This window comes from Salibaculum sp. (genome assembly GCF_035270045.1).
Classification (GTDB): domain Bacteria; phylum Pseudomonadota; class Alphaproteobacteria; order Rhodobacterales; family Rhodobacteraceae; genus Salibaculum.
Map to the genome: position 1 here is coordinate 112,047 of NZ_DATFIP010000055.1, position 49,053 is coordinate 161,099.

A 49,053-nucleotide genomic window follows, 5' to 3' on the forward strand; every position below is an offset into this window, starting at 1 on the left:
GCTCTTCCTTGGCGATAAGCACGGCGCGCGCGTCCTCGGCATGGCCCATCTCGCGCAGCACCTTTGCGCACTGCTCCCAGGGCTGCGGCCAGAAGTCACCGCCGAAACGCGCCGGGTCTTGCAGGTCCAGCCAACGGATGCGCTCTTTGTCAGAGACCGGCGTTCCGGTGCCGGTGAACCCGCCATAGCGGCAGCGATCTAGCAGCAGGTCGCCGGGCACCGGCCAGTAGGCGGGATCGTCGCAAATGGTCCCGATCTCCGCCGCCGTGAGGTCGAGCGCGCCTTCAACACGGTTGCTTCCGCCGTTGTTGCCCGGCCGCCAGAGGAACGCCCCCGTCACACGCGCACCAGCGACGTTGAGTGCCTTACCCGTCGAACCGGGAACAGTCTTCTCCTTTTTCAAGTCATACGGGTTCTGGAACCGCCCGCCGACACAGTCCAAATCGCCGCCGATCTCCGACCGATGCAGCCGCACCTCGCCCTCGGCCTCCACACCACGCAGAAAAACGCCGCCGCGCGCGTTCAGGCGATCGGCAAAAAGGCCCGGGAAGCGCGACCCCTGCAAGTTCAGGGTATGTACCGTTGCCCCGAACATAAGGGCCATGTCCAAAAACCGGCAGCTAAGAAGGCCAAGATCGCGGTCAAGCTTGCAGCCTTCGAGGTCGAGGCCAGTCGTGCCCTCGTCCCCCAGCAGCGGATCGGCCTTCCCGTCGCTGACCACCAGCGCGCCCTTGATCCGCAGTCCCTTTTCGTGCAGCCGCACATCGTCGTCCCCCGGCGCGCCGAGGGCGAGCCAGCGGATCAGGGTGGCGCGCACGCGGCGGTCGTCGCCGGCCTCGGGGCCGGGCAACTTTCCATCACCGAGCACGGTCACATGGCCGGTGCCCAGCCCGGCGATCACGGCCTCTTCGGCCTCGGTGAGCGGCGCGAACTCCGCCAGCGTCATGGCCCGCCCTCGAACAGGTCGCCGCTGCCTTTCGCGGTCGGGGCCGGCAGGCCGAGGTGGGTCCAGGCCTTGGCGGCAAGCATGCGGCCGCGCGGCGTGCGCTGGATCAGGCCCTGTTGCAGCAGGTAGGGTTCGATCACCTCTTCCAGCGCATCGCGGCTCTCGCTCAGCGCCGCCGAGATCGTCTCGATCCCCACCGGGCCGCCGCCGTAGTTCTCCGCGATCAGCGCCAGGTAGCGCCGGTCCGCGCCGTCCAGCCCGAGGTGATCGACCCCCAGCCGGGTCAACGCCCGGTCGGCTATCTGGGGGGTCACGGTGCCGTCGCCCTCGACCACGGCGAAATCCACGACCCGGCGCAGCAGCCGCCCGGCGATGCGCGGCGTGCCCCGGGCGCGGCGGGCGATCTCCTGCGCGCCCCCGTCCGTCGCCGGCGCCCCGAGCAGGCGCGCGCCGCGGGTCACGATCTCGTGCAGCTCTTCCGTGGTGTAGAATTGCAGCCGCGTGGGAATGCCGAACCGGTCGCGCAGCGGCGTGGTCAGCAGCCCCATGCGCGTGGTCGCCCCGATCAGGGTGAAGGGCTGCAACTCGATCCGCACGGTGCGCGCCGCCGGGCCTTCGCCGATCACCAGGTCCAGCTCGAAATCCTCCAGCGCGGGATAAAGCACCTCCTCGACCGCCGGGTTCAGGCGGTGGATCTCGTCGATGAAGAGCACATCGCGCGGTTCCAGGTTGGTCAGGATCGCGGCCAGGTCGCCCGCCTTGGCCAGCACCGGGCCAGAGGTCATGCGGAACCCCACGCCCAGCTCCTTGGCCATGATCTGCGCCAGGGTCGTCTTGCCCAGGCCAGGTGGACCGTGAAACAGCGTGTGGTCCATCGCCTCGCCACGCCGCTTGGCGCTTTCGATGAAGACCCGCAGGTTGGCACGGGCTTCGGCCTGGCCGATGAACTCATCCAGCAGCTGCGGACGCAAGGCGCGGTCGGCATCTTCTGGCTGGCGGTCGGGGCGCAGGGTGGGGTCGGACTCTGCCATGATATTGGCCTCCTATCCCTTCGGTGCCAGCAGCTTCAATGCCGCGCGGATCAGCGTGCCGGTTTCCGCGTCTGGCGCCTCGCCCCGCGCCCTGGCCACCGCACCGGCCGCCTCGGACGGTCCGTAGCCCAGGTTGGCCAGGGCGGACAGCGCCTCGGACTGCGCGGCGCCATCGGGCGCGGAGGAGGCCGGGGTGGCGGGAGTCATCGTCTCGACAGCCGCATCGTCCGTCTTGGCCCCCGGTGCGGTTGTGCCTGTGATCGGCGCGGCGGCCCCCATGGCCATGACCGTCGGTGCCTTGTCCTTCAGTTCCAGGATCACCTTCTGTGCGGTCTTTGGACCCACCCCCTTGGCCGAGGCGACGGCAGACCAGTCGCCCAGCGCGATCGCGCGGCTGACCCCGTCAGCGCCCAGGGTGCCAAGGATCGCCAGAGAGGCCTTGGCACCGATGCCCTGCACACCCATAAGCAGGCGGTGCCATTCCTTTTCCACCAGCGAGGGGAAACCGAACAGCTGCAACAGGTCGTCACGCACCAGGAGGTCGGTATAGAGCGAGACCGCCTCTCCCGGGCCGGGCAGCGTGGCCATGGTCCGGTCCGAGACGAAGACGACATAGCCCACGCCGCGCACGTCGATCAGGATGTGATCCTCGGCGCGATAGTCCATCCGGCCGGAGAGTCGCCCGATCATGCCGAGGCCCCCTGGACCGCGCGCGCCAGTTGGCCCGCCGATTGCAGATGATGCGCATGGCAGATCGCGATGGCCAGCGCATCGGCGGCATCCGGCCCGGCCAGGGCGACCCCGGGGAGCTGCAGCTTGACCATGTGGGCGATCTGTCCCTTGTCGGCATGGCCCACGCCGACCACCGCCTTCTTGACAGCGTTGGGCGCGTATTCCCCCACGGCCAGCCCGGCGCGGGCGACCACCAGCATGGCCACCCCGCGCGCCTGGCCCAGCTTGAGCGTGCCGGCCCCGTCCTTGTTGACGAAGGTCTGTTCCACCGCGGCGGCCTCGGGGGCGTGCCCCGTCACGACCGCCTGCAACTGCTCGTGCAGCGACAGCAGCCGCGTCGCCATGTCCGCCCCTGATGATTCGCACACGCCGTTGGCGAGGTGCGACAGACGCGACCCCGACACCTCGATCAGGCCCCAGCCCATCTTGCGCAAACCCGGATCAATGCCCAATACCCGCATGCCACCCCGTCGTTATTGCCCTTTTGCAACAGCCCTAGCACAAAGAGCGAACATTGGCCAAGATGCAATGCGCGGTCTGGAAGCGACATGCACCTTGTCCGTACGCGACATGCCCGCCGCAACACGGTCGATTTTCGCCATTTTCAGGTCTGGAAGCGACACCTTGAAAGCCGATGATTTATCTTTTTATTCATGATCTTAGGTTGGAATTCAGACATGCGTAAGACGCATGAAAGCCATGCAAAAAACGCTCTGGTGCAAAGCGACGGGCGCGCCTAGTTGCGAAGCAGACGACAGACCGGCGCCCGCCCATTTCACAGGAGAGTCCCATGGCCGCCATCGACATGACCCGCCCGCTCAATGGCTTCGGCTTCTCGCTCGCCCGCCTCTTCGGCACAGTGGCAAGCTGGAACGACGCCCGCGCCACCCGCAAGGCGCTTTCCAGCCTCAGCCGCCGCGAACTTGACGACATCGGCCTGTGCCCCGGTGACATCGACCGTATCGCCGAAAAGCGCCGCTGACCTCACCACCACGGATGGCGTCCCCGGGACGCGACACGCCATGACCGCGTCGGGACAACCCGACGCGGCCTTTTTCGTCAGGCAGGTGGTTGCCGTAGACGTCGGGGGGCTCAGCGCCGCAAGTAAGGCCGTAGCTGTCCGCCGACCCAAACGGTCACGCCCTCGGGCTGCATGAGCCAGGCCCCGACACGCTCGACCGTCGTTCCGGTTCGAAGCTTCTCGACTCGCTCGGCATAGCCGACGGGACCGATCTGGGCCCAGAGGACACCCTTGAAGGCCAGCCCCAGAAGCATCACGATCAGGATTGCGCGCAGCGGGAAGCGCGGGCGCGCGACCCGAGGTCGGGCACGGATCAGCCCATCCTTGCCGACGCGATGAACGACACCGTTGCGGCGAATGCGGTCATGGGTCCGCACGACATGGCCCACGCGCTTGTCAAAATCGGTATTAATCGACATGGCAGCCTCACTGTGATCCCCACCACAGTGTGTCAAAGGTGTCGCCTAATTGTGGCGAAAATCGGGCAGACGCCGTGAAACCCCTGATTTCAGGGCCACGCTTACCCAGGTTTGGCCAGTACCAGCGTCGTCCAGTCAACAATCTCGTCGCTCTCCACGTGATTGAACCCGCAACGTGCATAGGCTGCCCCGACCTCATCGGCCTGGTGGGTCAGAAGCCCCGAGAGAATCACGTGCCCGCCGGGGGCGGTATGGTCCGCGACAGCAGGGGCGAGGTCAATCAGCGGCCCCTTGAGGATATTGGCGAAGACCAGGTCATAGGGCGCACGCCCGGCAAGCGCATCAGCGTCGAACCCCGCGGCGGTAACACATGTAACCGCCCCGGCCATATCGTTGGCTGCCAGGTTGGCCTCGGCCACCTCGACCGCGACCGGGTCAATGTCGCTGGCAATGACCCGCGCTTGTGGCAGGCACTTGGCCGCGGCCATGGCAAGCACCGCGGTGCCGCAACCGATATCGGCGACATTGCACGGCACGATGCCCTGGCCCAGCAGCCGATCGAAGGCGCGAAGGCATCCCAGCGTGGTACCGTGGTGCCCCGTGCCGAAAGCCATCGCCGCCTCGATCAGCAGGCCCACGCGCCCCTCGGGCAGCTTGTCGGCATCATGACTGCCATGAACGAAGAAGCGTCCTGCCTCGACCGGGGCCAGTTCGCGTTTCACATGGGCGACCCAGTCCACCTCAGGCAGTTCGGACACGGCAAAGGGCCTGGCCCCATGTGCCGCCGCCAGCAGCGCCAATGCGACCGCGTCAGGGCGGTGCTCGAAATAGCCGCCGACCTCCCAAAGGCCTGATTCATCCTCCATCTCGAAGACGCCGACACCGGTCGGGGCCGGGTCCAGCCCCTCCATCGCTTCGCCAAGCGCCTGGGCCTGGTCCTTGCCATTGAGGGTTGTGAGGGCTGTAAAGGTTGTCATGGCTTACTCCGCAGGGGCAGGCATGGCCTGCGTCAGGATGGTTTCGTTTCCCGGTCCGGGATGGCGCGGGATCAAGAGCGCCAGGGACAGCGAAATCCCGGCCATCGCCGCCGCAAGCCCGAAGACCGCCGCGGGCGAGGCCAGCCAGAGATACCCCAGCAGGGCCGGCAGGAAGACCGCGGCGACATGGTTTATCGTAAAGGCCACGGCGGCCGTGGGGGCAATATCGCCAGGATCGGCGATCTTCTGGAAATAGGTCTTCAGGGCAAGGGCAAGTGCAAAGAACATGTGGTCGATCACGTAAAGGACCCCGGCCAGAACCACCCCCCAGCCGAACCAGTAGACCCCGCCATAGGCCAGGAACACGACGATCAGCCCGACGTATTCGAAGGCGAGCGCCATGCGTTCGCCCCAGAGCCCCACAAGGCGGCCCATCAGCGGGGCGAAGATCATGTTGGCCACCAGATTGACCAGGAACAAGGCGGTGACCTGGTGCACCTCGAACCCGAAACGCTCGACCATCATGAAGCCGGCGAAGACCACGAAGATCTGCCGCCGCGCCCCCGACATGAACTGCAGCGCGTAATACAGCCAGTAGCGCCGTCTCAGCACCATCTGCTTGAGTTGCGGATGCGGACTCTCGAATTGCGGATAGGCGAAATAACAGAACAGCGCCACCAAGGCGGTGAACCCGCCCGACACCACGTAGACGAAATCGTAGCTCAGGTCGAAGCTCTCCCAGGTCAGCACGATCAGCACATAGGCCACGAACGTCGCCGCAGACCCGGCCGCCAGGATCCAGCCCAGCATCTGCGGCGCGCGCTGCTTGTCGATCCACTGCAATTGCAGGGACTGGTTGACCGTCTCGAAATAATGAAAGCCGATCGAGGACAGCATGGTGATCGTCAGGATGCCGCCCATGGACGGAAATTGCGCGGTCAGCGCCGTTGCCACGCCCAGCATGGCCAGTGCGACAAGCCCGAGCAGCTGTTCGCGAAATACCATGAGCAGCGCGATGACCCCGATGGCGAGGAAGCCGGGAACCTCGCGCACCGTGTGCAGCCAGCCGATGTCGGATCCGTCGAAGCCCGCCACCTCGATGACGAAGTTGTTGAGCAACGCCGACCAGGTGGCAAAGGCCACTGGCATGGCCGCAGCCATGAGAAACAAGAGCGTCACGGGCCGCCGCCAGAATGGCAGGGTCCGGGCCCGGGCGAGGGGAACGATGCGCATGGCGCGCGGCTTACGACGTTTCGCCCGACTTGACGAGAGCGAATGGAAAGACGCGGCCCGCCCGTGCGGGTGCGCGGCCTGATCCATGTCAAGGCGAACATATTCAAGATGGGGCATGTCAGGGCAAACAGCCAAGGACACCCGCCCCATGGACCTCATCCTCTATCTTGCCGAAACCCTTGGCGAAGCCCAGACGGCCGCGCTCTTCGGCATCGTGACCGGCTTGATATTCGGCGTGGCGGCGCAACGGTCGCGATTCTGCCTTCGGGCGGCGACCAGCGAATTCGCGCGCGGCATCTGGGGCGACAAGGTGGCGGTCTGGCTGCTGACCTTTTCCACCGCGCTGGTCTGGGTGCAGGGGGCGCGGCTGCTCGGCCATGTCAACGTGACCGAGGCCCGGATCATGGCCGTGCCGGGCAGTTGGTCCGGGGCAATCATCGGTGGCTTGGTGTTCGGCGCCGGGATGATCCTCGCACGCGGCTGTTCGGGGCGCCTGCTGGTGCTGGCGGCCACGGGCAACCTGCGCTCGGTCGTCTCCGGATTGATCTTCGCCGTGGTGGCGCAGATGTCCCTGCATGGTTGGCTGGCGCCCCTGCGTGACCGGCTGGCAGGGCTCTGGATCACGCAGGGGGGGCGCAACCTCGACTTGATGGTGGCGGGGGGCATACCCGACTGGGGCGGGCTGGTGCTGGGTGTCGTGCTGGCGGGATTGGCCCTGGTCCTGTCGCGGCGCAACCGTATCGGTGCGGGGCGGCTGATCTTCGCCTCTGGCGTTGGCTTTGCAGTGGCCATGGGCTGGATCTTGACGACGGGGCTCAGCCGGATCGCCTTCGACCCGATCACCATTGAAAGCGCCACCTTCACCGGCCCCTCGGCCAACACGCTGATGTTCTTTCTCGAACCGGCACCTGTGCTGACATTCTCGATCGGCTTGGTGCCGGGGGTCTTCCTGGGCTCCTTTCTCGCCGCAGTTCTGACACGCGAATTCAGGTTCCAGGGGTTCGAGGACGAGGCCAACATGCGCCGCGCCTTGGTCGGCGCCGCGATGATGGGCTTCGGCGGGATGCTGGCGGGCGGCTGTGCCATCGGCGCCGGGGTGACAGGTGGATCGGTCTTCGCGGGCACCGCCTGGGCGGCGCTGACAGCCATGTGGGTGGGCGGCATGCTGACCGACTACCTGGTTGACCAACGCGGGCTGCGCGCGCAAGCGGCCTGACGTCTTTTGGTCCGAAAGACCGCGGGGCGTCGCGCGCCCCGCGCGTCAGGGGCAGCGCCCCCAAATGAATTCATCGGGCCTGCGCAGCACTCATCTTGAAAACCACCCGCTAATAGAAGTTCTGCGGATCGACATCCACGGCCATGCGCAAATCGCCCTGCAACGTGAACTGCCCGATCCACTGCGCCAGGGCCTGTTGCAGCGGCGCGCCCTTGTCGGCCTTGACCAGAAGGCGCACCCGGTGCCGCCCACGGATGCGCGCGATCGGGGCAGGCGCGGGGCCGAAGACCTGCGCCCCGATCCGGCGCAACGGCCCGTCGTTGCGCGCCATTTCCGCGCCCAGGTCAAAGACCGGTTGCGGCTCCGGCGCCGACAGGATGATCCCGGCCATGCGCCCATAGGGAGGCACGCCCGCGGCTTGGCGTTCGGCCGCTTCGGCGGCCCAGAACGCTTCTTCGTCCCCGCCCAGGATCGCACGGATCACGGGGTGATCCGGCTGGAATGTCTGGAGCAGCGCCTCGCCCGGGACCTCGGCCCGGCCCGCGCGTCCCGCCACCTGGCGCAAGAGCTGGAACGTCCGTTCCGCCGCACGCAGGTCCGACCCCTTCAGGCCGAGGTCGGCGTCGATCACGCCAACAAGGGTCAGGTTGGGAAAGTTGTGCCCCTTCGCCACCAGCTGCGTGCCGATGATGATGTCAGCCTCGCCCGAGGCGATCCCCTCGATAGCCTCTTTCAGCGCCCGCGCCGATCCGAACAGATCTGAGGATAGCACCGCGATGCGCGCCTCGGGCCAGAGCGCGCGCGCCTCTTCCTCCAGCCGCTCGACTCCCGGTCCGACAGGCGCCAGCCTGTCCTCGGCCTCGCAATTGGGACACACTGTCGGCATCGGCCTGGTTTCACCGCACTGGTGGCACATCAGCCGTTTCAGGAAGCGGTGTTCGACCATGGAGGCGTCGCAATCGGCGCAGCCGATCTGGTGGCCGCAGGCCCGGCAGACCGTCACCGGGGCATACCCGCGCCGGTTCAGGAACAGCAGCGCCTGTTCCCCCCGCGTGATCCGCGCATCCACCGCCCGTTTGAGGCTGGGCGAGACCCATTTGCCGCCCGGCAGGTCCTCCAGCCGCATGTCTATGGCGGCCATTTCGGGCATCACCGCCGCGCCGAAGCGATCGGCCAGGTCCAGCCGCGCGTATTTTCCCGACTGCGCGTTGGCCCAGCTTTCAAGGCTGGGCGTGGCCGAGGCCAGCACCACTTGCCCCCCTGTCAGCGAGGCGCGCAGAACCGCCATGTCGCGCGCGTTGTAGAGGACACCATCTTCCTGCTTGTAGGAGGTGTCGTGTTCCTCATCCACGACGATCAGGCCAAGGTCGCGATAGGGCAGAAACAAGGCCGAGCGCGCGCCCACGACCACCTGGCACCCGCCCTGCCCGACCATCTTCCAGCAACGCCGCCGCTCGGTCATGGTCACGCCGGAATGCCACTCGGCCGGCTTCATGCCAAAGCGCGCCTCGATCCGGGTCAGGAACTGCTCGGTCAGGGCGATCTCGGGCAGCAGCACAAGCGCCTGCCGCCCGGCGCGCAGGGTCTCGGCCACCGCTTCCAGGTAGACCTCGGTCTTTCCCGAGCCGGTCACGCCCTTGAGCAGCGTCGTCGCATAGCGGCCTGCCCTGATACCTTCGCGCAGCGCCTGCGCCGCCTGCGCCTGCGCCTCGGTCAGGGTCTTGCCGCCGTGATCCGGGTCCAGGGCCGGGTAAGGCGTGTCGCGCACCGCGTCTTCTTCATGGACCGCGCCGTGCTTGACCAATCCCTTGACCACCGACGTCGACACGCCCGCCATTTCAGCCAGTTCGCCCAGCGTGAAGGACAGCCCGCCATAGTCGCGCAACACTGCAAGCACCTTTTCCCGCGCCGCGGTCATCCTGTCGGGCACGGTATGACCCAACCGGTAGACCTTGCGCATCGCGGGCGGATCGCCCAAGCCCGGCGCCCGCGTGGCCAGCCGCAGCATCGCGGGCATCGGCGTCAGGGTATAGGCCGCCGCCCGTTCCAGGAAATCACGCATGTCCGCGGTCATGGGGGCCAGGTCCAGTACCCGGATCACCGACCGGATCTTGGCCCGGTCATAGTTACCCCGGCCGGGCCCCCGGATAACGCCCAGCACCTTGCGCGGGCCCAGCGGCACCTCGACGAAGGCGCCCAGCCAGCAGCCACCTTCGGGCGCGGCATAATCCAGCACCCGGTCCAGTGGCTGGGTGGTCAGCACGCCGACCAGCGCACCCTCGTCGAAGAATTCAGCTGCGGCCGGGGTCATGTTAGCGCAACCATAAAGGGGTTTCCGTATTGCCTGTTCTGGGGTAAACGCTGTCACCGAGACTGCCAACCCCAAGCACCCGGAGTCCTGACATGAAGTTCTTTGTTGATACAGCCGACGTTGATGCCATCCGCGAACTTCACGCGCTGGGCATGGTGGACGGCGTCACCACGAACCCCTCGCTGATCATGAAGTCGGGCCGCGACATCCTCGAAGTCACCCGCGAGATCTGCGACCTGGTCGAAGGGCCTGTCAGCGCCGAGGTCGTTGCCACCGAGGCCGAGGCCATGATTGCCGAGGGCCGCAAGCTGGCCGCGATCGCCGACAACATCGCCGTGAAGGTGCCGCTGACCTGGGACGGGCTGAAAGCCTGCAAGGCGCTCACCGACGAAGGCAAGATGGTCAACGTCACGCTATGCTTCTCGGCCAACCAGGCGCTTCTTGCGGCCAAGGCGGGCGCGACCTTCATCTCGCCCTTCATCGGGCGGCTGGACGACCTCAACCTCGACGGGCTTGACCTGATCGAGGACATCCGTACCATTTACGACACTTACGGCTTCGACACCCAGATCCTTGCGGCGTCCATCCGTTCGGCCAACCACATGAGCGACTGCGCCAAGCTGGGTGCCGACGTGGCCACCGCTCCGCCGGCCGTGATCCACAAGATGGCCGAGCACGTTCTGACCGACAAGGGCCTGGCAGCCTTTCTGGAGGATGCTGCCAAGGCCGGGATAAAGATCGTCTGACTGTCCCGCCACGCGGCGCGCAACACCCCGTCCGAACCGGAATATTGTTCTGGCCCGGCGCAGAGGCTTTCTGATAAACGTCGGAACAACGAAGAAGGATGGGCACCATGAGCAGCAGCCCCGGCAAGGACAACGGCGTCCGCGACCGCATCCTGTCCGACCCCGAGTCCGTACTCGAGGATCAGGATGTGATGCGCGCCCTGATCGCCGCCAACGAAAAGGCGATGGGGTCGAACATCGTCGACCTGCGCGGCATCGCCATGGAACGGCTCGAGGCACGCCTGGACCGGCTGGAAGACACCCATCGCAACGTGATCGCCGCCGCCTACGAGAACCTCGCCGGAACCAACCAGATTCACCGGGCGGTATTGCGGTTGATGGACGCGGGACGCTTCGAGGGATTCCTTGCCGATCTGAAGGGCGACGTGGCGGATATCCTGCGCGTCGACACGGTGCGGCTGGTGCTGGAGTCCGCTGCCCAGTCCGAGGACCCTGCGGTCAGCCGCTTTCAGGATGTGCTGCGGTTGGCCGACCCCGGCTTCGTCGCCGATTACATCATGCAGGGCCGCAACCAGCCGCCGCGCCAGGTGACCCTGCGCCAGCTGCGCACCGACAACGAGGTGCTCTTCGGCGAAAAGGCGGATTTCATCCGCTCGGAGGCCTGCCTGCGCCTCGACCTGGGAACCGGGCGGCTGCCGGGCATGCTGGTGCTTGGCGCCGAGGACCCGCATCAGTTCACCCCGCAACAGGGCACCGACCTGCTGGCCTTCTTCAGCGGCGTGCTTGAACGGGTCATGCGGCGCTGGCTGGGCTAAGCCATGATCTCACCGGCCATGTCAGACGCGCTGGACCGATGGCTCGACCACCGGCGCGCGCTTGCCGGGGCCTCCGAGAACACGATCGCCGCCTATCGCCGTGACCTTCTGTCGTTCCTGGCCTTCATGGCCCGGCACCACGGGACGGCCCAGGGCCTGGCGCCCATCGCGCGGGTCACCGTCTCGGACATGCGCGCATGGATGGCCCATGAACGCGGCCGGGGCATCGCGGCACGGTCGTTGGCGCGTGCGATTTCGGCCGTAAAGGGGTTTTACCGCTGGCTGGCCGAGCGCGAGGGGATCGACCCGAGCGCCGTGCTGGCCACGCGCGCGCCCAAGCCCCGCACCCGCCTGCCCCGCCCACTTGCGCCCGAGGCCGCCCGGCAAATGCTCGGCCAGGTGGAGCTCCAGGCGGCCGAGCCATGGATCGCCGCCCGTGACGCGGCGGTGGTGACGCTGCTCTACGGCTGCGGGCTGCGCATCTCCGAGGCGCTGGGGCTGCGGGGCCAAGATGCGCCGCTGCGGCAAAGCTTGCGCATCCGCGGTAAGGGCGGCAAGGAACGGCTGGTCCCGGTGCTGCCCGCCGCGCGCAACGCGGTCATGGCCTATACCGAGACCTGCCCCCATCGGCTGGACCCCGACACCCCGCTCTTTCGTGGCCTGCGCGGCGGGGCGCTGTCGCCGCGCGCGATCCAGAAGGTGACCGAACAGGCGCGGTTGCAACTGGGCCTGCCCGCCACGGCCACGCCCCACGCCCTGCGCCACAGCTTCGCCACGCACCTGCTGTCGGCCGGCGGCGACCTGCGTGCCATCCAGGACCTGCTGGGCCACGCCTCGCTCTCTACCACGCAGTCCTACACCGCCGTGGATACCGCCCGCCTCATGGAGGTCTACGATCGCGCGCATCCGCGGTCGGGCAACTGATCGCTTCTTTGGGTCACAAATACCGTGGGGGAGCCGGTCGCAGACCGACGGTGGCAAAGCCCCCGCCCAAGCCGTGCAGCGTGGCGCAGCCCTTTCCTTTTGACAGGCCCGGCCCGCTTGCACCGCGACGCCAAATCCGACATGACAGCCGCATGACAGATCACAACAAGGCCCTCGCCGTTCACCTGCTCACCGGGACCGGTGCCGTCTTTGCCATGCTCGCAATGCTCGAGGCGATCCAGCAGGACTGGGCCATCATGTTCGTCTGGCTGGTCGTCGCTTTCGCGGTGGACGGCATCGACGGGCCGCTGGCCCGCCGCTACGACGTCAAGCGATACGCCCCCCGGTTCGACGGCGTCCTTCTGGACCTGATCATCGACTACCTGACTTACGTCTTCATCCCGGCTTATGCCCTTTATGCCAGCGGGCTGATGGACGGATGGTCAGGCTGGGCGGCTGTGATCGTCATAACCTACGGCTCGGCGCTCTATTTCGCCGACACCAGCATGAAAACCACCGACAATTCCTTCCAGGGCTTCCCCGGGTGCTGGAACATGGCCGTTCTGGTGCTTTTCGCGACCGAGCCACACTGGGCGATCTGCCTGGGGGTGGTCACCGCGCTGACCGTTGCCATGTTCCTGCCAGTGAAGTTCATCCACCCCGTGCGGACCCGGCGCTGGCGGACCCTCTCGCTGCCGGTGGCGGTGATCTGGACGGCACTCGCGGGCTATGCCGCCTGGACCGGCTTCGACCCCGGTCCCGGTGTGACAGGCGGACTGATCGTGACCTCGCTCTACCTGCTGCTGGCCGGTCCGGTGCAGCAGGCGCTGCACGGCATCGACGACAAGGCCTAGAGAACCTCGTCGATCACCATCTCGATGCCGTTCTGATCGAAACTCTCGCCCGCCTTCAACCCAACCATTTTCTTGTAGATCGGGCTTTCCTGCGAAATCCCCATGTAGGTGACACCGCCGCAGTCGAACCTGCGGGTCGAAACGGCGATGATGAAGTGCCGCCCGTTCAGCGTGACCACCGCGCCGGGGCCGACCTCGGTGCTTGGCCCAATGTCCAGCGACTCGAGCGCGTCGATCTTGGCCTCGTGGTCGTGTATCGGATCGTCGAAACCATGGGCCAGGTCGGCGGCAACGCGCGCCGCGGCCATCTCGTCACGTTCGTGAGGTTCGTTCTCGGCCAGGCGGCTGTCCTTGAGAAACGCCTCGTAGTGATCACGGGCAGCCCGAAGCTCTTCCGCCTCAAGCGCCATCATCCGGTCGCGCAGCTCTGTCTTGCTGGGATGTGCCATTCGCCTGTCTCCTTTGTCATTCTTCCGGAATCAAGACACTGCATGCAACACGCCCGCGCTGATCTGGATCAAGCGCGGGCGGCGATGTCTAGCTCAGCGCCGCGTCGCAACGCCCGCAGACACCCGGGTGGGCGTGGCGGCCCACGTCCGGCAGGATTTTCCAGCAGCGCTCACATTTCTCGCCTTCGGCCTTCTCGAAGACCACCCCCACTCCCGCGACCTCCGGCAGGCGGAAGGCCTCGGCGGGCGACGGGTCCTTGGTCACGCTAATGGAGGAGGTGATGCAGATATCCTCGAAGCTAACTGTATCCAGGATCGCCTTCGCCGCGGCATCCACGTGCACAATCGGCGCAGCCTCCAACGAGGCCCCGATCACCTTATCCCGGCGCTGCACCTCCAGCGCTGCGGTCACGACCCGGCGCACACGGCGCACGGTGGCCCATTTTTCGGCCAGTTCGGTGTTGCGCCATGCCCCCGGCGTTTCCGGGAAATCCACAAGGTGGACGGAACTGTCTTCGCCCGGGAACCGTTCCAGCCAGACCTCTTCCATTGTGAAGACAAGCACCGGCGCCAGCCAGGTCGTCAATCTGTGGAACAAGACATCCAGCACGGTCAGCGCGGCGCGGCGGCGGTCGCTGTCACCGTCGCAGTAAAGCGCGTCCTTGCGGATGTCGAAATAGAAGGCGGAAAGCTCCACGGTGGCGAAGTTGAACAGCGCCTGGAATACCTCTTGGAAATCGAACCGGGCATAGCCGTCTCGCACCAGAGCGTCCAGCTCTGCCACCCTATGCAGCACCCAGCGCTCCAGTTCCGGCATGTCGGCGGGATCAACCCGATCGCTTTCCTCGAAATGCGCCAGCGCGCCCAGCAGGAACCGCAGGGTGTTGCGCAGCCGGCGATAGCTGTCGGCCACACCCTTGAGGATTTCCGGCCCGATGCGCTGATCGGCCATGTAGTCCGTCTGCGCCACCCACAGGCGCAGGATATCGGCGCCGTATTGCTTGACCACGTCATCGGGCGCGACGACATTGCCCAGCGACTTGGACATCTTGTTGCCCTTCTCGTCCAACGTGAACCCGTGGGTGACCACGTTGCGATAGGGCGCACGGCCCTTGGTGCCGCAAGCCTGCAAGAGCGAGGAATGGAACCAGCCGCGGTGCTGGTCGGTGCCTTCCATGTAGACATCGGCGATACCGTCGGGTGTGCCGTCCGCGCGGTCGCGCAGCACGAAGGCATGGGTCGAGCCGGAGTCGAACCAGACATCGAGGATGTCGAAGACCTGCTCCCAGTCCTCGGGGTCGTAGTCGTCGCCCAGAAACCGCGCCTTGGCGCCGGGCTGGTACCAGGCGTCCGCGCCCTCTGCCTCGAAAGCCTCGGCGATGCGGGCATTCACGACCGCGTCGCGCAGCAGGAAATCCCGGTCGGTGGGCAGCGCGCCCTTGCGGATGAAACAGGTCAACGGCACCCCCCATGCGCGTTGCCGCGACAGCACCCAGTCGGGGCGGGTTTCCATCATCGACCGCAGGCGGTTCTGCCCCGACGTCGGGGTGAAGCTGACAAGTTCGTTGATCGACTTGAGCGCGCGTTCACGGATCGTCGTGCCGTGCTCGTCCTGCCCGTCGCCCACAGGGCGGTCGATGGCCGCAAACCACTGCGGCGTGTTGCGATAGATCACCGGCGCCTTGGACCGCCAGGAATGCGGATAGCTGTGCTTGATCTTGCCACGCGCCAGAAGCCCGCCGACCTCGGTCAACTTGGCGATCACGGCGGCGTTGGCGTCGCCTTCCCAGTTCCCCTTCTTGGGCTTTTCACGCAGGATTCGTTTGCCGCCGAAGAACGGCAGGTCGTCGCGGAAGCTGCCATCGTCCATCACGTTGTAGGTGATGACCTGATCGAGCATCCCAAGTTCGCGGTAAAGCTCGTATTCCTCCATCCCGTGGCTGGGCGCACAGTGGACGAACCCGGTGCCTTCCTCGTCGGTGACGAAATCAGCGGCGCGGAAATCGCGCGGGGCGTCCCATTCGCCGCCCGCGCCCTCGGCCCCGGCAAGGGGATGCGAAAGTGTCAGGCAGGAAAGCTCGACGGCGGCGACTGTGCGAAGGCGCCTCCATTGGCCGTCGTCCAGGCGCGACCGCGCCATGACGTCAGCCGCCAGATTGTCGGCGAGCAGGAATTTCTCGCCCGCGCGGGCCCAGCATTCTTCGGGCGTGTCCAGCACCTCATATAGGCCGTAGGAAATATCCGCACCAAAGACGACCGCCTTGTTCGACGGAATGGTCCAGGGCGTCGTGGTCCAGATGACGACGCTGGCATCGCGGAAATCCTCGGCCAGCGCCATCACCGCGGCGGAATGGCCCGCCTCACCGTGCAGATCGACGAGGTAATCGGTCAGCGCGTCGGTGCCCTCAATGCCGGCCACGCGGAACTTCGTCCAGATCGTGAAGCTTTCCTTGTCGTGGTATTCAACCTCGGCTTCGGCAAGGGCGGTTTTTTCCACCGGCGACCACATCACCGGCTTGGACCCCTGGTAGAGTGTTCCGGTCATGAGGAATTTCATGAATTCCTCGGCGATAACGCGCTCGGCGTGGAAATCCATGGTCAGGTAGGGATCGGCCCAGTTGCCGGTGATGCCAAGGCGCTTGAACTCGTCGCGCTGGATGTCGATCCAGCCCTCGGCGAAGCGGCGGCATTCCTGGCGGAAGTCGATGACATCCACCTGGTCCTTGTCCTGGCCCTTTTCACGGTAGCGTTCCTCGATCTTCCACTCGATGGGCAGGCCGTGGCAATCCCATCCGGGCACATATCGGCTGTCATGCCCCATCATCTGGTGGCTGCGCACGATGATGTCCTTGATCGTCTTGTTCAGACCGTGGCCAATGTGAAGGTGCCCGTTGGCATAGGGCGGGCCGTCATGCAGCACGAAGGGCGTGCGACCCTCTTTCTCGCGCAGGCGGTCGTAGATGCCGATGCTGTCCCAGCGGGCCAGCCATTCTGGCTCGCGCTTGGGCAGGCCCGCGCGCATGGGAAAATCGGTTTTCGGCAAGTTCAGGGTGTCTTTGTAGTCGGGCGTGTCGGCGCACATCGTGTCGCGTCCTTCGAAATTCGGAAATGGGTCACGGCTGCTCGGATCGGTGCGAATCTCTCGGACACCTTTGCCCGGCGGCACTGATCAGGGTCAGAGCGCCGGGGTCGTAATTCGGATGATGGGCCGTGCGTGTCTCATGTCAGGACCGCTTATAGGCCCCGTCGCGGCAGGGGTAAAGTAGGGGGCGAGGCAGGCCCCGGCGCGCCCGGCGTCAGGCCGCAAAAAGCGTCCCCACACCATAGGCGATGGCTGCGGCAGTGCCGCCAATCACCAGGGTCTCGGTGCCCGAACGCCACCAGGGCGCCAGCGACCAGCGGCTTTTCCAGACGCCAACGGCGAAGAAGACCCCCATCGTCAGCCCGAACGACCAGCCGAACGGCGTCGGAACCACCAGGAGAAAGGGCACAAGCGGCACCATGCCGGCCAGCAGAAAGGCGGCGAAGGTCGCCAGTGCGGCCCGCAGCGGCCGCGGCTCGACCATCGAAAGGCCGTATTCGCCCTCCATCATGAGGTCGATCCAGGCTTTCCGGTCGGCCGCGATGGCCGCCACGGCGTCCTCCAGCACGGTGCCGTCCAGTCCCTTGGCGCGCAGGATCTCGCGCACTTCCCGCCGCTCGCCCTCGGGATTGTCGCGAATATGGCGTGCCTCCACGGCGCGCAGGCGCTTGATCTCGTCCAGTTCGGCCTTGGTGGCCGAGTAATTGCCGGCGGCCATTGAAAACCCGTCCGCCAGAACATTGGCCAACCCCAGCGCCACGATGACGAAGGGCGAAAGCCCGGCGCCGGCCACCCCCGCGACAATCGCGAGGGTCGTGACCGACCCGTCGATGGCCCCGTAGATCATGTCGCGCAGGTGGCCACGCCCGGCGGGGGCGTTGATGCGGGCCTCCACTTCGGATTGGCTGTGTCCGTGATCTTCCATGGGGGCACCCTGCCCATCCGGCGACCCGGCTGCCTTGTCCTGAATCAACCCCTTGGCCCGGCCTGGGTGATGACCTATTCATCCGCCATGCCGTTGCCGCCGAAATTCGATGTCTCGGAGGACGAGATCGCCCGCGTCGTCGCCCGTTTCTACGAACGTGTCCGCGCCCATCCCAAGCTGGGGCCAGTCTTTGCCGTTCATGTCGACGATTGGCCCGCCCATGAAGAAAAGATCGTCCGTTTCTGGTGCAACGCGATCCGGCATGAGCGGGTCTACGACGGCAACCCGGTGCAAGTGCACGTGGCCGCCGGAAATGTCCGCCCCGGCATGTTCGAGACCTGGCTGACGCTTTTCGATCGGGTCCTGGCCGAGGAACTGAGCGAGGCGCAGGCCCGGTCCTGGTCGGCGCTGGCGCACCGGATCGGGGCCAGCATGCGCGCGGCCGTGGTCGATCGCCAGAAACCCGGCGAGGTCCCGATCCTGCGCTAGGGCCGCGTGAAAAGCCCCGTCAGGGCCCGCTTGACCATGCCGCTGACCGAGGGGCGCGCAACGCTGCCGAAGGGCAGAGGGCGGCAAACCTCCATCGCCGCCACGCCCACGCGCGCGGTGAGCGCCCCGTTAACCACCCCCTCGCCAAAGCGGCGGGAGACCTTGGACAGGACCCCACCGCCAGCGACCGAGCCGATCAGGTCATCGCCAACGGCTACCGCCCCCGTGGCCACCAGATGCGTCAGCACCGAGCGGGTCAACCGCCAGCTGCCCAGCGCGCCCGACCGGCCACCGTAGATTTCCGCGATGCGGCGGATCATCCCGATATTGGCCGAAAGCGCGGTGAAGATGTCCGCAAAGGCGAGCGGAACCACCGCCGTGACCGTCGCCACCCGGCGGGCGGCGGCCTCGACCTCCAGTCTTGCGCGCTTGTCCAGGGGTTCCAGCATCGCGGTCTCGGCCAGCCCCAGCAACGCGTCCGCGTCCAGCACCTCGGCCTGCCGGTCCTTGAAAGCCGCGCGGCCCCAGGCGGTATCCTCACGGTCCTTGTAGAGCGCCAGCAGGCCATCCGTGACCTCGCGCGCCGCGCCCAGCGCGCCATCGGTCAGAGCCTCGGCAGACCGCGATTGCAGCCGATCCACCCGGCGCAGCCGCAAGAGCGCCGACAGTTCCCGCAGCGCGATCAAAACAAGCACAAGGCAGAATATCCCCGTCAGTCCCAGCGCCAATGTCCCGAGAAGCGGCGACCGTGCCAGCAGCCCCGTGATGAAATCCCATGCGGTAACCGAGACGGCAAAGCCCACCAGCGCCAGCAGGCTGCCCCAGAACCACCGCGCGAGCCGCGATCCCCGCCGCGCGGCCAGATGCGCGGCCGTCTGCATCGCGGCCCGGTCGGGTGCGTCCTCGGGCACCGGCGGCGCGGCATCCGGCGCGATCACGTCACTGTCGTCCAGGTCGATCAACACCGGCCCCTTGCTCATAGCCTGTCCCCCAGCAGGAATTGTGCGGCCCGGTCCAGCCGGATGTGCGGCGGCCCCTCGCCCGGTTTCAGCGTCAGCGGAAGCGGCGCGAAGCGCATCACCTCGTAATCCGCATCCAGCCAGGCTTCCGCGCCCTTGCGCGCCGGGGCCAGAAGGTGGGCCGGATCCTCGGGCAGGGCGCCGGGATGAAAGGCCGCGCGCTTGTCCGAACCCAGAAGGCGCCCCCGCACCACCGCCAGTTCGGCCCCGTCATGGGTCACGCGATCCTCGTCCGTGGCGCGCAGGGCGGCAATGGACATGGCGCGCACCTCGGCCCCGGCAAAGGCGGCACGGTCGCGCGCCTCGCGCAGCAGGCTCTCCGTGATCGCGGTCAGACGGGGGTGCTGTTCATGGTGCAGGTGATCGGCCTTGGTCGCAGCGAAAAGCACCCGGTCGATACGTCGCCCCATAAGCAGGCGGCTGAGCACATCGTTTCGCCCGGGCCGGAAAGCCGTCAGGATATCGGCCATGGCGCGGCGCAAGTCCTCGACCGCACGCGGACCGGCATGGATCGCGCCGAGAACATCGACCAGCACGATCTGCCGGTCGATTTTCGCGAAGTGGTCGCGAAAGAACGGCTTGACCACGTTGCGCTTGTAGCTGTCGAAACGGCGTTCGAATTCGCGCCACAGGCTGTGGCGACCGGGTCTTTCCACCGCTCGAAGCGGCGCGAAGGTCAGCACGGGCGAGCCTTCCATGTCGCCGGGGAGCATGAACCGCCCCGGCGTGCAATCAGAATAACCCGCCTCCCGGGCGGCGTTAAGGTGCGCGGTATAGGCCCGGGCCAGCCGCTGCGCCACGGGTTCGTCTAGTCTGGCCGAAGCATCGGTGCCAGCCAGTTCCGCCAAGTAGTCGCTCCCCCCGGGCCGGTCCTCGATCCGGGCCAGGACTTCGGCGGACCAGCCTGCGAAGTCCTTGTCAAGCAGCGACAAATCCAGCAGCCATTCGCCGGGATAATCGACGATATCGACATGCACCGTCCGCGGCCCCTGAACTGACCCGATAAGCCCGCCCGGCTGAACCTTCAGCGAAAGGCGCAGTTCGGAAATCCGGCGAGTGCTTTCGGGCCATTGCGGATCACGCGCGGTCAGGTCTGCCAAGTGCGCCTCGTAGTCGAAACGGGGCACGGTATCGTCGGGCTGCGGTTGCAGGTAGGCGGCCCGGATCGCCCCGCGCGCGGCCGGCTGGAACTGCGGCATCCGCCCCCGGTCCAGAAGGTTGGCCACCAGCGAGGTGATGAAGACGGTCTTGCCCGCGCGGCTCAGCCCCGTGACGCCAAGTCGGATCACCGGATCGGTGAAGGGCGCGGAAACGGTGCCGGTCACCCTGTCCACCCCGCGCGAAATCCCGTCTACAAGGCTCGAAAGAACCACCACCGCCCCTTTCCTGGCCATTCGGCGCAAAGATAGGCGGGCGGCCGGGCAATGTGTAGGGATTGATTTCGCCCCCACCCGAGCCTAAGGCCTGCCCATGCCCCGCTACGCGCTCAAGGTCGAATACAACGGTCAGCCCTTTCACGGCTGGCAGCGCCAGACCGAACTGTCGACGGTGCAAGGCGCCATCGAGGGCGCGCTGGCCCGGCTGGAACGCCGTCCCCATGCCATCGTCGGCGCCGGGCGCACCGATGCGGGAGTTCACGCCCTGGGCCAGGTGGCCCATTGCGACCTCGACAAGGACTGGGCCCCGTTCCGCCTGTCCGAGGCGCTGAATTACCACCTGCGACCCGCGCCCGTGGCCATTCTCGATTGCGCGCGCGTGGCCCCGGACTGGCACGCGCGTTTCTCGGCGGTCGAACGACGCTACGATTTCCGCCTGGTGGCACGCCGCCCGCCCCTTACCCACGACAAGGGCCTTGCCTGGCGGGTTCCGCAAAGGCTGGACATCGAGGCGATGCGCGCGGGTGCGGCGCACCTGTTGGGGCGGCACGATTTCACGACATTTCGATCCTCGATCTGCCAGGCCGACAGCCCGGTCAAGACGCTGGACGCGCTGGAGATCGAGCAGCACCCCCGCCCCGAAGGCGGCATGGAATTCCGGTTTCATGTCCGCGCGCGGTCCTTCCTGCACAACCAGGTGCGCAGTTTCGTGGGCACTCTGGAACGGGTCGGCGTCGGCGCTTGGGACCCTGTCCGGGTGAAAACGGCACTCGAGGCGCGCGACCGCGCCGCCTGCGGCCCGGTCTGTCCGCCCGACGGGCTGTATCTTGCCGGGGTCGGCTACGCCCGGGACCCGTTCGCGGGTTGACGGCAGCAAGCGCCCGCCTGTTCGACGGTTTCGCGTTTCACCTTTCGGATGTCCGGGTTACAACTTGGCAACGAGGCTGCGCTTCAAGGGGGATGCGTGCGACTTCTGACCGGTTTCATCGCTATCACGATCTGGCTCTGGCCACTCTGGGCTGCCGCCCAGGATGTGCGCCTGACCCTTGAAGGCGGTGACGAGGCATTGGAATCGCAACTTCGCAACGCATCGCTCCTGGTGGCACTGGAGCGTGACGGTGCCGAGGCCCCGCAGGATTATGTCGCCGCCGCCCGGGCCGATTACGAACGGCTTCTGACCGGGCTCTACCAGGCCGGCCACTACGGCGGCACGATCTCGATCCGCGTCGATGGGCAAGAGGCAGTGACGCTTGACCCGTTGCTGCCGCGCGCCTCGGTTGGGCAGGTCGAACTGCGCATCGAGCCTGGCCCGCGCTTCAGCTTCGGCCGCACCCGGGTGGCACCGGTAGCAGCGGCTACCACACTGCCCGAGGGGTTTGCCACCGGGAACCCCGCCCGCAGCAACGTCATCCGCGAGGCCACACGCGCGGCCATTGCAGGCTGGCGCGCCGAGGGTCACGCGCTGGCCGAACCCATCCAACAGGACATCACAGCCAACCACCCGGCTCGGGAACTGGACGTGGCGGTGCGGATCGCGCCCGGCCCGGTGCTGCGCTACGGCGAGATCGCCGTGACCGGGGTCGAGCGCAGCCGCCCCGCGCGCATCCGGTCCATCGCCGGTCTGCGCCCGGGCGACCGTTTCGATCCCGCCGCAATCGCCCGGGCCGAGGCCAACCTGCGCCGCACTGGGGCCTTCGCTTCGGCCACGGTGATCGAGGGTGAAGAGGCCAATACGGACGAGACACTGCCCATTGCCCTGCGCATCGTCGAACAGCCCCTGCGGCGGCTTGGCTTCGGGGCCGAGTATTCCACCGTTTCGGGGCTGACGCTGTCGAGCTTCTGGCTGCATCGCAACCTGCTTGGCGGCGCGGAACGGCTCCGCATCGAGGCAGATATCACGGGGCTGGCCGGCACCACCGGGGGCATCGACTATGGCCTGACCGCCAGCTTCCTGCGCCCGGCGACATTCCGCTCGGACACCGATTTCTATGCTGATCTGGCGATCGAGCAGCGAGACGATCCACAGTTCGTCGAACGCCGGATAATGGTCGAGGCAGGCTTCATCCGCCGCATCCGGGACGAGGCCGTGGTCGAGCTTGGGCTGGGCTACCGCGCGGGCGAGGTCGAGGATTCGCAAGGAACGCGCCGCTACCAGGTGCTGACCCTGCCCATCGCGGGCACGCGCGATCGCCGCAACAACGAGTTCGACGCCACCTCGGGATATTATGCCCACCTCGAGATCATGCCCTTCTTGGGCCTGGCGGACAGCGGCAACGGGGTGCGGGTCTACGGCGACGGGCGCGTCTATCGCAGCTTTGGCGCCGAGGACCACGTCACACTGGCCCTGCGCGGCCAGGCCGGGGCAGTCTGGGGCGCGCAGGCCGTGGACGTTCCCGCCAGCTTCCTGTTCTTCTCGGGTGGCGGCGGCACGGTGCGGGGCCAACCGTTCCAGTCCCTGGCCGTGGACCTGGGCGGCGGCAACGAGATCGGCGGGCGGGCCTTCGTGGGCGCACAGGCCGAGGCCCGTGTCGGGATCACCGAGAACATCGGTGTCGTGGGATTCTACGACACCGGTTTCATCGGCGCGGATGCCTTCGATTTCGGCAGCGGGAGCTGGCAGTCCGGCGCAGGCCTGGGCCTGCGCTACGACACCGGGATCGGGCCGATCCGGCTGGACCTTGCCGCCCCGGCAAGCGGCCCCGACGCGGGTGAACGGCTGGAAGTCTACCTCGGCATCGGGCAGGCTTTCTGATGCGGTTTACCCGACTCTCCCTCTGCTTCGTGCCCCTCTGCATTGCATTGGTCACTCCGGCACCGGCCCAACAGGCCGAGGACGACCGCGGCTTCCTGACCGGCCTGATCGAGGATGCGACCTCCGGCCTGGGCCGAGAGGTTCGGCTGGAAGGCTTCGAAGGCGCGTTGTCCTCGCGTGCAACGGTCGCGGCGATCACAATCGCCGACGATACCGGTGTCTGGCTGCGGCTGGAGGACGCCAGCCTGCAATGGAACCGCGCGGCCCTGCTGTCGGGCGAGATTCGGATCGAGGAACTGGCCGCCGACCGGATCATCCTGAACCGGGTACCGGAACCCGCAGGCGGCCCCGAGGTGCCTAGCGCGCAGGCCACCCCCTTTGCTTTGCCCGACCTGCCCGTCTCGGTCGAGATCGGAGAGATCCGCGCGGAGCGGATCGAGATCGCCGAACCCTTCCTCGGCGAGCCCGTCTCTGCGCGGCTGGCAGGGGCGCTGTCGCTGGTCGGTGGGTTGGCCGATGCCGAGCTTACGCTGGAACGGGTGGACGCCAAGACCGGGCGCTTCGCCCTAGACGCCCGCTATGACGAGGCCGCCGGCCAACTCGCGCTGTCCCTTGTGGCCGAAGAGGGACAGGACGGCATCGCAGCGCGAATGCTGGGCCTGCCCGGCCGCCCGGCCCTGCGGCTGGAGGTTGCAGGCGACGCGCCGATCACCGCCTTCGATGCAGAGCTTGCCCTCGCGACCGACGGGGCCGAGCGGGTCACCGGGCGGTTCCAGCTGGGCCGCGAGGGCGACGCGGCCGAGGCGGGGGACGAAACCTGGTTCAACCTGGCCCTGACCGGCGACCTGCGGCCGCTGTTGCAAAAGGACTACCACCCCTTCTTCGGGCCCTCGTCCAGTATGCTGGTCTCGGGGGTCCGCGAGGCCGAAGGGGCACTGGACCTGACGTCATTGTCCATCGAGGCCGAACAACTGAGGCTGGGCGGATCGGCACGGATCGGGGCGCAGGGCTGGCCCGAGGCCTTCGATTTGACAGGCCGCATGGCGGCGGCGGATGGCCAGCCGGTCCGCCTGCCCGTCTCGGGGCCCCGCACCGAGGTCGCAGAGGCCAGCGTCGACCTTCGCTACGACGCGGCGGCGGGCGAGCGCTGGACGGGCCGGTTCAGCGCACGGGCGCTTGAGAACCCGGACGTTTCCGTAAACCGTCTGACCCTGCGCGGGGCGGGCACCATCACCGAGGGCGCGGGCGCGGACCGCGGGCGCTTTACCGCCGACCTGGACTATTCCGCCGCGGGCATCGCACCGGCCGACCCCGCCCAGGCGCGGGCGCTCGGATCCGACATCCGGGGCAACCTGCGCTTTGCCCGGCTGGAAGGCGAACCTTTCGTGGTGCAGGCCCTGACCCTGCAGGGGGCAGGGTTGTCGGCACGGGCCAATGCCATCGTCAGTGGCCCCGAGACCCGGTTTCGCACCCATACCAACGCCCGGATCGAGGCGCAGGATTTCGGCCGATTCTCGGGGCTCGTGGGCCGTCCGCTGCGCGGGGACGGGCAGATTGTGCTTTCGGGGTCCCTGCAGCCCTTCGATGGCATCTTCGACGTCGACCTGAGCGCCGGAACCCGCGATCTGGGCCTGGGCATCGCCCAACTCGACCCGCTCCTGACCGGCGCGACGCGCCTGACACTGACCGGCGCGCGCGACGAGAGCGGCACCCGGCTTGAAAACCTGACCCTGCGGGGCGACCACCTGAGCGCCGACGCCCGCGCCGAGATCACCCCCGAGGCCGCCACGGGCACGGTCGAGGCCCGCATCACGGACCTCGGCCGGATCGACCCCGACCTGTCCGGTCCGGGCCGTCTCGATGCCCGCCTGCGCACCGACAGCGGCGGGGTTATCACCGCCGATACGGTCCTGACCGCATCCGACACCAGGCTGAACGCCGAGGTCACGGCCACACCCGAGGGCGAGGACTATGCCTTGGCTGGCCGGGCCGTGCTGGACGCCCGCGACCTGTCACGGTTCTCGGGCCTGACGGGCCTGCGGCTGGGCGGAGCGGTGACCGTCGAGGCCCGCGGCAGCTACGAGACCGGAACCGGCGCGGCGCAGGCCGGGCTGACGGCCACCACGCAGGACCTGCGCGCCGGGCCGGCGGGGATCGACCCCTTGCTGCGCGGTGCGGGCGAGGTACGGGCCGAATTCGACCAGAGGCCAAGCGGGCGCATCGCCCTGAGCGGGCTGCGCGCAAGCCTTCCAAATATCAGTGCTCAAGGCAACGTGGACATCGGCGATGACGGGCTGGCCCGCGCCAACTTGGACATCCGGCTTGCAGATGTGGGCCTCCTGGCACCGGATTTCTCCGGACCGGCCACGGCGCGGATCGAGGCCAGGCAGGACGCCCGCGGCTGGCAGGTGTCGGGCAGCGGCACCGGCCCCGCAGACACGACCGGTCAGGCTGCCGGCCGGGTGGGCAACGACGGGCAACTCGCGCTGGACCTGGCCGGGCAAGCCCCGCTGGGCCTGGCCAATGCCTTCATCGCACCACGCCAGATCAGCGGGCTGGCCCGCTATGACCTGTCGGTGAACGGGCCGGCGCGCCCGGGCTCGCTTTCGGGCGAGGTCACGCTGTCGGACGGACGCCTGACGGCCCCGAACCTCGGCCAAGCGATCGAGGCGATCTCGGGCCGGATCGGCCTCGGCGGCGCGCAGGCGCGGCTGGACATCGCGGGCGACCTGGCCGCGGGGGGGCAAGTCGAAGCCAGCGGCAGCATCGGGCTGTTGGCGCCCAATACCGCCGACCTGGCCATCGATCTGCAACGCGCCCGGCTGCGCGACCCTGCCCTGTACGAAACCCGGGCGGATGGCACCATCCGCGTTGACGGGCCGCTGACCGGGGGCGCGCGCATCAGCGGCGCGATCGACATCGGCCGGACCGAGATCCGGGTGCCTTCGAGCCCCGTTTCGACCCTCGGCGACCTGCCGCGCGTCACCCACGTCGCCCCCGGTGCCGCGGTGCTGCGGACGTTGGACCGGGCCGGCTTGGGCGCAAGCCCCGAAACCGGGAACCAGAACGAGTCTACCGCCCGCCCCTACCCTCTGGACCTGCAGATCGATGCCCCGGCGCGTATCTTCGTGCGCGGCCGCGGGCTGGATGCGGAACTGGGCGGGTCGCTCCGGCTGACCGGCACCAGTGCCGCCGTCGTGCCCATCGGGCGTTTCGACCTGCTGCGCGGGCGCCTCGATATCCTTGGTCAGCGTTTCGACCTGACCGAGGGGTATGCCCAGTTGCAGGGGGATTTCGCCCCCTACCTGCGCCTTGTCGCCCGGACCGAGGCCCGCTCGGGCACCGATGTGTCGATCATCATCGAGGGGCCCGCGGACAACCCGGAGGTGCGCTTCGAGAGTAGCCCCGAGTTGCCTCAGGACGAGGTTTTGGCCCAATTGCTCTTCGGGCGGGACTTGTCGTCGATCAGCCCGTTGCAGGCGGTGCAACTGGCCTCGGCCGTGGCCACGCTATCGGGGCGCGGCGGGGGCGGCGCTCTGGAGGGGCTGCGCGAAGGGCTGGACCTGGACGATTTCGACGTCACCACCGACGAGGACGGCAACGCCGCCGTGCGCGCCGGAAAGTATATCTCGGAGAACGTCTACACCGATATCACCGTCGGTGCCGATGGCACCTCCGAGATCAACCTGAACCTGGATGTCACCGACGATGTCACCGCGCGCGGCAGCTTCGGGTCCGAGGGCGAGTCGAGCCTCGGTGTCTTCTACGAACGGGATTACTGAAGCGGGCCGCATTCATTCTCATTCGCGCGAACCGCTCCAACCTATTGATTTTCCATGGTGCGCACCCGGCAAGCAGGAAAACGGCGCCCGGTTTTTCGCAGCTTGTTCCAGGCGCGGCGGCCCATCGACAGGCCGGGCGGGCATTTGGCCCGGGATGACCGACCAGCCGGCCCGCCGCCCGATGCATTCTAGGCCTCTGCCAGCACCTTCTCGGCCTCCTGGAAGGGGCAGGCCACCAGCCGGTCGGGCTCTGCCGCCTCCATCGCCGGACGCGCCCGGGCGCAGCTGGGCTGTGCCTTGGGGCAGCGGGTGCGGAAGACACACCCCGACGGCGGGCTGAGCGGGCTGGGCAAATCACCCTCCAGAACGGGTCTTTCGCGGGCGGCCTCCAGCACCGGGTCGGGGATCGGCACCGAGGAAATCAGCGCTTGCGTGTAGGGATGGCGCGGCATCGCGGTGACGGCCCTGGCCGGGCCGACCTCCATCGGGCAGCCCAGGTACATGACCATGATCCGGTCCGAGATGTGTTTCACAACGCTCAGGTCATGGGCGATGAAGATCATCGAAAGTCCCATTTCCGCCTGCAGGTCCTTGAGCAGGTTGACCACCTGTGCCTGCACCGAGACATCCAGCGCCGAGACCGGCTCATCACAGACCAGAAGCTTGGGCTTGAGGATAAGCGCTCGCGCGATCCCGATCCGCTGGCACTGTCCGCCCGAAAACTCGTGCGGGTAGCGATTTATCAGGTTGGGAAGCAGCCCGACCTTGTCCATGATCGCCGCGACCCGGGCCTTGACCTCCTTGCGGGGGGTGTCGGGTTCGTGCGTGATCAGGGGTTCGGCGATGATGTCGCCAACAGTCATGCGCGGGTTCAACGCCGCCAGCGGGTCCTGGAACACCATCTGCACGTCGCGGCGATGGCGGCGGGTTTCCTGTGGCGTCATCTGCGCGAGGTCACGGCCCTCGTAGATGATCTGGCCACCGGAATGGGGGATCGTGCCGATCACGGCACGGGCCAGCGTTGACTTGCCCGACCCGCTTTCACCCACGAGGCCCAGTGTTTCGCCGGGCATCAGGTCCACCGAAAGCTTGCTGACCGCGTGAAGCTTCAACGAAGGCGTCCAGGGCCAGGCCCCCTTCGGACGCACATCGAAGGTCACGGATACATCACGGATGGACAGGATCGGATCAGCCATTCTGCAACTCCTGCTTCATTTCCGCGGGGCTGGCGTGGCAGGCGCGGGTGCGATCGTCGCCCAGGGGTTCGATCGAAAGCTTGCGCGTGGAGCAGTACTCCCGGGCGATCTCGCAACGCGGCGAAAACGGGCAGCCCCGTGGCAGGTTCGACATGTCGGGCGGCTCGCCCGCGATGGTCTGCAGGCTGTCGGTATCCCGATCAAGACGCGGCACCGCCTTGAGCAACCCGGTCGTATAGGGGTGCGACGGATCGGCAAAGATCGAGCCCGTCGGGCCCTCTTCCATGATCTGGCCACCATAAAGCACCAATGTCCGGTCGCAGAAATCCGCGACGATACCGAGGTCATGGGTAATGAGGACCACGGCGGTGTTGAACTCCTCGCGGATCTCGGCCAGCAGTTTCATGATCTGGGCCTGGACGGTCACGTCCAGCGCCGTGGTCGGCTCGTCCGCGATCAGAAGGCGCGGGCGGCACAGCAGCGCCATGGCGATCATGATCCGCTGGCGCATCCCGCCGGAAAACTCGTGCGGATACATGCTGATCCGGGCCCGGGCATCGGGTATGCGCACCGCGTCCAGCATCTGCACGGCTTGGGTGATGGCGTCCTTCTTCGACAGACCCTTGTGCAGTTGCAGCACCTCGGCCATCTGGTCGCTGACCCGGATGTAAGGATTGAGCGAGGTCATCGGATCCTGGAAGATCATGCCGATCTGGTTGGACCGCACCTTGTTGAGCTGCCGCCGAGAGAGCGACAAAAGGTCTGTCCCGTCAAAGGAGACCCGGCCCGTGGCTCCGCCGTTCCTGGCCAGCAGACCCATGATCGCAAAGGCCGTCTGAGACTTGCCCGATCCGCTTTCGCCAACGATGGCGAGGCTCTCCTTCTCGGCCACGCTGAAATCCAGCCCGTTGACCGCATTCACCGGGCCATCGTTGGTCTGAAAGGTTACGGTAAGGTCGGAAACATCGAGAAGCGCCATGTGGTCAGCGGTCCTTGGGGTCGAGCGCATCGCGCAGGCCGTCGCCCACGAAGAAGAACGCAAAGAGCGTGATCAGGAAGAAGAAGAGCGGGTAGAACAGCATCCAGAGCGTGCCGTTGTTCATCTGCTTGGTGCCGAGACTCATGAGCGCGCCGAGCGAGGTGTTGGGTTCCTGCACCCCGAGCCCCAAGTAGGAGATGAAGCTCTCGAAGATGATCATCTGCGGCACCAGCAGCGTGGCATAGACGATGACGATTCCCAGCAGGTTGGGCACCACGTGGCGCAGGATGATCTTCAGCGGCTTCACGCCGGTGGCCACGGCGGCCTCGACGAATTCCTTGTTCTTGATGGTAAGGGTCTGACCTCGGGCGATCCGTGCCATGTCCAGCCAGGAAATCAGCCCGATCCCGATGAATAGCATCAGGATCGACCGGCCGAAGATCACCAGCATCAGGATGAGCACGAACATGAAGGGGATCGACATCAGCACGTCGACCGTGCGCATCATGATATTGTCGACCCGGCCACCGATGTAGCCCGCCGTGGCACCATAAAGCGTTCCGACCAGCACCGCGACCAGCGCGCCGACGATCCCCACCAGCAACGAGATCCGCGTGCCCTGTACCGTTCGCGCGTAAAGGTCGCGCCCGTCGATATCGACGCCGAAGTAATGCCCCGTCTCGATCGAGGGACTGCCTTGATAGGCATTCGCCCCCATTAGCGAGAAGTCAACGAAATCACGTTCATACTGGGCGATCAGCCCTCCGAAGGCGGCGAAGAGACAGATCAGGATCAGCACCACCAGCCCGATCAAGGCGGCTTTGTTGCGCAGGAAACGTGCCCGTGCGTCGGCCCAGAGCGACCTTCCCCTGACCTCGGCCAAGGCGCCGACCTCCTGCAGCATCTTGGCGTCGGGTTCTGCGAGTTTCATGGCGCTGCCCCCTTCTCAGTAGCGGATCTTCGGGTCGATCCAGGCGTAGAGGATATCGACGATCAGGTTGAAAGAGATGGTCAGAACACCCACCAGCAGCGTGATCCCCATGATCACGGCATAATCACGGTTGAAAGCCGAATTGACGAAGAACTGCCCGATGCCCCCGGTCGAGAAGATGATATCGACCACGACCGAGCCGGTGATCATCCCCACCATGGCCGGGCCGAGATATGACAACACCGGAAGCAGCGCCGGCTTCAGGGCATGGCGCAGGACCACGCGCCGCATCGGCAGGCCCTTGGCCTGGGCAGTCCGGATGAAATTGGAATTGAGCACTTCCAGCATGGACGACCGCGTGATCCGAGCGATCGAGGCCATGTAGGAGGTCGACAGCGCGATCACCGGCATGATGACGTATTCCCATTGCCCGCCGTTCCAGCCGCCACCGGGCAGCCAGCCCAGCCACAGCGTGAAGATCAGCACCAGGATCGGCGCCATGACGAAGTTGGGCAATGCCTGCGCCCCGATGGTGATGCCCACGGCCAGGTAATCCAGAACGGAATTCTGGCGCACTGCCGCGGACACGCCCAGCGACACGCCCACCACCATGGCCACGATCGCGGACCACAGCCCGTAGGTCAGTGTCACCGGGAAGCCCTGCGCGATGACGTCGTTCACGGTCCGGTCTGTATACTGGAAGGACGGGCCGAAATCGAATTGTGTCACAACGCCCCAGACATAGGACACCATCTGCCGCCACATGGGCTGGTCCAGGCCGTACTTGGCCTCCAGATTGGCCATGACCTCGGCCGGCAAGGGGCGTTCGGAATTGAAGGGCCCGCCGGGAGCAGAATACATCAGCAGAAAGCTGATCACGACCAGGATCAGAATCGTTGGAATGGCGATTGCGAGGCGCCGGACAATATAGGCAAACATGGCGGATGTCCTGAAAGGCGGTGACCCGCCCCCCCCCGGACAAGGGGCGCGGGCCGGTTTCGTATGAGCGGGCAATATTATTCGTCAGCGACGAAATACAGGTCCTTGGAATACCAGTTCTGCTGGACGTTCTCCACGGGCCAGGACGGGATCAGGTTCTCGTCCATCATGTAGACGCCGGCATAGTGGTAGACCGGGATCACCGGCATTTCCTCGGCGATGATCTGTTCCACCTGCGTGTAGTTGGCGCCGGGGTCCTCGGCCGTCTTGGCATCGGCCAGCAGCTGGTCGACCTCGGCGTTGGAATACTTGGCGTCGTTGTAGCCCGAATTGGTCTGCAACAGGTCGAGGAAGGTCGACGCCTCGTTGTAGTCACCACACCAGGCGCCACGGGCCAGTTCGAAGTCACCGTTGTTGCGTGCTTCCAGGAAGGTCTGCCATTCCATGTTGGCCAGCGTGGTTTCGACACCCAGTGTCTGGTTCCACATCTGGCTCATGGCGACGGCCACGGACCGATGGGCATCCGAGGTGTTGTAGACCATTTCGAAGGACAGCGGATTGTCCGCGCCATAGCCGGCCTCGGCCAGCAGATCTTGTGCCTTGGCGTTGCGCTCTTGCTGGGTCATCCCCGCCATCTCCACGCCCGGCACCTCGAAATTCGCGGTCGCGGCGGGGGTGAAGGTGTAGGCCGGGCTCTGACCGCCGGCGAGAACGTTCTCAACGATCACGTTGCGATCCACGGCGAGGGCGAGGGCTTGGCGGACACGCTGGTCCTTGAAAGCCTCGGGGCCGTCCTCGCGCAGGTTGAAGGTATAGTAGTAGTTGCACAGCCGCGGGAAGCTGATCGCCTCGTCGGGATGCTCTTCCTTGAGGCGCGGGAACTGCCCGGCAGGCACCTCGGTGCGGTCAAGCTCGCCGGCCAGGAACCGGGTCAGGGCCTGGTTCTCGTCGTTGATGACCAAGGCGGTCACGCGCTCCACGATGGTGTTCTCGGCATCCCAGTACATGTCGTTCTTGACGCGCACCGAGCGTTCCTGCGGTACATGCTCTTCCAGAACATAGGCACCGTTGGACACGATGTTCTCGGGGCGGGTCCAACGGTCGCCATGTTCCTCGACCACCGATTGCGGCACCGGGAAGGTGGTCGCATGGGTCAGCATCTGCGGGAAGTAGGGCAGCGGCTCTTTCAGGCGCACTTCGAGGGTGTAGTCGTCGATCGCGGTCACGCCCAGGTCTTCGAGCGGCGCGTCGCCGGAGATGACTTCATCGACGTTTTCCAGCGACATCAGGCTCATGTACCAGGCATAGGGCGAGGCCAGTTCGGGGCTGGCCGCGCGGCGCCAGGCATAGACGAAGTCACCGGCCGTAACCGGGTCGCCATTGGACCACTCTGCGCCCTCGCGCAGGGTGAAGGTGTAGGTCATGCCGTCATCGGACACGTCGTGCGACAGGGCCACGCCCGGTTCCAGCGTGGCGCCGGTCTTGCTGTCGTTGTAAAGACCTTCGAACAGGTCGCGCACGACCTCGGAGCCGGTCACGTCCTCGACGATGCCCGGATCGAGCGAGGAATGCTCGTCCAGAACGCGGTAGGTGAATTCCTGGGTTTCGGCCAGGGCCTCGCCGTTGGGGCCGGTCATGGCGTGGCTTTCGGCAAAGGCGACACCGGACATGGCTATCATCGCGGCCGCCGTGCTCATCAGAAGCTTGTTGTGGATTGTCATGAATTTCTCCCTTCGTGCGTCGCGGGGGCATTGGCCCGCGCCGCGCGGTTGTCATGGCCCCCCGTGTTGGCCCGGGGGAATGCGCCGAGTGTTCTGGGAGTCGCGATTGAACGCAAGGGTTGAGGCCGACAAAAAACAGCCGCCAAGGGCCTGACCCAGCGTAAGAAACCGGCCTGGGCGGCGGATCTCGGCGGATAATCGCCACCCTCCGGGCCCCTTGATGCGGTCAATCCAGGTAGTCCAGCCACGGCGCCTGTTCGGCGATCATGTGATCGACCAGTTCGGGCACCCCGCGCGACACGGTCACGACCGGATCGGCCAGCAGCGCCTGCACGGCAAGGTCACGCTTGCCCTGCAGCACCGTCTCGGCCGTCAGGTTGTGGACCCCGATCTGGTTGCACAGCAGCGCGCGCATTCCGGCTGGCAGATCGACTGCGATCCCGTGGACGCCGGACCCGTCCACGCGAGCGGGCACCTCCACGGCGATCCACTCCGGCAAATCGGCGATGAAACCGGCGTTGGGTATGTTCACGGCGGCCTCCTCGTAGGACACGCCCGTGATCAACCCCTCGATGATCGGCACCACGCGCTCGTGAAGATGTTCTTCGATCCGCGGCGTCACGTTGCCCAGGTGGCCCCGGTAATAGGTGTAGAAATCCATGATGCCGCGATGGTCGGCGCAGTCATGCGCCCAATGGATATATTCCCCGAAATGGCTGTCGGTGGTGATGGGCAGCACCCCGAACCTGTCGAGGATCAACTTGAAAAGCCGACGGTCCGACCAGGGGCGCATTTCGGTCACATGGCCCAGGTCGATTTCCATCCAGCCTTCGGTATCCACCGCGCGGCCGGTTCGGCGGCTTTCGGTCAGGATTTCGGAATAGCCGGGTTGGCGGCCGAAATGGGCCTCGGCCCGGGCGATCACGTCGCCATAGGCATCTTGGCCGCTGTCGGCATAGGTGCACTCGGTCAGCACCGAGAAATGGTTCAGTCCGCCCGCGCGGTAGCGGATGTTCTCTCGCGGCTGATCGAGCAGCGGCGGCAGGTTGCGTTCAAGGCTGGCGATCTCGTGGCACATGCCGATGAAACGCAGGCCCGGATAGGCGCGGTGGACCGTGGTGGCGATCCGGCTCATGGGGTTGGAATAGTTGAATACCGTGGCGCCGGGAGCGTGTTCCATCACCTTGCCGCAGATTTCGAGGATTGGCGGAATGATCCGCAGGGCATGGAACAGGCCGCCGGGACCGCCGTTCTCGCCGTAGACCTGAGCGATGCCGTATTGCTGCGGCAGGCGCCAGTCCATGTCCCAAAGGGCGAACCTGTCGCCCACCTCGATCGAGATCACGACAAAGTCCGCGTCCTTGAGTGCGGCGGCCAGGTCGGCCTCGACACGAACGGTCTGATGCAGGCCGGAGTCCTCGAGGTAGGCCTTGGCCATTTCCTCGGTCCGCCGCACGGCGGCGGCGTCGATGTCGTTGAGGACAATCTCGGCATCGGCCAGCGGGGCCGACTGGAAGATGTCGCCAAGCATGCCGGCGCCGAATTGCAGGCTGCCGGCACCGACCAAAACAATGCGTGTCATAGCGTGCGCCTTTACACAGGCCTGGCACCCTTGGCGACAGACCCTGTCAATCCTTGGAGATGTCTCAGCGGTAGTGCAGCGACTTGCCGTTGTGGAAGACCTGCACGCGCGAGGGGTCGGCGGTCAGACCCACGGTCTTGCCGCGCACATCAGCATGGATACCGGGCAGCTTGGCGATGATGGGTTCCTCGCGCCCGTCGGGATCGAAGTAGAGCAGTGTCACCTCGCCCAGCGCCTCGGTGATGGCCACCTTGCCCTGGTAGATGAAATCGCCCTCCGTTTCGGTGAAATCCTCGGGGCGCACGCCGACGTTGACCTTGAGGCCCTTGTCGGCCTCCCGGGTTGGCACATCGGCCACCGCAGTCCCCCCGCCGTCAAGCTTGACCGTGGTCTCGTCCCCGGTTCCGGTAATCTCTCCCGGCATCAGGTTCATGGCGGGCGAGCCGATGAATTGCGCCACGAATTCGTTCTCGGGGCGTTCGTAAAGCTGCAGCGGCGAACCGACCTGGGCGATGCCCTTGTTGGCAAGGACCACGATGCGGCTGGCCAGCGTCATGGCCTCGACCTGGTCGTGGGTAACGTAGATCATGGTGGAATCGGGCATGGATTCCTTGAGCTGCGCGATCTCGATACGGGTGGCGACGCGCAGCGCGGCGTCGAGGTTCGAAAGCGGCTCGTCGAAGAGATAGACCTTGGGGTCGCGCACGATCGAGCGGCCGATGGCCACACGCTGACGCTGGCCGCCCGACAGCGCCTTGGGCAGGCGATCCAGGTAGGGTTCCAACTGCAGGATCTTCGCGGCCTTGTTGACGGCGGCGTCGATCTCGTCCGGCGTTTTCTTGGCCAGCTTGAGCGCAAAGGCCATGTTGTCGCGCACCGTCATGTGCGGGTAAAGCGCGTAGGACTGGAACACCATGGCAATGCCGCGCTGCGCAGGGGGCACATCGTTGACGACGAGGCCGTCGATTTCAAGCGTGCCGCCGGTGATCTTTTCCAGCCCGGCGATCATGCGCAACAGGGTGGACTTGCCGCACCCCGAGGGGCCGACGAAGACAATCAGTTCGCCCTTCTTGATGTCGAGATTGATGTCCTTGAGCACCTCGACGGTGCCGCCATAGGTCTTTTCGACGTTCTCCAGCTTCAGGTCCGCCATCTGGTCCCTCCCTATTGTTCTTTCTAGCCGGTCACGCGGACAGCGAAGCATGGCTGCCACGGGCCGAGATGCAATTTACTGTCCGCCGAGACATGCGCCCCGCCCAGTTCGGCGCCGACAGGCGCCCAGTTGCCCTTGGGCAGCGCCAGTTCAGAGGGCGTGTCGGACAGATTGAAAGCGCAGAAGATTTCCTCCTCGCCGTGCATGCGCGTGAAATACACCACGTCCCCCTTGGCCTTGACGCCGTCATGGTCGCCCTTGGCCAAGGCCGGGTGGGCATGCCGGAATGCGATGGCGCGACGGTAGTGGTGGATCAGTGCGCCGGGGTCCTCCTCCTGGACCGCGACGGATCGATGCACGTGGTCGTGGCTGACCGGAAGCCATGTCTTGGGCGCGGTCGAGAAGCCGCCGTGCAGGTTCGATTCCTCCCATACCATCGGTGTGCGGCAGCCATCACGGCCCTTGAATTCCGGCCAGAACTCGACGCCGTAGGGATCCTGCAGGTCCTCGAAAGCGACATCGGCCTCGGGCAGGCCGAGTTCCTCGCCCTGGTAAAGGCAGACCGACCCGCGCAGGCACATTATGAGGGAGGCAAAGGCCCGCTGCGCCGCCGGGGTCAGGCCCCAGCGCGTTGCGTGGCGCATCACGTCGTGGTTGGAAAAGGCCCAGCAGGCCCAGCCTTCGGCGGCAACATCATCAACACGCGCCATGACATTGGCGATGCGATCGGGCGTGGGCTGGTCCTTGGCCAGGAACTCGAAGGCATAGCACATCTGCATCAGGTCGTCGCCGGCGGTGTATTCTCCCATGATCTCGAGCCCGCGCTGGGCATCGCCCACCTCGCCCACGGCGGCTGCGTTGAAGGGCGCCATGACTTGGCGCAGCTTGCGCAGGAAGTCCAGGTTCTCGGGTTGGTTCTTGGAATAGAGATGTTCCTGGTGGTTGTAGGGATTCACGCTTGGCGCGATGTTGGCGTTGCGCTTCTCCACCGGCAGCGGCGGGTTGTCGCGTAGCTGGGCGTCGTGCACGTAGAAGTTGATCGTGTCCAGGCGGAACCCGTCCACCCCGCGGTGCAGCCAGAACCGCCCGACGTCGAGCAGGGCCTCCTGCACCCGTGGTTCGTGGAAGTTCAGGTCAGGCTGCGACGACAGGAAGTTGTGCAGGTAGTACTGTTCGCGGCGTGGGTCCCACTGCCAGGCCGAGCCGCCGAAGATGGACAGCCAATTGTTCGGCGGCGTGCCGTCGGGCTTGGGATCGGCCCAGACATACCAGTTGGTCTTGTCGTTGTCGCGGCTGGCGCGGCTCTCGATGAACCACGGGTGCCGGTCGCTGGTGTGGCTGAGGACCAGGTCGATCATCACCTTCAGCCCCAGTCCATGCGCGGTTTCGACAACAGCATCGAAATCGGCCAGGGTGCCGAACATCGGGTCGACGTCGCAATAGTCGCTGACATCGTAGCCGAAGTCCTTCATGGGCGAGGTGAAGAAGGGCGATATCCAGATCGCATCGACGCCAAGCGACGCGATGTAGGGCAGCCGCTGGACGATCCCGGCAAGGTCGCCGATGCCGTCACCGTTGCTGTCCTGGAAGCTGCGCGGGTAGATCTGGTAGATCACCGCGCCACGCCACCAGTCCTGCTCCTTGTCCAGTACCTTGCTTGGCACAAGCGCCTCCAGTTTAGACATGATTGCCTTGTCTTTCCTTGTTGACCTGTGGGGCTTACTTGACCGAGCCGGCCAGCATCCCCCGCACGAGGTATTTTTGCATTGCGAAGAACACCACCAGCGGCACCGCGATCGACACGAAGGCCGCCGTCGCGAGGATTTCCCAATTGCCGCCGCGGGTGCCCAGAAGCTCGACGATCTGGTTGGTCATGACCGTGGTATCGCCACTGGCGTCGATCAGGAACACCTTGGCCACCAGCAGGTCGTTCCAGGTCCAGAGGAACTGGAAGATGGCGAAAGAGGCCAGAGCGGGAAAGGACAGCGGCAGAATGATCTTCGTGAAGATCTGGAATTCCGTCGCGCCGTCCACCCGGGCGTTTTCGATGATGTCACGCGGCAAACCCACCATGTAGTTTCGCAAGAGGTAGATCGCCAACGGCAGGCCAAAGGCGGTATGGGCCAGCCAGACCCCCAGGTAGCCCTTGCCGATCCCGATCCCCAGGTGCAGCCGCAAGAGCGGGATCAGCGCCAACTGAAGCGGCACGACCAGCAGACCCACGACCATGGCGATCAAGAGCGCGCGGCCCGGAAAGTCCATCCAGGCCAGCGCATAGGCCGCGAAGGCCGCCACCACGATCGGGATGATCGTGGCCGGAATCGTCACGGTCAGCGTGTTGAAGAACGCCTTGGCCATGCTGTCGGTGCTATCGCCGGACAGCAGGACCTGTTCGTAGTTGGCCAGCGTGAATTCCGGCGGCGCCTTCGCGGTGACAAAAACCCGCTGGCCGCGACCCGAGATCTGGTCTTCTGTGCCACGCCAGATGTAGTCGCCGTTCTCGGCGACGGTCATTGTCTCGCCCTCGCCCATATCGGCGGTTTCGCCGGCCTGGTAGGCCGAGATGTCACGCGAGGACGTGCCCCAGGTGCTGATGACTTTCTCGGACCCGGCCTCGAAGAGATTGCCGTTGACAATGTACATGTCGCCGTCGGCGACGCGGTTCTCGTCGGGGCTGTCGGCGCGCAGCACCTCGCTTTGCTCCGAGGCCGACATCGAAGCCCACCAGCCGGAGGTGTTGATCTGGTCCACGGTCCTGAAGGAGGAGATGAACAGGCCCAGCGTGGGAAAGAGCCAGAGCAGGACCAGCGCCAGCGTTGCCAGGTGCACCGCCCAGGTCAGGCTCGACTTTGTTCCGGCGATATTGTCCATCAGCGCATCTCCTTGCGGGCGTTGTAGACGTTCCAGACCAGGATGGGCGAGACCAGCAGCATGATGACGATGGCGCTGGCCGAACCGACGCCCCAATCATTTGCCCGGAACAGCTTGTCGAACATGTAGTTGGCAAGGACCTGGGTTTCCCACTGGCCGTTTGTCATGGCGAAGACGATGTCGAAGATCTTGAGAACGACCAGCGTGATCGTGGTCCAGACCACGACGATGGTGCCCATGATCTGCGGCACCTTGATCTGGAAGAAGACCTCGAAGGGGTTCGCACCGTCGACGATGGCGGCCTCGACGGTTTCCTCCGGGATGCCACGCAAAGCGGCCGAGAGGATCACCATGGCAAAGCCGGTCTGGATCCAGATCAGCACGATCATCAGGAAGAAGTTGTTGTAGAAGGGGATCGTCAGCCATTGCTGCGGCTCGCCGTAGGGCAGCTGCATGCTGAAGATCTCGACCACCTGCCAAAGCGAGGTGACGACAAGGTAAGCGGCCCCCGCAAGCCCGACCATCCGCAGGACCGATCCGAACCTGCTGTAGGAGGACCCCTGTCCAAGAAAGGGCTTGAGCAGGATGTAGCCCACGTAGGCCACCATGGCCGCGAAGCTCAGCAAAATGATGGCCGGCAGCACCTTGAGCGCGAAAAAGCTGCCCACGCCGCCGTCGAATTGAAGCCACAGGGCGTTGAGCACACCGATCTGGGCCTGGTCCGCGGGACGGGCCACGTAGATCAGGCGGAAGATGACCGAGGCGCCGACGAAGGAAATCGCCATGGGCATGAAGATCAGCGACTTGGCGATGGCGCCCCACTTGATCCGGTCGGTCAGCTGCGCGGCCAGAAGGCCGAAGGCAGTCGACGCCGCGGGCACCACGAATAGCCAAAGCATGTTGTTGCGCATGGCTTCCCAGAACTTGGTCTCGCCGAACATCTGCTGATAGTTTGCCAGGCCCACGAAGCCACCATCCTGGTCACGGTCCGTCAGGGACAGACGCAGTGTTTCGACCACGGGATAAAGAAGATAAAGACTGAGGAAGACCATCGCGGGTAGCAAGAACAGCCAGGGCCGCACCTGGTTGGCGCGGTTGATGTTGTGGCCCGCCTTCGGCCCCTTGGCCGGAAAGATGACCTTGTCGAGCAGCTGATTGGAAAAATAGAAGTATCCCAGGCAGCCGCCGACCCCGATCAGGATCGTGATGAGTCCCTGTAGTGCTGGTGACATGTGCCCCTCCCTGACGCGCCTGTCACGGCGTTCCGGTCTTGCTGGGGACGGCCCGGCGCGAGGCCGGGCCATCCGTTCTTTCGATCCGGGCGACGCCGCTTACTTGAGCGAGTCCCAGCTGTCCTGGATTTCCGAGGCGACGTCCTCGGCGTCCGCACCGCCGGCGTAGTCGACCATGCCGGTCCAGAAGGACCCGGCACCGACACCGCCCGGCATCAGGTCGGAAGCGTCGAAGCGGAAGGTGGTCGCCTCGAGCAGGATGTCGTTCATCTTGGCCAGGGTGGGATCCGCAAAGGTCGAGGTATCCACGCCGGTGTGCGGCGTCAGGAAGCCACCAAGCCCCATCCAGATCTCGTGGGCTTCAGGGGTCTGAAGAAACGCCATCAGGTCATGGGCCGCCTCGTTCTCGTTGGTGATGGACCACATGGTGCCAGCACCCAGGACCGGGGTGCCCAGGTCCTCTTCCTCGTAAGCGGGGAAGTAGAAGAAATCGGCGTCGAGACCGACCTCCGTCCCCTCGGGGAAGAACGCGGGGATGAAGGAGGCCTGGCGGTGCATGTAGCACTGCGGCGGCGCGTCAAACAGTCCCTTGGGGCTGTCGCGGAAGTCGGTCGAGGCCACGGCATCGGCTCCACCGGCAACATAGTCGTCGTTGCGCGCGAAGTAGCCGAACTCCTCGATCGCGTTCACGACCGGCTCGGAGTCGAAGGGAATCTCGTTGGAAACCCACTGGTCATAGACGGACGGCGACTGCGTGCGCAGCATCATGTCCTCGACCCAGTCGGTGGCGGGCCAGCCGGTTGCGCCACCCGAACCCAGGCCAATGCACCACGGCGTTTCGCCATCGGCCACCATCTGGTCCGTGAGCGCCTTGAGATCTTCCATCGTTTCGGGCACGTCATAGCCCGCGTCCTCGAAATTCTCGGGCGAATACCAGACCAGCGATTTCACATCGACCTTGTAAAAGAAGCCGTAGAGGTCCGCTTGCCCGTCGGGGCCGGCATAGGTGCCCAGATCGACCCAGGACTGGCCGGCGGCATAGTTTTCCTTGATCCAGTCGCCCGTCCCGTCCTTGAGCGGCGTCAGAAACCCGCGCGATGCAAGATCGGCTGCCAGACCCGGCTGCGGAAAGACCGCGATATTGGGGGCAGAGCCTGCCTCGGCATCGACCACGATCTGCTGCTCGAAACTGTCGGACCCGACATAGCTGACAGCGTGCCCCGATTTATCAGCGAAATCGGACAGGACCGCCTCGACCAGTTCCTGGTCCGGACCGAGCCAAGGACCGAACACTGTCAGGTCTTCGGCGCTGGCGGCACCGGCAAACACGGCTGCAATGGCGACGCCCGACGTGAGTGTCTGTTTCATGAATAACCTCCCGAGTTGCGCGTGTTGGCGCGAAATTCTCCAGTGCTTCAGAATCACTCCAAAGCGCTTTGGATACGTCACGCTCCCCGATTTGCCCTGACCTGTCAATCTGAACATACGCGGATAATTCCGTTTTTATTGCTGCTTTGCAGCAAGTTCACCCGCGCAAAAGGGCTTTTACAGGCCACCGATTTATGTCTAACTGAGGGCGAAAATTCAAAGCGCTTTGGGCAAATAACCGTGAATCTCAAACAACTCTCGAAGCATCTGAAACTATCCCAGACCACGGTGAGCCGTGCGTTGAACGGGTATCCAGAGGTCAGCGAACACACCCGAAACAGGATCTTGAAGGCTGCGCAGGACCTGAATTATCGCCCGAACACCCGGGCCAAGGGGCTGGCCACGGGACGTGCGCTTGCCATCGGCCATGTCATACCGGTGTCCAACCAGCACGAGATGGTCAATCCGGTCTTCGGCGATTTCATCGCCGGTGCCGGCGACAGCTATGCGCGCGCCGGCTATGACATGATCCTGACCCGCGTGCCCGACAACGAGGTTTCTCGGGTTTATCACGACATCAAGGCGCGCGGGAACGTGGACGGTATCATCGTTCACGGACCGGTGATCAACGACCCGCGCATTTCGCTGCTGTCGCGGATTGGCCTGCCCTTCGTGGTGCATGGGCGCTCGACGGATGTGAACCAGCCCTATTCCTGGATCGACGTGAACAATCGCGGCGCGTTCGAACGCGGGACGCAATTGCTGATCGAACTGGGCCACCGCCGGATCGCGCTTCTGAACGGCCTGGAGCATATGGATTTCGCATTCCGGCGCCGCACCGGTTACGAAAACGCCCTGCGCAACAATGCCCTGTCGGTAGAGCCGGACCTGATGCGCAGCGAAGAAATGACCGAGATTTTCGGCTACCGCAGCGCCCGGGACATGCTGGACCGCGAAGACAGACCCACGGCGTTCGTGTGTTCCTCGATCATCACCGCGATGGGGGTACGGCGCGCGGTACATGAAGCCGGGCTGGTGCTGGCCCGGGACGTGTCGATCGTCACCCATGACGACGCATTGAGCTATCTGGAAAACGGCGATGACGTGCCGATCTTCACCGCGCTGCGGTCATCGGTGCGTTCGGCCGGGTCGCTCGCGGCGGACATGCTGCTGTCGCTGATCGCCGCCCCGCAATCAGGACCAAGGACGCGGCTGCTGGAGGCGGAGCTGATCATCGGGCGCTCGACCGGCCCTGCTGCAACCTAAAGGACATTGCAATGTTGACCTTCTCACGGCAGGACTTTCCTGACGACTTCATCTTTGGCACCGCCACGTCCAGCTACCAGATCGAAGGCCACGCGTTCGGTGGCGCTGGCCGGACCCACTGGGACAGTTTCGCCGCCACACCGGGCAACGTGGTGCGTGCAGAGACCGGCGATCGGGCCTGCGATCACTACCAAAGGTTCGAGGCGGATCTCGATCTGGTCCAGGCAGCCGGGCTGGACGCCTACCGCTTTTCCACAAGCTGGGCGCGGGTGCTGCCCGAAGGGCGCGGCACCCCCAATCCCGAGGGACTGGATTTCTACGACCGGCTGACCGACGCGATGCTGCAGCGCGGCCTGAAGCCTTGCGCGACGCTTTATCACTGGGAACTGCCCGTGGCGCTGGCCGATCTGGGCGGCTGGCGCAACCCGGACATGCCCGAATGGTTTGCCGAATTCACCGAGGTGATCATGGGCCGCATCGGCGACCGGATGTTTTCCGTGGCCCCAATCAACGAGCCGTGGTGCGTCGGCTGGCTGTCGCATTTTCTGGGCCACCACGCGCCGGGCCTGCGTGACATCCGCGCAACGGCGCATGCGATGCATCATGTTCTCAAGGCGCATGGCACCGCCATCCAGGTGATGCGCGGGTTGGGCATGACCAACCTGGGCGGCGTGTTCAACATGGAGTGGGCCACTCCGGTGGATGACAGTGACGCGGCGCAGAAGGCGGCGGCGCTCTATGACGGATACTACAACCATTTCTTCCTGTCCGGCGTGTTCAAGGGCCGATACCCCGAAAACGTGATGGAGGGGTTGGAGCCACATATGCCCAAGGGCTGGCAGGATGATTTCGGCGTGATCCAGAGCCCGCTCGACTGGTGCGGGATCAATTACTACACCCGCAAGATCATCGCGCCGAATGACGGCCCCTGGCCCAGCCATGAAGAGGTCGAAGGCCCATTGCCCAAAACCTACATGGGCTGGGAGATTTACCCGGACGGCCTGTGCGATTTCCTGACCCGCACGGCGCGGGACTACACCGGCGACCTGCCGCTTTACGTGACCGAAAACGGCATGGCGGCCCCGGACGTGATCGAACGGGGCAGCGTGCAGGATCCGCACCGGATCGACTATCTCGACAGCCACGTTGCCGCGGTACAGCGCGCGATGGCCAAGGGGGCACCGGTCAAGGGCTATTTCATCTGGTCGCTGATGGACAATTACGAATGGGCGCTTGGGTATGACAAACGCTTCGGGCTGGTGCATGTGGATTTCGACACGCTGGACCGCACTCCCAAATCCTCGTATCACGCGCTGAAATCCGCGCTGACCGGGACCTGACATGACCACATCCTCGACCCTGACTGCCCTGGTCGCCGATCTTGGCGGCACCAATACCCGTGTCGCCCTGACCGACGGCGCCGCCGTGCGCAGCGACACGATCCGGCGCTTTCGGAATGCGGAACATCCCGATCTCCTGTCCGTGCTGCGCAGCTACCTTGAGCAGTTCGACGTGGTGCCGGATGCCGCCTGTGTCGCAATGGCAGGGCCGGTGCGCGACGGGGTGGGCGAATTGACCAATCTCAGCTGGACCATCGACCGCGCCTCGGTTTCGGCGGCGACCGGGGCCGGGACAGTTGCGGTTCTCAACGATCTGCAAGCGCAGGGACATGCGCTCGACGTGCTGCGACCCGAAGTGATCCGGACGGTTCTCCCCGGCCAACCCGCCGGCGACCGGGCCGCGCGACTGGTGATCGGCATCGGCACCGGGATGAACGCGGCGGCCGTTTACCGGCTGGGTGAACGCACGCTGGTGCCCCCCTCGGAAGCCGGGCACGTGTCACTGCCTGCGCAAACCGAGGATGAACTGCGCCTGTTGGAATGGATCGCGCGCAAACATGGCACCCCCGGGTTCGAGGATGTGTTGTCTGGGCGCGGCTTCGAACGCGTCTACGAATGGCTGTGCGACGCGGCGGGTATGGATGCCTCACTGGATGCCGGCGGGATCATGCAGGCGGTCAATGATGGCTCCAGCGAAATCGCGGAAGAGGCCGCGCGCGTGTTCATCCGCATGCTCGGCCGTGCCGCGGGGAACCTGACGCTGGTGCATTTGCCTTTCGGTGGCATCTACCTGTGTGGCGGCGTCGCCCGACATTTCGCACCGCATCTGCACCGGCTGGGCTTCCGCGCGGCGTTTCAGGACAAGGGTCGGTTCTCGGAGTTCATGGACCAGTTCCCGGTCCACCTGGTCGAAGATGATTACGCCGCCCTGTCGGGGTCTGCCGCGCATTTGCAAGAGCTGATCGGCTAGGGTCTGACCGGCGAACCGCAGGCGATGTCGCCGATGCGGATCCATGTCAGCCCAAGCGCGGCCATGCGATCCGCGTCTTCATCCCGGGTCTCGCGGCGCCAGTGTTTCGGGACACTGGCATGTGCCGCGCCTGCGTTTCACAGAATGACCCGATGCTCTTTCTGTCCCTTGGTGCCAGAGGGTGCCGCAAAGGTCATTCCATCGCTTTTTCCAGCGGGATCAAGCCCTTCTGCCGCGGTTGTGATGTAAAGCATTGACAGGTCAGCCCCGCCGAAGGCCGGACAACTGGCCTGCTCTCCCGGCACATCTATGGCGCGCAGGAACCCTCCGTCAGGGCCGTAGCAAGCCACCCGCGCGGCGCCCCATTGCGCCACCCAGAGGTTGCCATCCGCATCCACGACCGCGCCATCGGGGTTCAACCCTTCAGCGCTCAGATCGGTGAAAAGATCCGGCTTGCCGGCCGGGAACCCGTCGTCGTCCAGCGCCACGCACAGGATCTTGCGCTTGACCGTGTCCGTATAGAACGCGTGTCGGTGGTCCGGGGCAAAACAAATCGCGTTGGAAATCGTGATCTTGTCGAAAAGCCTGGTCAGCGCACCGTCGTAATAGCGATAGATCGCCCCCGCCCCCGGCTCGGCGTTCTTGCCCATCGTCCCGATCCAGAACCCGCCCCACGGGTCGGCGCGGCCATCATTCGACCGGGTCACGGGATTGTCGAATTCGAGCGGATGCACAAAGCTGCTTTCGCCCGAGGCGGTGTCAAACACCGAAAGCGCGGTTTCGCTGGCGATCAGAAGCTGGCCGCTGTCGATCCAGCCTGCGGCGGACACGTATTCGTCGAAATCCCAGCTTTGTTCGTTGGTCCCGTCGCTGCGGTAAAGCCGTTTGCCGATGATATCGAACCAGTAGAGCACCTGTTCCACGGGGTGCCAGAGCGGCCCCTCGCCCAATGTGCATTTTGTCGAACTGAAAATTCTGGACATCAGGTGGATCCTTCGTCGTAGGCCGCGACGATGTCTTGCGCGCGGGCCGTGATATCGTCAACAGTAGCGCCCGGTTTGTAAAGCGCCGACCCGATGCCGAACCCATCCACACCCGCCGCGAACCAGTCGGCAAAATTTGCGGGGCCTGCGCCGCCCACCGCATAGGTCTCTGTACCCTCGGGCAAAACCGCCTTGATCGCCTTGAGACCGTCCGGGCCGATCAGCGAACCGGGAAACAGCTTCAGACCATCGGCGCCGTTGCGCAAGGCGGTAAAGCACTCCGTTGGCGTCATAACGCCGGGATAGCTCTGCAGGCCCAGTTGCTTGGTCGCCACGATCACACGCGGGTTGCAATCGGGCGACACCACCATCCCCGCGCCGATCCTGTGCAGGCGCTGCACGTCGTCAGGGCTCAGGACCGTGCCGGCGCCGATCACGGCTGTCTGGCCAAAGGCATCGACCATCCGCTTGATCGACGTGAAGGGATCGGGCGAATTGAGCGGAACCTCTATCCGGTCGATACCGGCCTCCAGCAAGGCTTCGGTGATCGGCACGGCCTCATCCGGTGTGATCCCGCGCAGGATTGCTATGATCTTGCGATTTTTCATGGTGTTTCCCGCCTGTTTGTCTTGAAGGCCGCCTTCAGCCCTTCCAGCGTCATGCGTTCTGTATTGGTGCGCTCCACCGGCAGTCCCTGCGCGGACAGCGCATCTGCGTAAGGTTTGCAAACCGCGTCCTCTCCGATCAGGGCGACATGCTGACCCAGCCAATAGGGCCTCGCAGCCGCAAGCTCCGCCCCGATCACAAGACCGGACAGGCGCGCGCGGGCAACATGCTGATCAAGGTCATTCAACAACCCTTCGGCCCGCAGGGAAAACAGCTTGGCCGCCATTTCCGCAGGGCGCGACAGCGTGTCGGCAACCGCCTGGGCAAATGCATCCGCATCCCAGCCTTGGGCGGCCACGGAGTGGCGCAGAATCGATTGTGACGACAGCCAGCCGAACATCTCCCCGGTCATGAACGTGCGGAAGCTGACGATCTCGCCTGCGCTGATGTGCACCCACTTGCTGTGCGTTCCGGGCAGGCAGATCACGCCATCGAATTTCGGATTGAGCGCGAGAAAGCCCGCGATCTGGGTTTCCTCGCCGCGCATCACGTCCGCGGGATTGGTCTGCTTGACACCCGGCAGAATGTGCACGGACAAGCGCGGGTCGTTGGTCGAGACACGGGTCGCACGGTCTATGCCCGGCGGCGCGCAGGGTATGGCGACATATTTCGCCTCGGCCCACCCCTGCCGCGATCCAGCCATGCCGCAGACGATTATCGGGGTGTTTCCAGCACCCAGCATGTCGCCGGCAAGATCGAGCAATGCCGGTTCGAATCCGTCACGCGCGAGGCGGCCCATCCCGGCATCGCTGGTTTTGCGTGCCTCGACCGTGCCGCCCTTCGACATCCCCCAGACGCGCAGGTGGGACGTGCCCCAATCAACCGCCAGCCAATCGGTCATGCCGCCACTGCCTGGCCGGTGATCATGCGTTCGGCATTCAACAAACCCGGTTCCTCGAAATAATGAAATGTCGCGTGAGATGTCATTCGGGACGCCTTCTTCAGTCTCGCAAAATCATTGAACTTATCGCACTGCGCAGCCCAGGATTGGCCACGAGGCTTGGAATCTGCCGCGATTTCAGGTCAGTGTTTGGGTGCGGATCCCTCATGGCAGCGTGGTAGACGTGTTTCATGTCTTCATCAACCACCGCCCGGACAACCGACTTACGCGTCGAGCGGATCAAACATCCGGGCGATCACTTGCCTCACTTGCAGACCAAAGATGAGGCGCCTTCGCGCTGATAAGCGCTGAAGGCCGGGTTCTCTGTCGAAGGCCGTTTGCGGTCCACTTGCACACAGACGCCGGGCGGTCCTTCACTTCAAGGGCACAGACACCTTGAACTGCACCGTCTCAATGCCGGGATTTTCCGCGTAAAGGCCCGCGTTGGAGCGATGATCATAGCTCACCGCCAAGCGCCAGCCATTTCGGGTCTCGTAGCCCAGCTCCAGGCCGGAGCGGAATGCCACCGTCCCGCCCAGATCGAAACCGCCATTGTCGAAATAAAGCCCGGGCATGGCATGCAATTCGGCATAGGCCCCGGTCTGCCCAAGCGGCAATGAATATGTCGCACCGGCTCCGACCCATGTTTCGCCCTCTTCCGCGACAGACAGACCCGCAGCGGTGCCGAAGGGACCATAGGTGCGGCCAAGATCATAGCGCAGATACAGTTCCGCCGCCGGATCGGCCCGCCGTTCGAGGAACTCGCCGCCCGAAATTGAAAGCCGCGGCTTGCTGTCGGATGAGCCCAGACAGCCCGAGGCAGTGCCGCAATGGTTCATGCCCATGTCGGTCATGCCAAGAACGAACAGCAGTGCTGCGAAGGTTCCGTCTGCCATCAACTCCATCCCTTTGCTCTGACGCAGTAATTACCAACACTTGGGTCAAATCCAGTGCGAAGTCCAGCCAGACCTGATCCTCCTGTTGCGGCAGGTTCCTGCTGACCACCCTGTCTGCCCCGAAACGTGCAACACATTCTTCGTTTTTCACCCAAGGAGCACGCCTGGTAGGTGAGCAAACACAAACAGCCCGACCTGTCAGGGACGTGGTCCTCAACATGAGCAAGAAAGGACATCCACATGTTCAGGACATTACTGATCTCGACCATCGCCACACCGCTCTTCATGCACATGGCCATCGCCCAGGACCCGGAAAACGTGATTGTCGAAAACCAGGACACGGCGGAGGTCCGCGGTGACTGGGTGCTTGGCGCGAGGGTCTATACGCCCAGTGGTGAAATGATCGGCTCCATCGAGGATCTGATCCTGAATTCGGAAGAAGGCTTGGTCAACGCGGCTGTCGTCTCTGTCGGCGGTTTCCTCGGCTTCGGCGCAAAGGAAATCGCGGTCGAATGGTCGGAGCTGGAACTCAACTACGATGCCAACGAAGTCACGCTCGGAATCACCCGGGAAGAGGCCGAGGATGCGCCGGAATACAGCTTCCGCGAACGGGAGTCCGCACCAGCTCCCCAGGCTGACCCTGGAACCGGCGTCGGCACGGGCACCACCGGCACAACAGGAACCGGCGTCGGTACCACTGGCACCGGTAACTGACCGCTGGTTGCGTTGAATGCCCCGGTCCCAAAGCGGAGGCGGTGGACCAATGGTCCTGCCGTCTCGACGGTCCGTGCGAGTTTATTACCGGAAATGGATAGTCACCAAACCCAAGACAATGCATCAGAGAGATACTGTGGTTTTTACTAGGTTTGGCGGTGACCTACTCTCCCACGACTTGAGTCGCAGTACCATTGGCGCGGTGGCACTTAACGGCCGGGTTCGGAATGGGACCGGGTGTTTTGCTCACGCTATGACCACCAAACC

At 65.3% G+C, this 49,053-nt stretch carries 42 protein-coding genes and 1 rRNA gene (1 of these 43 cut by a window edge); 14 read left to right on the forward strand and 29 right to left on the reverse strand.

Annotated elements, in window-relative coordinates; genetic code table 11:
• The 4 genes in view from VJ897_RS09415 to ruvC are tightly spaced (at most 12 nt apart) and all read right to left on the reverse strand, a layout consistent with a single transcriptional unit that may run on beyond the window.
• Positions 1 to 946 carry the 5' portion of a hypothetical protein gene (locus tag VJ897_RS09415; RefSeq protein WP_324055353.1) on the reverse strand. 623 nt of this gene lie to the left of the window's left edge, so 946 of the gene's 1,569 nt are visible here — the first part of the coding sequence; the start codon lies at positions 944 to 946; its stop codon lies off the left edge, out of view.
• Complete coding sequence (gene ruvB, locus VJ897_RS09420; protein ID WP_324055354.1) at positions 943 to 1,977, reverse strand: Holliday junction branch migration DNA helicase RuvB; 1,035 nt, start codon at positions 1,975 to 1,977, stop codon at positions 943 to 945. The genes VJ897_RS09415 and ruvB overlap by 4 nt, the downstream gene beginning before the upstream one ends.
• A 12-nt stretch (positions 1,978 to 1,989) precedes the next feature.
• Positions 1,990 to 2,667, reverse strand: a complete 678-nt coding sequence (ruvA, locus tag VJ897_RS09425; RefSeq protein ID WP_324055355.1) for a Holliday junction branch migration protein RuvA — start codon at positions 2,665 to 2,667, stop codon at positions 1,990 to 1,992.
• Positions 2,664 to 3,170: a crossover junction endodeoxyribonuclease RuvC gene (gene ruvC, locus VJ897_RS09430; RefSeq protein ID WP_324055356.1), complete on the reverse strand. Its 507-nt coding sequence runs from the start codon at positions 3,168 to 3,170 to the stop codon at positions 2,664 to 2,666. Before ruvC ends, ruvA begins: the two co-directional genes overlap by 4 nt.
• Before the next feature lie 329 nt (positions 3,171 to 3,499).
• Between ruvC and VJ897_RS09435 the strand changes: the two genes are divergently transcribed.
• Positions 3,500 to 3,691 carry a DUF1127 domain-containing protein gene (locus VJ897_RS09435; protein ID WP_324055357.1) on the forward strand — a complete coding sequence of 64 codons (192 nt, stop codon included), beginning with the start codon at positions 3,500 to 3,502 and terminating at the stop codon, positions 3,689 to 3,691.
• Positions 3,692 to 3,801: 110 nt separating this feature from the next.
• Here the strand turns inward: VJ897_RS09435 and VJ897_RS09440 are convergent, their stop codons facing one another.
• The 3 genes from VJ897_RS09440 to VJ897_RS09450 all read right to left on the reverse strand — a co-directional run bounded on the left by VJ897_RS09440 (position 3,802) and on the right by VJ897_RS09450 (position 6,359).
• A complete protein-coding gene (locus VJ897_RS09440) occupies positions 3,802 to 4,149 on the reverse strand; it encodes a hypothetical protein (RefSeq protein ID WP_324055358.1) in 348 nt (115 codons plus the stop codon).
• Between the two features lie 101 nt (positions 4,150 to 4,250).
• Entirely contained in the window at positions 4,251 to 5,126 is an 876-nt protein-coding gene (locus tag VJ897_RS09445) for a 50S ribosomal protein L11 methyltransferase (RefSeq protein ID WP_324055359.1), read from the reverse strand.
• 3 nt (positions 5,127 to 5,129) lie between these two features.
• Positions 5,130 to 6,359, reverse strand: coding sequence for an MFS transporter (locus VJ897_RS09450; RefSeq protein WP_324055360.1), 1,230 nt, complete (start codon positions 6,357 to 6,359; stop codon positions 5,130 to 5,132).
• 148 nt (positions 6,360 to 6,507) lie between these two features.
• Here VJ897_RS09450 and VJ897_RS09455 point away from each other — a divergent pair, with 148 nt between their 5' ends.
• Positions 6,508 to 7,575 carry a YeeE/YedE family protein gene (locus VJ897_RS09455; RefSeq protein ID WP_324055361.1) on the forward strand — a complete coding sequence of 356 codons (1,068 nt, stop codon included), beginning with the start codon at positions 6,508 to 6,510 and terminating at the stop codon, positions 7,573 to 7,575.
• A 109-nt stretch (positions 7,576 to 7,684) separates the two neighbouring features.
• On the opposite strand, the gene VJ897_RS09460 is transcribed toward VJ897_RS09455, so the two are convergent.
• Positions 7,685 to 9,886, reverse strand: a complete 2,202-nt coding sequence (locus VJ897_RS09460) for a primosomal protein N' (protein WP_324055362.1) — start codon at positions 9,884 to 9,886, stop codon at positions 7,685 to 7,687.
• Positions 9,887 to 9,978: 92 nt separating this feature from the next.
• Here VJ897_RS09460 and fsa point away from each other — a divergent pair, with 92 nt between their 5' ends.
• The 4 genes from fsa to VJ897_RS09480 all read left to right on the forward strand — a co-directional run bounded on the left by fsa (position 9,979) and on the right by VJ897_RS09480 (position 13,225).
• The gene (gene fsa / locus VJ897_RS09465; protein WP_324055363.1) at positions 9,979 to 10,632 is read left to right on the forward strand and encodes a fructose-6-phosphate aldolase; all 654 of its coding nucleotides are present in this window, start codon (positions 9,979 to 9,981) and stop codon (positions 10,630 to 10,632) included.
• 107 nt (positions 10,633 to 10,739) lie between these two features.
• A complete protein-coding gene (locus VJ897_RS09470; RefSeq protein WP_324055364.1) occupies positions 10,740 to 11,447 on the forward strand; it encodes a DUF484 family protein in 708 nt (235 codons plus the stop codon).
• A gap of 3 nt (positions 11,448 to 11,450) precedes the next feature.
• Complete coding sequence (locus VJ897_RS09475) at positions 11,451 to 12,371, forward strand: tyrosine recombinase XerC (protein ID WP_324055365.1); 921 nt, start codon at positions 11,451 to 11,453, stop codon at positions 12,369 to 12,371.
• 152 nt (positions 12,372 to 12,523) lie between these two features.
• Complete coding sequence (locus tag VJ897_RS09480) at positions 12,524 to 13,225, forward strand: CDP-alcohol phosphatidyltransferase family protein (RefSeq protein WP_324055366.1); 702 nt, start codon at positions 12,524 to 12,526, stop codon at positions 13,223 to 13,225.
• Here the strand turns inward: VJ897_RS09480 and VJ897_RS09485 are convergent.
• The 3 genes from VJ897_RS09485 to VJ897_RS09495 all read right to left on the reverse strand — a co-directional run bounded on the left by VJ897_RS09485 (position 13,222) and on the right by VJ897_RS09495 (position 17,681).
• Entirely contained in the window at positions 13,222 to 13,674 is a 453-nt protein-coding gene (locus VJ897_RS09485; RefSeq protein WP_324055367.1) for a hypothetical protein, read from the reverse strand. The genes VJ897_RS09480 and VJ897_RS09485 overlap by 4 nt on opposite strands.
• 88 nt (positions 13,675 to 13,762) lie before the next feature.
• Complete coding sequence (gene ileS, locus VJ897_RS09490; RefSeq protein ID WP_324055368.1) at positions 13,763 to 16,756, reverse strand: isoleucine--tRNA ligase; 2,994 nt, start codon at positions 16,754 to 16,756, stop codon at positions 13,763 to 13,765.
• 214 nt (positions 16,757 to 16,970) lie between these two features.
• Entirely contained in the window at positions 16,971 to 17,681 is a 711-nt protein-coding gene (locus VJ897_RS09495) for a VIT1/CCC1 transporter family protein (RefSeq protein ID WP_324055369.1), read from the reverse strand.
• Between the two features lie 69 nt (positions 17,682 to 17,750).
• Here VJ897_RS09495 and VJ897_RS09500 point away from each other — a divergent pair, with 69 nt between their 5' ends.
• Complete coding sequence (locus tag VJ897_RS09500; RefSeq protein ID WP_324055370.1) at positions 17,751 to 18,170, forward strand: group III truncated hemoglobin; 420 nt, start codon at positions 17,751 to 17,753, stop codon at positions 18,168 to 18,170.
• Here VJ897_RS09500 and VJ897_RS09505 read toward each other — a convergent pair.
• Together VJ897_RS09505 and VJ897_RS09510 are read right to left on the reverse strand one after the other, a co-directional pair.
• A complete protein-coding gene (locus VJ897_RS09505; protein ID WP_324055371.1) occupies positions 18,167 to 19,150 on the reverse strand; it encodes a YcjF family protein in 984 nt (327 codons plus the stop codon). The genes VJ897_RS09500 and VJ897_RS09505 overlap by 4 nt on opposite strands.
• A complete protein-coding gene (locus tag VJ897_RS09510; protein ID WP_414706717.1) occupies positions 19,147 to 20,583 on the reverse strand; it encodes a YcjX family GTP-binding protein in 1,437 nt (478 codons plus the stop codon). Before VJ897_RS09510 ends, VJ897_RS09505 begins: the two co-directional genes overlap by 4 nt.
• A 76-nt stretch (positions 20,584 to 20,659) precedes the next feature.
• Between VJ897_RS09510 and truA the strand changes: the two genes are divergently transcribed.
• The 3 genes from truA to VJ897_RS09525 all read left to right on the forward strand — a co-directional run bounded on the left by truA (position 20,660) and on the right by VJ897_RS09525 (position 27,099).
• Complete coding sequence (truA, locus tag VJ897_RS09515; RefSeq protein WP_324055372.1) at positions 20,660 to 21,433, forward strand: tRNA pseudouridine(38-40) synthase TruA; 774 nt, start codon at positions 20,660 to 20,662, stop codon at positions 21,431 to 21,433.
• A 96-nt stretch (positions 21,434 to 21,529) separates the two neighbouring features.
• The gene (locus VJ897_RS09520) at positions 21,530 to 23,317 is read left to right on the forward strand and encodes an autotransporter assembly complex protein TamA (RefSeq protein WP_324055373.1); all 1,788 of its coding nucleotides are present in this window, start codon (positions 21,530 to 21,532) and stop codon (positions 23,315 to 23,317) included.
• Positions 23,317 to 27,099: a translocation/assembly module TamB domain-containing protein gene (locus VJ897_RS09525; protein ID WP_324055374.1), complete on the forward strand. Its 3,783-nt coding sequence runs from the start codon at positions 23,317 to 23,319 to the stop codon at positions 27,097 to 27,099. The genes VJ897_RS09520 and VJ897_RS09525 overlap by 1 nt, the downstream gene beginning before the upstream one ends.
• A 188-nt stretch (positions 27,100 to 27,287) precedes the next feature.
• Here the strand turns inward: VJ897_RS09525 and VJ897_RS09530 are convergent, their stop codons facing one another.
• The 11 genes from VJ897_RS09530 to VJ897_RS09580 form a co-directional block, all read right to left on the reverse strand.
• The gene (locus VJ897_RS09530; RefSeq protein ID WP_324055375.1) at positions 27,288 to 28,295 is read right to left on the reverse strand and encodes an oligopeptide/dipeptide ABC transporter ATP-binding protein; all 1,008 of its coding nucleotides are present in this window, start codon (positions 28,293 to 28,295) and stop codon (positions 27,288 to 27,290) included.
• Positions 28,288 to 29,274 carry an oligopeptide/dipeptide ABC transporter ATP-binding protein gene (locus VJ897_RS09535; RefSeq protein WP_324055376.1) on the reverse strand — a complete coding sequence of 329 codons (987 nt, stop codon included), beginning with the start codon at positions 29,272 to 29,274 and terminating at the stop codon, positions 28,288 to 28,290. The genes VJ897_RS09530 and VJ897_RS09535 overlap by 8 nt, the downstream gene beginning before the upstream one ends.
• A gap of 4 nt (positions 29,275 to 29,278) precedes the next feature.
• Positions 29,279 to 30,205, reverse strand: a complete 927-nt coding sequence (locus tag VJ897_RS09540; RefSeq protein ID WP_324055377.1) for an ABC transporter permease subunit — start codon at positions 30,203 to 30,205, stop codon at positions 29,279 to 29,281.
• A 15-nt stretch (positions 30,206 to 30,220) separates the two neighbouring features.
• Positions 30,221 to 31,144, reverse strand: coding sequence for an oligopeptide ABC transporter permease OppB (gene oppB, locus VJ897_RS09545; protein WP_324055378.1), 924 nt, complete (start codon positions 31,142 to 31,144; stop codon positions 30,221 to 30,223).
• 77 nt (positions 31,145 to 31,221) lie between these two features.
• Positions 31,222 to 32,865 carry a peptide ABC transporter substrate-binding protein gene (locus tag VJ897_RS09550; protein WP_324055379.1) on the reverse strand — a complete coding sequence of 548 codons (1,644 nt, stop codon included), beginning with the start codon at positions 32,863 to 32,865 and terminating at the stop codon, positions 31,222 to 31,224.
• A 226-nt stretch (positions 32,866 to 33,091) separates the two neighbouring features.
• Complete coding sequence (locus VJ897_RS09555) at positions 33,092 to 34,447, reverse strand: family 4 glycosyl hydrolase (RefSeq protein ID WP_324055380.1); 1,356 nt, start codon at positions 34,445 to 34,447, stop codon at positions 33,092 to 33,094.
• Between the two features lie 64 nt (positions 34,448 to 34,511).
• Positions 34,512 to 35,600, reverse strand: coding sequence for an ABC transporter ATP-binding protein (locus VJ897_RS09560; protein ID WP_324055381.1), 1,089 nt, complete (start codon positions 35,598 to 35,600; stop codon positions 34,512 to 34,514).
• A 23-nt stretch (positions 35,601 to 35,623) separates the two neighbouring features.
• A complete protein-coding gene (locus tag VJ897_RS09565) occupies positions 35,624 to 37,285 on the reverse strand; it encodes an alpha-amylase family glycosyl hydrolase (protein WP_324055382.1) in 1,662 nt (553 codons plus the stop codon).
• Between the two features lie 34 nt (positions 37,286 to 37,319).
• Complete coding sequence (locus VJ897_RS09570; RefSeq protein WP_324055383.1) at positions 37,320 to 38,471, reverse strand: carbohydrate ABC transporter permease; 1,152 nt, start codon at positions 38,469 to 38,471, stop codon at positions 37,320 to 37,322.
• Positions 38,471 to 39,703 (reverse strand): carbohydrate ABC transporter permease, encoded by a 1,233-nt coding sequence (locus tag VJ897_RS09575; protein WP_324055384.1) that lies wholly within the window; start codon positions 39,701 to 39,703, stop codon positions 38,471 to 38,473. The genes VJ897_RS09570 and VJ897_RS09575 overlap by 1 nt, the downstream gene beginning before the upstream one ends.
• A 99-nt stretch (positions 39,704 to 39,802) precedes the next feature.
• Positions 39,803 to 41,071, reverse strand: a complete 1,269-nt coding sequence (locus VJ897_RS09580; RefSeq protein ID WP_324055385.1) for an ABC transporter substrate-binding protein — start codon at positions 41,069 to 41,071, stop codon at positions 39,803 to 39,805.
• A 240-nt stretch (positions 41,072 to 41,311) separates the two neighbouring features.
• On the opposite strand from VJ897_RS09580, the gene VJ897_RS09585 reads away from it, so the two are divergent.
• Genes VJ897_RS09585 through VJ897_RS09595 form a run of 3 tightly spaced genes read left to right on the forward strand, consistent with a single transcriptional unit; the run spans position 41,312 to position 44,647 of the window.
• On the forward strand, positions 41,312 to 42,337 hold the full coding sequence (locus VJ897_RS09585) for a substrate-binding domain-containing protein (RefSeq protein WP_292288135.1): 1,026 nt from the start codon (positions 41,312 to 41,314) through the stop codon (positions 42,335 to 42,337).
• A gap of 11 nt (positions 42,338 to 42,348) precedes the next feature.
• Entirely contained in the window at positions 42,349 to 43,677 is a 1,329-nt protein-coding gene (locus VJ897_RS09590) for a GH1 family beta-glucosidase (RefSeq protein ID WP_292288136.1), read from the forward strand.
• A gap of 1 nt (position 43,678) precedes the next feature.
• A complete protein-coding gene (locus VJ897_RS09595; RefSeq protein WP_292288137.1) occupies positions 43,679 to 44,647 on the forward strand; it encodes a glucokinase in 969 nt (322 codons plus the stop codon).
• 137 nt (positions 44,648 to 44,784) lie between these two features.
• Here VJ897_RS09595 and VJ897_RS09600 read toward each other — a convergent pair whose 3' ends face one another.
• The 4 genes from VJ897_RS09600 to VJ897_RS09615 form a co-directional block, all read right to left on the reverse strand.
• The gene (locus tag VJ897_RS09600) at positions 44,785 to 45,630 is read right to left on the reverse strand and encodes an SMP-30/gluconolactonase/LRE family protein (protein ID WP_324055386.1); all 846 of its coding nucleotides are present in this window, start codon (positions 45,628 to 45,630) and stop codon (positions 44,785 to 44,787) included.
• Positions 45,630 to 46,238, reverse strand: a complete 609-nt coding sequence (locus VJ897_RS09605; RefSeq protein WP_324055387.1) for a 2-dehydro-3-deoxy-6-phosphogalactonate aldolase — start codon at positions 46,236 to 46,238, stop codon at positions 45,630 to 45,632. The genes VJ897_RS09600 and VJ897_RS09605 overlap by 1 nt, the downstream gene beginning before the upstream one ends.
• Positions 46,235 to 47,137: a 2-dehydro-3-deoxygalactonokinase gene (locus VJ897_RS09610; RefSeq protein ID WP_324055388.1), complete on the reverse strand. Its 903-nt coding sequence runs from the start codon at positions 47,135 to 47,137 to the stop codon at positions 46,235 to 46,237. The genes VJ897_RS09605 and VJ897_RS09610 overlap by 4 nt, the downstream gene beginning before the upstream one ends.
• Positions 47,138 to 47,550: 413 nt before the next feature.
• Positions 47,551 to 48,072: an acyloxyacyl hydrolase gene (locus VJ897_RS09615; RefSeq protein ID WP_324055389.1), complete on the reverse strand. Its 522-nt coding sequence runs from the start codon at positions 48,070 to 48,072 to the stop codon at positions 47,551 to 47,553.
• Between the two features lie 240 nt (positions 48,073 to 48,312).
• On the opposite strand from VJ897_RS09615, the gene VJ897_RS09620 reads away from it, so the two are divergent.
• Complete coding sequence (locus VJ897_RS09620; RefSeq protein WP_292288142.1) at positions 48,313 to 48,786, forward strand: PRC-barrel domain-containing protein; 474 nt, start codon at positions 48,313 to 48,315, stop codon at positions 48,784 to 48,786.
• Between the two features lie 150 nt (positions 48,787 to 48,936).
• Here the strand turns inward: VJ897_RS09620 and rrf are convergent.
• Positions 48,937 to 49,051 (reverse strand): 5S ribosomal RNA (gene rrf, locus VJ897_RS09625).
• Positions 49,052 to 49,053: the final 2 nt, after the last annotated feature.

What these genes read in the sequence shown, in the direction of transcription:
- VJ897_RS09550 (WP_324055379.1), bottom strand. Translation starts at nt 32,865, where the DNA reads ATGACAATCCACAACAAGCTTCTGATGAGCACGGCGGCCGCGATGATA.
- VJ897_RS09580 (WP_324055385.1), bottom strand. Translation starts at nt 41,071, where the DNA reads ATGAAACAGACACTCACGTCGGGCGTCGCCATTGCAGCCGTGTTTGCC.
- VJ897_RS09540 (WP_324055377.1), bottom strand. Translation starts at nt 30,205, where the DNA reads ATGAAACTCGCAGAACCCGACGCCAAGATGCTGCAGGAGGTCGGCGCC.
- VJ897_RS09610 (WP_324055388.1), bottom strand. Translation starts at nt 47,137, where the DNA reads ATGACCGATTGGCTGGCGGTTGATTGGGGCACGTCCCACCTGCGCGTC.
- VJ897_RS09510 (WP_414706717.1), bottom strand. Translation starts at nt 20,583, where the DNA reads ATGGCCAGGAAAGGGGCGGTGGTGGTTCTTTCGAGCCTTGTAGACGGG.
- VJ897_RS09605 (WP_324055387.1), bottom strand. Translation starts at nt 46,238, where the DNA reads ATGAAAAATCGCAAGATCATAGCAATCCTGCGCGGGATCACACCGGAT.
- VJ897_RS09470 (WP_324055364.1), top strand. Translation starts at nt 10,740, where the DNA reads ATGAGCAGCAGCCCCGGCAAGGACAACGGCGTCCGCGACCGCATCCTG.
- VJ897_RS09615 (WP_324055389.1), bottom strand. Translation starts at nt 48,072, where the DNA reads ATGGCAGACGGAACCTTCGCAGCACTGCTGTTCGTTCTTGGCATGACC.
- VJ897_RS09560 (WP_324055381.1), bottom strand. Translation starts at nt 35,600, where the DNA reads ATGGCGGACCTGAAGCTGGAGAACGTCGAAAAGACCTATGGCGGCACC.
- VJ897_RS09575 (WP_324055384.1), bottom strand. Translation starts at nt 39,703, where the DNA reads ATGTCACCAGCACTACAGGGACTCATCACGATCCTGATCGGGGTCGGC.
- VJ897_RS09450 (WP_324055360.1), bottom strand. Translation starts at nt 6,359, where the DNA reads ATGCGCATCGTTCCCCTCGCCCGGGCCCGGACCCTGCCATTCTGGCGG.
- VJ897_RS09555 (WP_324055380.1), bottom strand. Translation starts at nt 34,447, where the DNA reads ATGACACGCATTGTTTTGGTCGGTGCCGGCAGCCTGCAATTCGGCGCC.
- ruvA (WP_324055355.1), bottom strand. Translation starts at nt 2,667, where the DNA reads ATGATCGGGCGACTCTCCGGCCGGATGGACTATCGCGCCGAGGATCAC.
- VJ897_RS09495 (WP_324055369.1), bottom strand. Translation starts at nt 17,681, where the DNA reads ATGGAAGATCACGGACACAGCCAATCCGAAGTGGAGGCCCGCATCAAC.
- fsa (WP_324055363.1), top strand. Translation starts at nt 9,979, where the DNA reads ATGAAGTTCTTTGTTGATACAGCCGACGTTGATGCCATCCGCGAACTT.
- VJ897_RS09600 (WP_324055386.1), bottom strand. Translation starts at nt 45,630, where the DNA reads ATGTCCAGAATTTTCAGTTCGACAAAATGCACATTGGGCGAGGGGCCG.
- VJ897_RS09595 (WP_292288137.1), top strand. Translation starts at nt 43,679, where the DNA reads ATGACCACATCCTCGACCCTGACTGCCCTGGTCGCCGATCTTGGCGGC.
- VJ897_RS09455 (WP_324055361.1), top strand. Translation starts at nt 6,508, where the DNA reads ATGGACCTCATCCTCTATCTTGCCGAAACCCTTGGCGAAGCCCAGACG.
- truA (WP_324055372.1), top strand. Translation starts at nt 20,660, where the DNA reads ATGCCCCGCTACGCGCTCAAGGTCGAATACAACGGTCAGCCCTTTCAC.
- VJ897_RS09500 (WP_324055370.1), top strand. Translation starts at nt 17,751, where the DNA reads ATGACCTATTCATCCGCCATGCCGTTGCCGCCGAAATTCGATGTCTCG.
- ruvB (WP_324055354.1), bottom strand. Translation starts at nt 1,977, where the DNA reads ATGGCAGAGTCCGACCCCACCCTGCGCCCCGACCGCCAGCCAGAAGAT.
- VJ897_RS09475 (WP_324055365.1), top strand. Translation starts at nt 11,451, where the DNA reads ATGATCTCACCGGCCATGTCAGACGCGCTGGACCGATGGCTCGACCAC.
- VJ897_RS09480 (WP_324055366.1), top strand. Translation starts at nt 12,524, where the DNA reads ATGACAGATCACAACAAGGCCCTCGCCGTTCACCTGCTCACCGGGACC.
- ileS (WP_324055368.1), bottom strand. Translation starts at nt 16,756, where the DNA reads ATGTGCGCCGACACGCCCGACTACAAAGACACCCTGAACTTGCCGAAA.
- VJ897_RS09440 (WP_324055358.1), bottom strand. Translation starts at nt 4,149, where the DNA reads ATGTCGATTAATACCGATTTTGACAAGCGCGTGGGCCATGTCGTGCGG.
- VJ897_RS09620 (WP_292288142.1), top strand. Translation starts at nt 48,313, where the DNA reads ATGTTCAGGACATTACTGATCTCGACCATCGCCACACCGCTCTTCATG.
- VJ897_RS09565 (WP_324055382.1), bottom strand. Translation starts at nt 37,285, where the DNA reads ATGTCTAAACTGGAGGCGCTTGTGCCAAGCAAGGTACTGGACAAGGAG.
- VJ897_RS09460 (WP_324055362.1), bottom strand. Translation starts at nt 9,886, where the DNA reads ATGACCCCGGCCGCAGCTGAATTCTTCGACGAGGGTGCGCTGGTCGGC.
- VJ897_RS09535 (WP_324055376.1), bottom strand. Translation starts at nt 29,274, where the DNA reads ATGGCGCTTCTCGATGTTTCCGACCTTACCGTAACCTTTCAGACCAAC.
- VJ897_RS09525 (WP_324055374.1), top strand. Translation starts at nt 23,317, where the DNA reads ATGCGGTTTACCCGACTCTCCCTCTGCTTCGTGCCCCTCTGCATTGCA.
- VJ897_RS09590 (WP_292288136.1), top strand. Translation starts at nt 42,349, where the DNA reads ATGTTGACCTTCTCACGGCAGGACTTTCCTGACGACTTCATCTTTGGC.
- VJ897_RS09485 (WP_324055367.1), bottom strand. Translation starts at nt 13,674, where the DNA reads ATGGCACATCCCAGCAAGACAGAGCTGCGCGACCGGATGATGGCGCTT.
- VJ897_RS09570 (WP_324055383.1), bottom strand. Translation starts at nt 38,471, where the DNA reads ATGGACAATATCGCCGGAACAAAGTCGAGCCTGACCTGGGCGGTGCAC.
- VJ897_RS09435 (WP_324055357.1), top strand. Translation starts at nt 3,500, where the DNA reads ATGGCCGCCATCGACATGACCCGCCCGCTCAATGGCTTCGGCTTCTCG.
- VJ897_RS09530 (WP_324055375.1), bottom strand. Translation starts at nt 28,295, where the DNA reads ATGGCTGATCCGATCCTGTCCATCCGTGATGTATCCGTGACCTTCGAT.
- ruvC (WP_324055356.1), bottom strand. Translation starts at nt 3,170, where the DNA reads ATGCGGGTATTGGGCATTGATCCGGGTTTGCGCAAGATGGGCTGGGGC.
- VJ897_RS09505 (WP_324055371.1), bottom strand. Translation starts at nt 19,150, where the DNA reads ATGAGCAAGGGGCCGGTGTTGATCGACCTGGACGACAGTGACGTGATC.
- oppB (WP_324055378.1), bottom strand. Translation starts at nt 31,144, where the DNA reads ATGTTTGCCTATATTGTCCGGCGCCTCGCAATCGCCATTCCAACGATT.
- VJ897_RS09445 (WP_324055359.1), bottom strand. Translation starts at nt 5,126, where the DNA reads ATGACAACCTTTACAGCCCTCACAACCCTCAATGGCAAGGACCAGGCC.